This is a genomic window from Rhizorhabdus histidinilytica (genome assembly GCF_900167915.1).
GTDB lineage: Bacteria > Pseudomonadota > Alphaproteobacteria > Sphingomonadales > Sphingomonadaceae > Rhizorhabdus > Rhizorhabdus histidinilytica.
Genome location: NZ_FUYM01000004.1, coordinates 336,005 through 393,675 on the forward strand (window position 1 = coordinate 336,005; position 57,671 = coordinate 393,675).

Genomic DNA, 57,671 nt, shown 5'->3' on the forward strand with positions numbered 1-57,671 from the left:
CTTCCCCGCCATGCCGCCGCGCCGGAAATAGTTGAGCAGCCGGTCGAGCGCGTCGCTGTGCTGGCCCAGCGGCTTGCGGCGATGCTCCTCGATCACCGCCTCGCTGACCAGGGTGCGCAGGTGCCGGCGCATGCGGCGGTCGAACTCGGCATGATAATCGAGCTGGCGGTCGGTGGCGGCGAAGGGATAGTCCATCGATGGGCTCCGAAGGCGCGCGGAACCGGCCGGCCGAACCGGCGGAGGCGCGATGCTGACATGAGTGATCGGGCGATGCGGCCGGATCAGGAGATGTCGATCATCCCCAGGCACATCGCCTTGGCGACGGCGTGCGAGCGGTTCACCGCGTCGAGCTTCTGGTTGACCCGCTTGAGGTAGACCCGCACCGTGTCGGCCGACAGGTCGAGAATGACGGCGATGTCCTCGACCGTCTTGCCCCGCGCCGACCAGGTCAGGCATTCGAGTTCGCGCTTGCTGAGGCTCTGGCTTTCCTTCGGCGGGCCGCCGAAGCGGCGGATCGCGAAATTGTCGAAATAATTGGCGATCATCGCGAGCGTTGGCCCCGCCCGATCGGCGGCCGCGTCCCAGCCTTCCAGCCCGCCGTCGCCGACCGCGGTGATGAAGCCGTAATGATGGCCGGGGATGAACAGCGGCACCGTCAGCCCCGGATTCAGCCCCAGGTCGTTGATGTAGCTGATGCAGTCGACCTGTGCCGGATCGAGCAGGTCGGCATTGTTCTGCACCACCGTCCAGTTGGTGCTTTCCATCTTGAGGAAGGCGGTGTGCGCATAGGGATCATGCGCGCGGTGCCGGGGCCAGTCGCGGTCCCAGCGGTCAGGGAAGCCGCGCACCTGGAGCGGCGCCGGAACCCAGGTTCCGCTCGGCAGGTGCGCGATCGACACGCAGCCATAGACGACCCGCGGAAAGCCCAGTTCGATGATCGCGCCATGCAGCACGTCCATCGCCTCGTCCATCGACTTGGACGCCTCGAGCCCGACGACGAGGCTGCTGAACGCCGCCATCTGCAACCGCTTCGCGTCGGAGGCCGAGGGGTTTCCGCTCATCGTGCTGGCGCGTCCGCAATCCCTGATCCGGTGGAACGACTTGTTCGCCATGCTAATCCGTCCGCGGCCCGGTGCATAGCCGGCATGTTCGGATGTGCCGGGGGCTCGGTCCTGACAATCGTGCATCGCGGTCCTCACAGCTTGATGGAGGCCGAAAGGCCATAGGTGCGGGGCTGGCCGTAGATGTTCAGCAACCAGCCGAAATCGGGCAGGTCGTTGACGTAGGTCCGGTAGACCGTCTTGGTCAGGTTCTTGCCGAACAACGCCAGCGACCAGCGGTCGTCGGGCCCATTCAGGGCGATGCGCCCGTTGACGATCCAATAGCCCGGCTCGCGGCTGTTGATCGAGTTGGTGACCTCATAATATTGCGACGAGCGGTAATTGGCGTCGCCCGAGAGGACGACCGACAGGCCGCCGCCGACCGGCTGGATGAAGCTGCCCTGGACATTGTAGGTCCAGCGCGGCGACTGGATGGTGCGCGCGCCCTTCAGGCTGCGTCCGTTGACCGAGACGTCACTGTCGATCTTCGAGTCGAGCCAGCCGCCGCCCATGCTCAGCGTGAGCTGTCGGATCGGCCGCCAGGACAGGTCCGCCTCGACGCCATAGCTGGAGATGCCCGCCGCGTTGATCGTCACCGGCACCGGCGACGTCGCGCTGTCGACGTTGATGAAGCCGTCGGTGAACGTGTAGTGGAAGACCGATGCGTTGAGCTGGACGGTGCGGTCGGCGAGGCTTGACTTGAAGCCCGCCTCATAAGCGGTGATCTTCTCGGGCGCGAGCGAGGTCAGGGCCGCCTGTGACGCGGCGAATTCGCCGTTGAACGATCCCGATCGGAAACCGGTCGAGACATTCGCGTAGATCAGCAGCTTGTCGATCAGGTCCGACGACAGGCGCGGCTTCCACTCGACGCCCGCCTTGAAGGTCGCGTCGTCGTCCTTGCGGCTGGTGTCGGCCGCCGACAGCCGCGCGACCAGCGCGGTCGGACGGAAGGGCGTCCCGGCCAGCCCGGTCGCCGCGAAGGTGCCGCCGTCGAACGACACCCGCTCGCGCGAGTAACGGACGCCGGCGACCAGGCCGAGCGTGTCGGTCAGCGCGACATTGTTGTGGAAGAAGGCGGCGAGCGCGTCGACCTTCTGGGTGAAGGGGCTGTAATAGCCGGGCGCCGCCCCCGCGCCGATGAACAGGTAATCGCCGTTGCGATAGCTGTCATGCTCGTAATAGCCGCCGACGACATAGCTCCACGGCCCCGACCCGGTCGACGAGAGGCGGATCTCCTGGCTGATCTGGCGGATGCGGTTGTCATATTGCACGTCGATCGTCCGGACCGGGCTGCCGTCCGAATCCTCGAGCTGCCGGCGCTGCGCGAACTGATAGCTGGTCAGCGAGGTCAGCATGCTCGCGCCGAAGTCGTGCTCGATCCGCAGGGTCGCGCCCAGGCTCTTGTTGCGGACCTTGTGGGCCAGGTCATTGGTGGACGTGTAGGGATCGCCATCGCCCGGATAGCCACCGTCGGTGCCGCGCACGCAGCCGGCGGTGTCGCCGCGCACAGTGCCGTTCAGATAGGGCGCGCAGAACACCGGCGCGCCCGCCGCCACCGAGGCGGGGGTGAAGACGCCGACGCCCTCATAGGGCGGCAACTCGCCGCGCTGGCGGCCGCCCGAGACCGACAACAGGGCGGTGGTGACCCCGTTGGTCCATTTGAGCTGGCCGCGCAGCGCCCATTTCTTCTCGAAGCCCTCGCGCCGGCCGAGTGTCAGGTTGCGATAGGTGCCCTTGTTCTGGTCGACCACCATCCCCGACAGCCGCGCCGAGAGCCCGGCGCCGAGCGGACCCGAGACATAGGCTTCGGCCCGGAGCGTCTCGTAATTGTCATAGCTGATCGTGCCGCCCGCGGCGAGCTCGTCGGTCGGCCCGCGCGTGAAGAAATTGACGGTGCCGCCGGTGGCGTTGCGCCCGAACAGCGTGCCCTGCGGCCCCTTCAGCGCCTCGACCCGGTCGATGTCGAACAGCAGCAACCCGCTCATGAAATTCTTCGAGAGATAGACCTCGTCGACGTTCAGTGCGACCGGCGAGTCGAAATTGGCGGAGAACTCGTTGGTGCCGATGCCGCGCACGTTGAACGCCACCTGCCCCGCGCCGAAATTGGCCTGCACGTTCGGGACCAGCCCGGTCAGGTCGGTGACCGAAGTGACGTTGCGCTGGGCGAGCGCGTCGGCGGAGACCACCGACAGCGCGATGCCGACGTCCTGCCCCGACTGCTGACGCTTCTGCGCGGTGACGACGATCTCCTGGATGCCGGCGCCGTCGTCGGCGGCCTCCTGGGCGACGGCGGCCGATGCGGTCGCCAGCGCGAGCGCGGCGATGCTGATGCTGGCGGCTGGCCGGAGCTGCGATGTGCCGTTCATGGAGTCTTCCCCTTTGTCGTTGGAACCGGCATCCGGACGGCGGGCCTCCCTGACCCCGCCGAACCCGAATGTCGTTGCGCCAATATTGGTGACTCGTTGCGCCGCGCGTCACAATTCACCCGAACCGGTTGCATTCCGGCCGGTCGGCAGCGTCGATCATAAGGGGGAATCGGTCAGCCGCGCCGGTCGGCGGGGCTCAGCACTCGACGACGTTGACCGCAAGGCCGCCGAGGCTGGTTTCCTTATATTTGGACCGCATGTCGACGCCGGTCTGGCGCATCGTCTCGATCACCGCGTCGAGGCTGACGACATGGCGCCCGTCGCCGTGCAGCGCCAGATAGGCGGCGTTGATCGCCTTGATCGCGCCCATCGTGTTGCGCTCGATGCACGGCACCTGGACGAGCCCGCCGATCGGATCGCAGGTCAGGCCCAGATTATGCTCCATGCCGATCTCGGCGGCATTCTCGATCTGCGCATTGCTCGCACCCAAGGCCGCCGCGAGACCCGCCGCCGCCATCGAGCAGGCGACCCCGACCTCGCCCTGGCACCCCATCTCCGCCGCCGAGATCGAGGCGCGTTTCTTGTAGAGGAAGCCGATCGCCGATGCCGTTAGCAGGAACAGCCGGCTGCCCGCCGCCGTCGCGCCGGGGACGAACACCTCATAATAGTTGAGCACCGCCGGCAGCACGCCCGCCGCACCATTGGTCGGCGCGGTCACCACCCGGCCGCCGGCCGCATTCTCCTCGTTGACCGCGAGCGCCCACAGGCTCACCCATTCGAACACCGTCGATGGATCGACGCGCGGGCCCCGCTGGACCAGCGCGTCGTGGACCGCCTTGGCGCGGCGGCGGACGTTGAGGCCGCCGGGCAGCACCCCTTCCCCCTTCAGCCCGCGCGCGATGCAGGCGAGCATCGCGGCGCGCACCTTCGCCAGGAAGGCGTCGGTCTCGCCCGGCGATCGCCATGCCTCCTCGTTCGCGGCGACGACCTCGCCGATCGACAGGCCCGCCGCCTCGCCGATCGCGAGCAGCTCGGCCGCCGAGGAGAAGGGATGGCGTAGCGCGACGTTGGCGCTGCACACCGGATCGCCCTCGCGCAGGATCGCGCCGCCGCCGATCGAGAAATAGGTCGCCTGCTCCTCGCCGCCGTCGGCGCGGAAGGCGGTGAAGCGCATCGCATTGGCGTGCCCTGCGAGGAACTTGCCGCGCAGGAACAGCAGGTCGGTCGCCTCGTCGAACGGGATCGCCGTCCCGCCGTCCAAGGGCAGCGCCTTGTCCGCACGGATTGCCGCCGCCTTGGCCGGAATCTGGTCGGGATCGACCGTCTCCGGCGTCTCGCCGGCCAGTCCCAGCAGGATCGCGACGTCGGTCGCATGGCCGAGGCCGGTCAGCGCCAGCGATCCGAACAGCTCGCACCGGACGCGGATCACCGCCCCCGGCGCGACCGCGCGCTCGGCGAAATCCTTCGCCGCCCGCATCGGCCCGACGGTGTGCGAGCTCGACGGCCCGACCCCGATCGTGAACAGGTCGGTGACGCTGATCGCCTGGTCCGCGACCGGTGCGATGCGCTCGCTCTTGGCAGCCATCACGCGCCCATCCCGAAAAGCACCACGACCATCAGACCCTCGACCGCTCCAAGATTGCGGCCCAGCCTTTAGCTGCGAACGCGGGCCGGGTCATCTCCGAAGCGCCGCGCCTTATATGCGCTACTTGCAATATATTCTATTTGAACATAATCGAACGAACGTGGCCCCAGCGAAAGAGAAGCCACGTCATCAGGGAGGTGGAATTGCACGATCTCGCGCGCGGCCCGAGAGGGGCCGATCGGTTTCCCGATCCAGGCGAAACGCCGTCATCGAACGGTCTTCGCCTCGGCTCCTCGTCCGTCATGCTGCTTGCCGGCTTCGCCGTGGCGGCGCCCGCCTTCGCGCAGCAGGCCGGCGAGCAACGCGGCCTCGACGATATCGTCGTCACCGCGCGCCGGGTCGAGGAACGGCTTCAGGTGGCGCCCGTCGCGGTCACCGCGCTGTCCGCCGCCACCCTCGAACAGCGGCAGGTGAGCAACCTGACCGAGGTGGTGCGCTTCGCCCCGAACGTCCAGTTCAGCACGGCGGCCTCGGGCACCACCGGCGCCTCCTCGGTCTTCATCCGCGGCATCGGCCAGGCCGACTTCATCACCACGACCGAACCCGGCGTCGGCGTCTATGTCGACGGCGTCTATCTCGCCCGCGTCACCGGCGCGGCGCTCGACCTCGCCGATGTCGAACGGGTCGAAGTGCTGCGCGGCCCGCAAGGGACGCTCTACGGCCGCAACACCATCGGCGGCGCGGTCAACGTCGTGACCAAGCGGCCGCGCGACAGGCTGGAGGGCGAGCTGCGCCTGACCGGCGGCAACCAGGGCCGTTTCGAGGGCCGCGCGACGATCAGCGGTCCGCTCGGCGACGGCGTGTCCGGGCGACTCAGCGTGCTGGGCCGCACCGATTCCGGCTATGGCAGGAATCTGGTGTCGCAGCCCGGCATCAGCAGCCAGATGGGCCGCGCCCGCGATCTCGGCGCGCGCGTCCAGCTTCGGATCGAGCCGAGCGACCGCTTCTCCATCGACCTGTCGGGCGACTATCTGCGCCATCGCGGCACGCCGTCGCCGCACACGCTGGTCGCGTTCCGGAGCTCGCCCACCTCGATCGCCTACAACGCCCTGCCCGGCGTCGTCCCGATCGGTCCGCAATATCTGAACCCCCGGCCCGATCTCGACGCGGTACAGCTAAGCGCGCCGATGCGCGACACGCTCGACGTCTATGGCGGCGCGCTGACCGCGACCTATGAGCTCGACGCGGTCACGCTCAAGTCGATCTCGGCCTACCGGCATCAGGACGGCCAGTCCGGCCAGGACTTCGACGGCACGCCGGCCGCCTTCCTCGACCAGCTCGTCGACTCCCGCCAATGGCAGTTCAGCCAGGAGCTGCAGGCGAGCGGCAAGGCGCTCGAGGGCCGTCTCGACTGGATCGTCGGCGGCTATTATTTCGAGGAGGACGGACGGTTCGACAGCTTCGTCAGCCTGTCGAGCCTGCCCGTCACCATCCTCACCAACAACCATAGCAAGAGCTTGGCCTTCTACGGCCAGGCGAGCTACGAGATCGTCCCGCGGCTCCGCCTGACCCTGGGCGGGCGCTATACCGACGAGAAGAAGAGCCTCGACGGCATCACCACCCTGTTCGGACCGATCGCGCTGGTCCCGCCGACCGATCGTTCGGACAAGTTCCGCAATTTCTCGCCGAAGGTCGGCCTCGACTATCGGGTCACCGACGATCTGCTGGTCTACGGCTCGGTCACCCGCGGCTTCCGCAGCGGCGGCTTCAACGGCCGCCCCTTCTCCCTTGCCGACCTGACCCCGTTCAGCGCGGAAAAGGTCACCTCCTACGAAGCCGGCTTCAAGTCGGAGCTGTTCGGCCGCTTGCTGCGGTTCAACATGGCCGGCTTCTACAACGACTATAAGGACATCCAGCTCACCGCCGTATCGAGCAGCGGAGGCGCCTCGATCGTGCTGACCGGCAACGCCGCCTCGGCGGAGATCTACGGTTTCGAGGCCGAGATCGAAGCGCGGCCCGTCCGTATGCTGAAGCTGTTCGGCTCGGTCGGCTACATGAAGAACGACCTCGTCGAGAAGGCCGGCTTCACCTTCGGCGCGACCGAGCTGCCGACCGCGCCGAAATGGACGTTGTCCTTCGGCGGCCAGTATGACGTGCCGCTCTCCGATGCCTTCGATCTGTCATTCGGCGCCGACGTCAGCCACACGAGCAGCTTCACGCCGCAGTTCGACCCGTCGCCCGCGGCGCGGATACCGGCCTATTCGCTGGTTAACGGACGCATCACCCTGGCGAACAAGGACGATCGCTGGTCGCTGATGCTGTTCGTCAAGAACCTGTTCGACAAGCGCTACCGCACCTATGCGCAGACGATGGGCAGCCAGGATGCGACGACGGCGTGGTTCGGCCCGTCCCGTCGGATCGGCATCCAGGCGGCCCTCGCCTTCTGACGAGTCCAAGGGGCATGGCGCGCGGCATCCCTTGGCTGCGCGCCATGCCCGACGGATGCGGCCGGCCTAATCGCCGGCGCCTTCCCGCCGCGGCAGGTGGCGGGGAATGTAGAGGCCCAGATAGGCGCAGCTCATCCGCTTCGCCTCTTCGACCATCTCGCGCAGCAGCGCACCGCGCTCGAACAGCGACAGGCCGAACATCAGGTCGGCCGCCTCGATCGCGTAGAAGAAGATGCGGCTGCGGTCGGGAAGGTCGGGCAGCACGAAATGCGCATCGATCAGGTTTTCGATCAGCCGGCTGGTGTCGACGTCGGCCCGGCGGCTGTAGCGCTTGATCGCGGGCGGGGTCTGCGACGAGAGCATGAGCTGCTGCGCGGCGGGATTGTCCTCGAAATAGCCGGCGGCGCGATCGATCACTATGCCCATCAGCTCTTCCCAGTCGGCGACCTGCGCCACCGGGCGCGCGATCGCCCGCTGGAACTCGCCGTCGAGCAGCGAGACCAGCTCGACGAACAGCTCGATCGCGTCGGTGTAGAAATGATAGGCCGAGCTCTTCGAGACCTCGGCCCGCGCAGCGATGTCGGCCAGGGTGATCTGGCTGCTCTCACGCTCCGCCAGAAGCTGGCGGGCGGCGGCGAGCAGCGCCTCGCGCCGCTTGCGCCCGCGCGCCTGCATCGCGACCGGCCGGCCAGCCTCCACCGTCATGCCGCCGCGCCGGCCCGCGCCCGATCGTCGAGATAGCGCCGGGCGACGAGGCAGGCGCGCTCGATCAGCATCGGCCCCAGCTCCTTCGCCGTCTGCGTCTCGGACCGGGTCTGCACCCAGCCGAGATAGGTGGTGCTGCGCAGGAACATGAACAGCGGCAGCAGCGCGCCATCGGTCTCGGGCAGCGCGCGGACCGAGCGATAGCCCTCGAACAGCGCCCGCTCCATCCGGTCGTAGGCCGGGTGATCGAGGTTGAAGTAGAGCGCCGTCGCGAGGTCGAACATGTGCCAGCCATAGCCGCCGTCGTCGAAGTCGATCAGCTTCAGCCGCCCGTCCTCGACCAGCAGATTCTCCGGCACGAAATCGGCATGGATCAGGCCATAATTGTCGGCATGCTTACCGAACGCCGCGAGGTCCTCGCGTGCGCTCGCGCGGGCCTGCTGGAGCAGGTCGTGCTGCTCGGCGGTCAGCTGCTCCAGCTCCCAGAAGCGCCCCCAGAAGGGGTCCGCGCCGATCAGCCCCTCATCGTCCCAGGCATGACGGGTGAAACCCTCGGGAAAGGCCATCGCCTTGACCTGCTCGTGCATCCGCGCGGCCAGCGCGCCCGCGCCGAAGAACAGCCGCTCCGCGCCGTCCTCGTCGGCTTCCAGCCCCTCTTCCGACGATCCCGCCGGCACGCCGGTCATCCAGCCGAGCACGTCGACCTGGCGCGGCTCGGGAACGCCGGAGGCGGCGACGGTGGCGAAAATCTCCCCGTCGCTGGTCGGGATGATCGGCGGCACCTCGATCCCGTCACGGCCCAGCGCCTGCATCCATTGCAACTCGGAGCGCAGCGCGTCGTCGCTGTGATAGGCATGGCGATGGACCCGCACCGCCACCTTGCGGCCATCCGAGCCAAGCGCCGAGAACACCGCGTTCTCGCGATATTTGATCAGGGTCACCGCGCTATAGTCGCCCGGCCAGCGCTGCAGCGCGACGCGCGCCAGCTCGGTCAGGCGGACGGCCTGCTCCTCATCGCTCAAACGGTAGAAATCGGACACGGTCACTCCCCTCACAGCGCCTGCAGCGCATCGTCGAGCGTCGACAACAGGATGTCGGCATGCTCCTTCGCGAACACCATCGGCGGCCGCATCTTGAGGATATTGTCGTACCGGCCGATCCGGCTGATCAGCACGCCGCGATCGCGCATCAGGTTGATCAGCCGCTTGCATTCCGCCGTGGCGGGCGAGCGGTCGGCATCGTCATGGACGAGGTCGAGCCCGAAGAAGAGGCCGCTGCCGCGGACATTGCCGACGATCGCATGCTTCTCCTTCAGCCGTTCGAGCCCGGCGCGGACATAGGCGCCCGTCATCCGGGCGTTCTCCAGCAGCTTCTCTCGCTCGAGCACGTCGAGCACGGCCATGCCCGCCGCCGCCGACACCGGATTGCCGCCGAAGGTGTTGAAGTAATTCGCCACCTTGCCGAATTCGTCGACCAGGTCGGACGAGGTGATCACCCCGGCGAGCGGATGGCCATTGCCCATCGGCTTGCCCAGCGTGACGATGTCGGGAACGACGCCGTTGAGCTGGTGGCCCCACATCGCGTCGCCGGTGCGGCCGAAACCCGCCTGCACCTCATCGCAGATGAACAGCCCGCCCGCCTTGCGGACGATCTCCACCGCCTTGGCGGCGTAGCCGGGCACCAGCTCGGGCAGGCCTTCATTGGCGAACAGCGTGTCGATCAGCAGCGCCGCGACCTTGATCCCCGCCGCCTGCAGCGAGGCGATCGCCTCCGCCACCTTGGCCGCGAAATGATCGGCGAGTTGCTCGTCGCTCATCCCCTGCCGGTCGCGATAGGGATCGGGCACCGGCACCTTGCGGGCATAGGCCGGGAAGGCCTCGGGCACCGGGAAGCAGGTCGTCAGCTCGGCGACCATCTTCGAATTGCCATGATAGCAGAAGTCGCTGACGATCACGCCCTCGCCGCCGGTACGGAAGCGCGCCATGCGCAGCGCCAGCTCGTTGGATTCGGTGCCCGAGCAGGTGAAGATCGCGCTGTTCAGCGAGGCGTCGAAGGTCGCCGTCAGCCGCTCGGCATAGCGGACCACGGTCTCGTGGAGGTAGCGGGTGTGGATGTTGAGGATCCCCGCCTGGGTGGAGATCGCCTCGACGACGTGGGGGTGGCAATGGCCGACGCAGGGGACGTTGTTGTAGACGTCCAGATAATCGCGCCCGTCGGCGTCGGTCACCCAGACGCCCTTGCCTTTGACCAGGTGGACGGGGCGCTCATAGAACAGCGGCGCGTTGCGGCCGAGCACACGCTGGCGCCGTTCCAGCAGTTCTTCGTCAGGAAGCATCGACGGACCTTTCTTCGGGAAGGAGGGAAGAGGGCTGCGCTCCGCGGACCGGCAGGCGCAGATAGCTGAGGACGATCACCGCGAAGAGCAGGCCGAGCGCGGCCAGCACGGTCGTATCGACCTGGAAGCAGGCGGCGAACAAGGCACTCGACAGCAACATGCAGACCAGCGCCGTGCCGATCCCGCCGGCGGCGCGGAACGGGCGCGGCAGATCGGGCCGGGTGAGCCGCAGCCGGATGAAGCTCGCGAGCAGCACGACATAGGACAGGCTCAGCGACAGCACGACGATCAGCAGCACCTTGTCGGGCGAGATCGCCGACATGCCGACGCCGACCGAGACGACCAGGAGCAGCGCCAGGTCGGGCGCGCCACGCTTGTTGGTGCGGCCGAGGATCGCCGGCAGCCGGCCGTCACGCGCCAGCGCGAAGATCTGCCGCGACGTCGAATAGATCAGCGAGAAGAGCGTGCCGAGCAGACCGACGATGCCGCCGAGCCCGACGAAGGCCGTCGTCCAACCGGCGGTGCCGCCGACCTCGGGGCTCGCCATTGCGGCATAGAGCGGATCGTCCGCCGCGCCGATATGCTGGATGCCGCCCCCGCCGACGCCCAGCACGAGCACGACCATCGCCGTGACGAGCAGGGTCAGCACCGCCGCGATGATGCCGCGCGGCATGTTGCGCGCGGGTTCCGCAACCTCCTCGGCAGCGGCAGCGGTCTGTTCGACCGCGATGAACAGCCAGATCGCAAAGGGGATGCAGGAGAAGACGCCACGCGGGTCGACGTGCAGCCGCTGGCCCGGCAGGGTCAGATTGGCTGGGTCGAAATGCGGCAGCATCGTCAGGCCGAACAGCAGGATCGCCGCCATCGCCAACAGGCCCGCGCCGACCATCAGCCGCATCGCCTCCCCCACCCCGCGCAGGTGCAGGAGCAGGATGATCGCGAAGATGCCGATCTTGAGCGGCCAGCCGCCGAAGCCGAACACATGGGTCGCGTAGGCCGAAATGAACTCGGCGGCCGCGCCGGTGCCGATCGTCAGCGCTACCACCACCGCGCAGCCGACCAGATAGCCGGCGAAGGGCCCGAAGGCGTCCTCGCAATAGATGTAGAGTCCGCCGGCATGGGGTCGCGCCGCGGACAACTCGGCCAGGCATTGGGCGAGACCGAAGCTGAGCGACGCCATCAGCAGCGTGGCGACGATCATGTTCGCCCAGCCGGCCGAGGCGAGGCCGTAGTTCCAGCCGGAGAACTGGCCGGCGATCACCAGCGCGACGCCGAGGCCGGCGACGTGGCGCCAGTCGATCGTGGAACGGGCGAGGGTCATGCGGTCCTCCGTTCCGCCATACGGTCGAGGCGGATCAGCATCGGCACCAGGATCAGCGCCGCGACGACGTTGATCGCGACCGATGGCAAGGCGAGCCGCGCGAGACTTCCGTCATTGCCGAGCGTGCCGAACAGCGCCGCGCCCAGCGCATAGGGCACCAGCGAATAGCCCTGCAGCGCCGCCGCAACCCGCCCCTCTCGATCGAGCACCGAGGCGAGGCCGAAGAAATAGGAGTTGAGCGCCATCTGCATCAACCCGAAGGCAAGCATGCCGGCAATGAACGGCATCGTCCCCGCCGCGCCGAGGACCAGGCCGTAGGCCAGGGTCGCGACCGCCATCGTCGCCAGTGTGGGGACCGTGCGGCCCGGCCGGGTGCCGACCCAGGCGACCAGCAGTGCGCCGATCACCGTCATCAGCGTGGTCGCGCCCAGCGTCGCGCCGATCGCCGCCGGCTCGAGCCCGATCGCCACCGCGCGCCGCTCGGAAAAGGCGTAGACCCCGCCATAGAGCGGGAAGGCCACCGTCATCACCAGGACGACGACAGCGATCATCGCCCAGGGCTTGGGCGCGGTCGCGTCATGATGCTCGTCGCCCGGCGCGACATCGTCGCCGAGCAACGCCAGCGCCGGCATCGTCGCCAGCGCCACCAGCCCCAGCACGACGAACATCGCCGATGCGCCGAACGCGCCGCCGACCACCGGCAGCAGCGACAGCAGCACCGCATAGATGCCCGTCGCGACCGCGTAGATGACGCCATAGACCTGGTCGGGGCTCGGCGCCTTGGCGATGCGCATCGCCATGCCCGCCAGCAGCCCGCCCGATCCGGTGCCGCCGAGCAGCGCGAACAGGCAGAACATGGCGAAGCTGCGCGAGACGGAGAAGCCCAGATAGCCCGCCACCAGCATCGCCGCGAACAGGAAGAGCGGCAGGCGGCCGGGGAAGCGTCGCAGCAACGATGGCATCAGCATCGATGCCGCCGCGACCGCGCCGATCGACAGCGTGCCGATCCACCCCGCCTGCTCGGCCGACAGATGCGCGCCGTCGACGGCGCCACCGATCAGGATCGGCGTCGTCATCATCGGATACATGGCCAGAAAGGTGCCGCCGATCAGCGGACCGACAAAAGCCCACTTCATTCCGTCCCCCACTATCGATTCGCGTGGATTTCTATTTTCTATCTGGACCACAGTCCAATAATTTATCTAGGAACGACGCATAAGACATACTCAATCGCGAATCTACCGCTTCAGAAATGGACCACGTTTCAATTCCAACCATGGCAAAGGGTGCTCGAATGAGTCAGGATCAGAATGGGGAAAAGCCGGTCGTCATCGTCACGGGCGGCGGCAGCGGCATCGGTGCGGGGGCCGCGCGGCGGCTGGCCCGCGAGTGGCAGGTGGCGATCTGCGGTCGCCGCAAGGAACCGCTCGACGCCGTCGCGGCGGAGACGGGCGCGGTCCCCTTCGTCAGCGACATCGGCGACCCGGAGGCCGCACGCAAGCTGATCGCCGACGTGGTCGCGCATTTCGGCCGGCTCGACGGGCTGGTGCTCAACGCCGGCATCCTGATCAACGCGCCGTTCGGGGAGATGAGCCTGGATGCCTGGAACCAGCAGATCGGCATCAACCTGACCGGCCCCTTCGTGCTGGCCCAGGCGGCGCTGCCGCACCTGCTCGCGCGCAAGGGCGCGGTCGTCTCGATCACCTCGGTCGGCGGGATGCAGACGGGCCCGGGCCTCGCCGCCTATTCGGCATCCAAGGCCGGCCTCCAGTTGATGACCCAGGCGCTCGCCTATGAACATGCCCGCGACGGGCTGCGCGCCAATATCGTCGCGCCGGGCTGGATCCGCACCGAAATGGGTGACGAGGAAATGGAGACGATGCAGATCGCCGACGACCTCGAAGGCGCCTATGCCAAGGTCAGCGAGTTCGTGCCCCAGCGCCGCGCCGGCAGCTCGGACGAGGCCGCCGAGGCGATCGCCTGGCTGCTCTCCCCCGCCGCCTCCTTCGTCAACGGCGCGGTGCTCGCGGTCGATGGCGGCTCGCTGGTCGCCAATGTCGGGATGACCTTCTTCGACAAGATCACCGAGGGAGCGGCGTAAGCGGCCGTCCTGCCGCAAAACTCTCATCGCCCCAGCCTTCGCTGGGATGACGGAAAAGGGAAAATCGCCCGGCCGCGCCAACGACGCGGCCGGGCTTTTTCGTTTACAGGCTGCGGGTGACGCTCGCGCCGAACCAGCGCGGCCGGGCATAGGCCTGCTGGGTGAAGCCGAACGGACCCGACAGATCGAGATTGTAGAGCCGGTACTTCTTGTCGGTCAGGTTGTTGACGAAGCCCGCAATCTCCCACTTGCCGTCGCCGAAGCCATAGGTGACGCGGGCATTGCCGACGACCCGGCCCGGCTGGCGATCGACCGGCGCGTTGAAGGTCGAGAGATATTGCGCGCTGTCATATTTCCAGTCGGTCTGGAGCGCGAGGCGGCCAGGACCCGCATCGAGCTCGTAGCGGACCAGCCAGCCGATGCTCCACTTCGGCGCCTGCGGCATGCGGGTATTGGCGACGCGGCCGCCGGGCAGGATCACGCCCTTCACCTTGCTGTCGAGATAGGTGGCGAAGGTCTGGAGGTAGAGGCCGTCGACCGGACGGGTGTTGAACTCGGCCTCGATGCCCTTGATCGTCGCGTCCTTGTTGCGGACGGCGAGCGCCAGGTCGACCAGCTCGAACGCCTGATAGTCCTTATAGTCGTAGTAGAAGGCCGACAGGTTCAGGTGGGTCGTGCGATCGAACAGGGTCAGCTTAACGCCGCCCTCATAGTCGGTCAGCACCTCTTCCTTGAACGGGATGGTGGTCAGGTCGCCGGGGTTGAACGCCGGGGTGCCGAAGCCGCCGCCCTTGATGCCGCGATTGACACTGGCATAGATCAGCGTGTCCTCGTTCGGCTTGAAGTTGATGCCCGCCTTGCCCGACCAGTCGTTGAACTTCTGCCGCGCGAGCTTGCCGACGCTGGCGCGGTCGAAGGTGAAGTCGGTCACGCCGTTCTCGGCATGGGTGAAGTCGATCGTCTTGCGGTCGGCCGAATAACGCAGGCCGCCGATCAGGGCGACCTGATCGGTCAGGTTGTATTCGAGCTGGCCGAACCCTGCGAACGAGGTCGTCTTGAGCCTGCCGCCATAGATCTCGCGGAGGCCGAGGCTGCCGCTCAGGTCTGTGTCGTAGCCGTTATCGCTGACGATCTTGATCGCATAGCCGCCGATCACCCAGGTGGCGCGGTCGCTGCTGTTCGACAGCCGCAGTTCCTGCGAATATTGGTCGAGGTTCTGGCTCGTCGAATAGGCGAAGGTGCTGGCGGGCGACATGTCCGCGTCCTCACCGTAGCGCTTCTTCAGATATTGATAGTCGCTGATCGAGGTCAGCGTGACGCCGCCCAGGTCCTGCACATAGCGCAGCGACGCGCTCCAGTAGCTGCGGCTGAAATAGTTCGGGCCGTTGAACGCGACCTTGAACGGGTCGTTGCCCGCCTGGACATAGCCGAACATGTCGCAGCCGGCGCAGGTGCCGAACGGGTTCTCGTTCGGCCCGACATATTCGCCCAGGCCGTCGGCATTGGCGATCGCGGTGCGGTGCGAATAGAGGCCGCCGGTCCGCTCCTTGTCGTTGCGCAGGCCCTGCAGCTTCAGCGTGAACTCACCGCGCTCGCCGACATCGCCGGCGAGCTGGAAGCGGCCGCCGTAGAACTTCGAGTTGCCGAGGTCCTTGCCGATGCTATTGTCGATGTAACCGCCATGATGATTGGTGGAGAACGACAGGCGGGCGCGCAGCGTGTCGCTCAGCGGGCCGCTGATCGCGCCTTCGGTCGCCACCTGGCCGTAGCTGCCGACGGTGACGGTGCCGAAGCCGGAGAGGTCGCGGGTCGGCTTGGCCGACACGACCTGGATCAGACCGCCGGTGGCGTTGCGGCCGAACAGCGTGCCCTGCGGGCCGCGCAGCATCTCGACCCGCTCGAGGTCGAACATCTGGCCGCTGATCGCACCGAGCGCGCTGATGTAGACCTCGTCATTGTAGAAGGCGATCGGCGCCTCCTGCGAGTCGGCGAAGTCGTTCTGCGACACACCGCGGATGTTGAACACGGTCAGGGTCGGGCTGTAGGCGAGCACCTGCACGCTCGGCAGCTTGGTCGCCAGCGCGGAGATGTCCTGGCGGCCGAGGTCGGCCAGACCCTGCTTGCCGAGCGCGCTGATCGCGACGCCGACCTTCTGGATATTCTGCTCGCGCTTCTGCGCGGTGACGACGATGTCGCCATAGGCCGGCGCGTCGGCCTCGGCGGTCGCACCGCCGTCCTGCGCCAGCGCTGCGCCATGGGCGCCCGTCAGCATCAGCGTGGCGGCCAGCGCCTTCACGCTGGCCTGCGACAGGCGGCGAAGCTGCGATTGCATCATACCCTTTTTCTCCCGGACATATATCGAACTATATCCGGTCTTGTCCGCAGGGGCGTTGGACAAGTCAATTGAATATTCAATCAAATAGGCAGTTCCTATCGAGCTGCGACCTTTCGGCCACACTCATAATGTCTATACATTTTTCCGGCGAAACTCGATTATCTTCGGTTTCAATGACTTGGCGGATCGGGATGAGCATGCCGCCCGATCCGCTCCTCACGCGCCGGCGAGCGACGCCTTCCAGGCTTCGGCCATCTCGTCGATCACCTGCCGCTGGAAGGCGAGCGACTTCGCCCCCGGCTGCTGCGGAACGAAGATGTCGAGCGTCGGGTCGATCACGTCGGTGCGGTGGCCGCTGAGCGTCTCGATGATGGCGAGCCCGAGGAACGGCACCACCGCCTCCGAATAGCCCCCCTCATGGACGACGATGATCTTGCCGCCGCACAGCCGGTCGGCGAGCGCCATCAGCTCCCCGGTCATCGCGCGGAAGGTCTCGCTGTGCACGAGCATCCGGGCGAGCGGATCGGCGGCGCCGGCGTCGAGACCGCTGGCGACGACGATCAGGTCGGGGCGGAAGCGCTCGATCGCCGGGATCACCAGCGCCCGCAGCGCATGGCGATAGGCCTCGTCGCCCGCGCCCGGCGGCAGCGGGATGTTGAGGTTGCAGCCCGCGCCCCTGCCCTGGCCGCGATCCTCCTCGCCGCTATAGCCGGGCGGGAAGCAATTCTCCTGGTGGAGCGAGATGGTGAGCGTGTCGTCGCGATCATAATAGACCGCCTGGGTGCCGTTGCCGTGGTGGACGTCCCAGTCGACCACCGCGACGCGCAGCGCGCCATGGCGCGCGCGGGCCGCCTCGATCGCGATCGGGATGTTGCACAGCAGGCAGAAGCCCATCGATCCGTCGGACAGGCAATGATGGCCGGCCGGGCGGCACAGCGCATAGGCGTTGCGATGTCGCCCCGACAGCACGTCGTCGACGGCCCGCTTCGCCAGCCCCGCCGACAGCGCCGCGATCTCGTAGCCGCCCTGGCTGAACGGCGCGAAGCCGCCGAGGTCGCCGCCGCCCGCGTCGCTCGTCGCCTTGAACCGGTCGATATAATCGACCGTGTGGACGCGCAGCATGTCCTCGCGGGTGACGGGATCGGCGCTCGCCACCGCGAGATGGTCGATCAGGCCGCTCGCCTGCACCAGCGAAAGCAGTCGCCGCTTGGAATCCGGCGTGTCCGCGCCCGCCGCACCCGAGGGAGGCTGCACCCATCCGCCCACCGGCAGGAACAGCGCCTGCATCCCGACCGAGTGCCAGAAGCAGCGTTCGTCGGTGTAGAAACCGGTCGTCATGTGAATACCGCCATGTCCGGGCCGGGCGCGTCGCCGCACCCGGCCCCTTGTTGTCAGAACTTGATCGAGGCGGAAAGGCCGTAGGAGACCGGCTCGCCATAGATCTCGATGCGGAAGAAGCTGATATTGTTGATGTAGGTCAGATAGTCCTTGTTGAAGATGTTCTTGCCCCAGGCCGCGATCTCCCAGCCGCCCGACTTGCTGGCGACGGCCAGCCGCGCGTTCTGCACCCAATAGGCGGGCGCCCGGTCGAACAGCTGGTTGGTCGCTTCCAGATAGCGCTTGGCGGTATATTTGAAGTCGGTGCTGCCGATCAGGTCGAGGTCGTCGTTCAGCGGCACGCTCTTCTGGATCATACCCTGCGCGGTCCATTTCGGGGTGTTGACCGGGCGTTTGCCGTCGAGCGGCACCGGCCCCGCATAGGTGGTGATGACCGCCGTCGTGTTGCGGAACTTGGCGTCGAGATAGCTGCCGCCCAGCCGCACCGTCCAGCTGGGATCGGGCCGCCAGGTCAGCTCCGCCTCGGCGCCGTAGGTCCGCGATCCGCCGATGTTGCGCGTGATCGGCACCAACGGCGACAACGGATCGTCGACGTTGGTCTGGATGTCCTTGTAATCGTAGAAGAAGGCCGCGAGGTTCAGGTCGAGCGTGCGACCGAGCAGCCGCGACTTCGACCCGATCTCATAAGCGGTCAGACGTTCGGGATCGAAGGTCGTGATCACGCCACCGAACGGCACGCTGTAGCCGCCGCTGCGGAAGCCGCGCGAGATCGAGGCGTAGAAGAGCTGGTCGCGCGACGCCTTCCAGTTGATGCCGCCCCGGAAGGAGGTGGTGCCGTCGGTGCGATGCGCAACGAGCGCGTCGACCGGGATCACCGGCGTCACCAGGTGGCGGCGGCCCGAGGGATCGTCGGCGCCCAGATAGGCGGCACCGTCGATCTTGGTGCGGTCGTTGGTGTAGCGCAGGCCGACGATCAGCGAGAGCTGGTCGGTCAGCGCATATTCGTTGTTGGTGAAGATCGCGAGCGAGCGGACCTTCTGCTTGAAGTCGGCGGCCAGACGCGGCGCGAAGGGTGGCAGGCCGGGCAGCGGATTCTCGATCGTGTTGGCGCTGTTCGCCTCGTCGATCGAGTCATGCTCGAAGAAGCCACCGATCAGGACGTTGAGCCGGTCGAACTTCGCGGTGGCGCGCAGCTCCTGGGAGAATTGCTTGATCCGGCTGTAGAGGAGCTGGTTGACCGCGATGTAGGGCGTGTTGTCGCCGTCGTCGACCTGGTCGCGGACGAACTGGTCATAGGCGGTGATCGAGGTGAGCTGGAAGGCGCCTGCCTCCTGCTCCAGCCGCAAATAGCCGCCAAACGCCGAATTGTCGGCCTTCCAGGGCGCGTCGGCATTCATGTTGCGGATGCTCTGCGTCTCGCGCAGGCCGCGCGGATCGGCGCCCGGCACGAACGGGCCGAACTTCAGGCAGGCGTCGCGATCCTTCTGGATCGCGCCGGTGAAGACGGCGGCGCAATAGCTGCCGTCCGGATTGAACAGGCCCGGGCTCTTATAGGGGGTGAGCTGGCTCTTGTCCTTGAAGCCATAGACCATCAACCGCGCGGTCGTGCCCTCACCCGCCCATTTGAGCTGCAGGCGGCCGGCGAGCTGGTTCGGCTTGCCGAAGTCCTTGCCGGTCAGCAGGTTGCGATAGGGGCCGCCCCAGCCCTGCGCGACATAATAGGAGGCGCGGGCGGCGACGGTGTCGCTGAGCGGCTGGTTGAGGAAGCCGTCACCGCGCACCCGGCCATAATTGTCGATGCTGGCGTTGAAGCCGCCGCTCGGGGTGAACTGGGGCTCCTGCGTGTAATAGTTGACCGAACCGCCCGTCGTGTTGCGGCCGAACAGCGTTCCCTGCGGCCCCTTCAGCGCCTCGACCCGCTGGATGTCGTAGAAGGGCATCGACAGCATGTAGGGCTTCGACTTGTAGACCTCGTCGATGTGGACCGCGACCGGCGAGTCGAAGTTCGACGCGAACTCGTTCAGGCCGATGCCGCGCACCGTGAAGGCGGGCAGGTTCGAGCTCGTCGTCGCGACCACGTTCGAGATCTGGTTGGCCAGCTGGTTGACGTCGGTCATCTGGTTGCGGCGCAGCTCGTCGGCGCCGATCGCGGTCAGCGAGATGCCGACATCCTGGACCGACTGGGCGCGCTTCTGCGCGGTAACGACAATCTCGCCGCCATCGTCGACGGCTGCGGCTTGGGCGGGCACGCCCTGGGCGGCCGCGATCGAGGCCCAACTCGCCGCGCCGGCGCACAATATGGCCATATGAAGCTTTTTCATCGATTGCCCCTATGTTGTTTCGACAGGACGCCGGTTCACCGGCGCATTCCTCCGGATCGCGCTGCCGTCGGCTCTCGGGCCGGTCGGCTTCTCGTTCGATCGTCGGTGGGTAACAGCAGGGCGGAAAGCCGTCCCGCCTGCCCGTGCCATTTGATCGTCTGGCCGTGCCAACCTGCTCCGACGGCTGTCCGGGCCGTCGAAGTTACTTGAAACTTCCATGAATCCATTCATCATGGCGGCCAGCGCCGGTGCCTTTGCCCGTCAAGGAAAGGGAGCGAGCATGGGGTCAATGCCAACATCGTCGGATGCGAGCCAGTTCGCCAGTTCGCTGCGCGCGGCCTATGGCGTCTACGACACCGAGCCGACTTCGTCCGCCATCCGTTCGGCCGGCACGCTGACCCCGGTGTCGCGCGGGCCGTTCGAGGGCTATCTGGTCCACGCCAATGCCGTGCGCAGCCGGCGCCCTGCCCTGCGCGACCGATGGGAGGAATGCGCCTTCATCCTGATGCCGCTCGCCGGCGACATCCATGTCGACCATTATGACCGGCAGAACGTCCTGACGGCGGGCGACATGGTGCTGATGGATTCGCACGCACCGTCGACGATCGACGCCTTCGGCCGCAACCGTTCGGTCGTGCTCGCCATGCCGCGTTCGAGCGTGTCGCAGCTTCGTCCCGACAGCGACCGGCTGTTCGGCCGCCGCCTCCAGGGCCGCAAGGGCATCGGCAACATGCTCTCCGCGATGCTCGCCAGCATCGTCGACGCCGACGCGGAGGAGGAGATGGACGCGCGCGATTCGATGCTGACCTTGTCGGTGACGATGTCGCTGCTCGACCGGCTGATCGAAAATCGCCCGGACAGCGACTCGCATCGCCGCTCCCGCGCCGAGGCCGAGATCGGCAAGATGCGGTCATGGGTGGTCGAACATGCTGCCGATCCGGACATGAGCATCGAGACGCTGGCGCGCCGCTTCGCCCTGTCCCGCCGCAGCCTCTACCGCCTGTTCGGCGAAGTCGGGGCGACCCCGCGCCAGTGGCTCGCCGACGTGCGGCTGGACGAGGCGCGCAAATGGCTGGTCGCCGGCGATCCCCGCTTCCGCACGGTCAGCCAGGTCGCCTTCGCCGCCGGCTTCAACGACAGCAGCCACTTCAGCCGCCTGTTCAAGCGCCGCTTCGGCGTCCTCCCCGGATCGCTGGCGCGCTAACCTAGGTCGGCCGGCCGAAGCCCCCGCCGCCCGGCGTGTCGATCACGAACACGTCGCCCTCCCGCATCTCGACGCTCTCGGTCGACCCGACCGTCTCGACCGTGCCGTCCGCCCGCCACACATGGTTGCGTCCGGCCTCGCCGGGCTCGCCCCCGTCGAGGCCGAAGGGCGCGACCCGGCGGCGATTGGACAGGATCGTAGCGGTCATCGGCTGGCGGAAGCGGATGCGGCGGCGGATGCCGTCGCCGCCGCGATGGCGGCCGGCCCCGCCCGATCCGCGACGCACCTCGAACGCCTCCACCAGCACCGGGAAGCGCCATTCGAGCACTTCCGGGTCGGTCAGCCGGCTGTTGGTCATATGCGTCTGCACCGCGGCGGTTCCGTCGAAATCCGGGCCCGCCCCGCTGCCGCCGCCGATCGTCTCATAATATTGGTAGACCGCGTCGCCGAAGGTGAAGTTGTTCATCGTCCCCTGCGCGGCAGCCATCGTCCCGGTCGCGCCGTAAAGCGCGTCGGTGATCACCTGGCTCGTCTCGACATTGCCCGCGACCACCGCCGCCGGCCATGCGGGGCGCAGCATCGATCCCTCGGGGATGACGATGTCGATCGGCTCGAGGCAGCCGTCGTTCATCGGTATGTCCTCGTCGACCAGCGTGCGCATCACATAGAGCACCGCCGCGCGGCAGATCGACGGCGGCGCATTGAAGTTGCTCGCCTGCTGCGCGCTGGTGCCGGTGAAGTCGACCACCGCCCGCCGCGCCGCACGGTCGACCCGGATCGCCACGGCGATGTGCGATCCGTCGTCCAGCTCATAGGCGAAGGCGCCGTCGTCGATCCGGTCGAGCACGCGGCGCACCGCCTCGGCCGCATTGTCCTGCACGTGGCGCATATAGGCGGTGACGGTGTCGCGCCCATAATGGGCGACCATCTTGCGGATTTCGTCGGCACCGCGCGCGCAGGCGGCGATTTGGGCGCGGATGTCGCCGACATTGCGATCGGGATCGCGCGCCGGCCAGGGGCCGGAGGCGAGCATCGCGCGGAACTCCATCTCGCGCAGGCGTCCGTCCTCGACCAGCCGGAAGGCGTCGAACAGCACCCCTTCCTCGTCGAGGGTGCGGCTGTCCGGCGGCATGGACCCCGGCGTGCGCCCGCCGATATCAGCATGATGGCCGCGCGCAGCGACGTAGAAGGAGCAGCGACCGTCATCGTCGAACACGGGCATCACGACCGTCAGGTCGGGCAGGTGCGTGCCGCCATTATAGGGATTGTTGATCAGATAGGCGTCGCCGGGACGCAGCCCGCGCGGCGAGCCGAGCGCCGCGTCGCGGACCGCGCGCACGCTGTCCCCCATTGATCCGAGATGCACCGGCATGTGCGGCGCATTGGCGACCAGCGCGCCCTCCGCATCGAACAGCGCGCAGGAGAAATCGAGCCTTTCCTTGATGTTGACCGAGAGGGCGCTGTTCTGGAGCGCCTGTCCCATCTGCTCGGCGATCGCCATGAACAGGTTGTTGAAGATCTCCAGCCGGACCGGATCGAGCATCGTGCCGTCGGCCCCGGCCCGCTGCTCGCGCGGCGCGACGCGGCTGAGGACCAGGTCGCCCGCATCGGTGGCCCGCGCCGACCAGCCCGGCTCGACCACCACCGTCGCGGTGCTGTCGTGGATGATCGCCGGCCCGGCGATCGACCGGCCCGGCGCCAGCGTCTCGCGCGCCAGCACCGGCGCGTCGTGTCCGGCGCCGTTCGCGAACATCCGGGTCTGTCGCGGCTCCGCTTCGGGCGGCGGCTCCGCGCTGCCGGCCGCGGGTTCGGGCCGGATCGCGGGCACGACCAGCTCGACCGCGACCGATTCGACGATCAGCGGCACGTCGGGCATCGCGAAGGTGAAGCGCTGCCGGTAGCGTTCCTCGAACAGGCGGCGGATCGTCGCCTCGTCGGCTTCGTCGATCTCGATACCGGTGTCGGTCCCCTGATAGCGGACCAGCAGGCTGCGGCGGAAACGCGCGGCGCCGGGATCGAAACCGTCGGTCACCACCTGCGCGCGGCATTCGCCCTCCAGCGCATCCATCAGCGCGGCGGCCTCCGCCAGCGCCTCCTCGTCCAGCGCCACCTCCACCGCGCGATGGCGCAGGATGCGCTGGTCGGCGAGGCCGATGCCATAGGCCGACAGCACCCCGGCGAGCGGGTGGATCATGACATGCCCCATGCCCAGCGCGTCGGCGACCAGGCAGGCATGCTGGCCCGCCGCCCCGCCGAAACAGGCAAGCACATAGTCGCCGACGTCATGCCCGCGCGCGACCGATATCTTCTTGATCGCATTGGCCATCCCGTCGACCGCGATCGCCAGGAAGCCCTCGGCCAGCGCCTCGGGCGTGGTCGGCGGCAGGCCGGCGGCGGCGACCTCGTCGGCCAGTGCCTCGAACTTCCGCCGGACGATTGCGGCGTCGATCGGCTGGTTGCCGTCCGGCCCGAACAGCTTCGGGAAGACGTCGGGCTGGAGCTTGCCCAGCAGCACGTTGCAGTCGGTGATCGTCAGCGGCCCGCCGCGGCGATAGCAGGCAGGCCCCGGATCGGCCCCGGCGGATTCGGGGCCGACGCGCAGCCGGGTCCCGTCGAAGCGGCAGATCGACCCGCCACCCGCCGCGATCGTGTCGATGCTCATCATCGGCACGCGCAGCCGGACGCCGGCGACGACCGTCTCCAGCGTCCGTTCGTAGCTCCCGGCATAATGCGATACGTCGGTCGAGGTGCCGCCCATGTCGAAGCCGATCACCTTGCCGAAGCCGGCGGCCTCGGCGGTGCGGACCATGCCGACGATGCCCCCCGCCGGCCCCGACAGGATCGCGTCGCGCCCCCGGAAGCGCTCCGCCCCGATCAGTCCGCCATTGGATTGCATGAAGGCGAGCGGCACCCCGTCGCCCAGCGCCTCCGCCACCTGGCCGACATAGCGGCCCAGCACCGGCGACAGATAGGCGTCGACCAGCGTGGTATCGCCACGACTGACGATCTTCATCAGCGGGCTGACCCGGTTGCTTACCGAAACCTGGGTGAAGCCAATGCCGCGCGCGATCTCGGCGATGCGATCCTCGTGCTCCGGAAAGCGATAGCCGTGCATCAGCGCGATCGCGACGGCGGTACAGCCGGCGGCGAAGGCCTCGTGCAGTTCCGCCTCGACATGCTCCACGTCGAGCGGCTGCAGGATGTGTCCCTCGGCATCGACCCGCTCGCGCGCCTCGATCACCCGCCGTTCGAGCCGGTCGGGCAGGACGATGTGGCGATCGAACAGCCGCGGGCGGTTCTGGTAGCCGATGCGCAGCATGTCGCGGAAGCCGACCGTGGTGACCAGCGCGACTGCCTCGCCCCGCCGTTCGAGCAGGGCGTTGGTGGCGACGGTGGTACCCATTTTCACGCTGGCGATCCGGTCCGCCGGGATCGGATCGGCGGCGGCGAGGCCGAGCAGGTCGCGGATGCCCTGGATCGCCGCATCAGTATAGCGTTCGGGATGTGACGACAGCAGCTTGCGCGTCACGATCCGGCGATCGGGCGACAGCGCTACGAGATCGGTGAAGGTGCCGCCCCGATCGATCCAGAAATGCCAGCCGGCCCCCGCTACTTCGTCACGCATCGCTTCACCCAACCCGGAACGTCATCAAGGCTGGCTGGTCCGGATCGCGACGATTTTCAAGGCCAGGCTGTCACGGACGTCATTCCGACACGCCCATCCATTCGAGGGTGAGCCGCCGCACCGTGTCCCAGACCTTGGCATGCCCGCCAGCCAGCGCGAGCCAGGCCGCACCGAGCACCGGCAACCCCAATGTGCCGCTCAATCCGCCCAGCCGGTGGCCATAGGATGCCGGATCGGCTCCCGCATCGATCGCTGCGATCGCCTGGGCGAAGCTGTAGCGCAGCCGGGCGATCATCGCCTCCATCGGCTCGCGCCCCATGATCTGCTCCAGCCCCTCGCGCGTCGCCGCGCCCTCGTCGATCGCGTCGAGCGACAGCCAGCGCCGCAGCAGGCCGTGCAGGTCGGTCGCGGTGAACGGCTTGGGCAGCCAGCCGTCGAAATCATGCTCGAGGAAATAGCGCTCGCCCCGGGGAGGCCGATGCGCGGTGAAGGCGATGATCGGTACCTTCTTCGTCCAGTCGGCGGTCTGGCGGATCGGTACGATCCCGCGCAGGCCGGTGATCCCCGCCATCTCGATATCCATCAGGATCAGCGAATATTGCTGGAGGCGCACCGCCTGGAAGGCGGCGGGCGCATCGGGCGCGACGTCGACAGCATAGCCGCTACCCGCGAGCAACGCCCTCACGATTCCACCGAATGCCGGCTCGTCGTCGACGACCAGCACGGGATGACCATTTTTCCTGTTGCCCGCCGAAGGCAGGTCGAAACTCGTGATGACAGACATATCAGCCCCGATCCATCCATTGCCACGGGCTCCCGGCTCCCCGGGAGCACGGGACCGGCTACCGACGGTCGACGGCCCATGGCCGACGGCGGACGATGCGGCGCGACGCTCCCCACGGCGCGACCGGTCGCCCTGATCGATCCCGAATGACGACGCCGTCGTCTACGCCTCGCACCGCTCCCCCATCGGACGGTGCGATCGACGGCCATCCGGCCTCCAGCCCCGCCGGCACTGTAAACGCATTCGAACGGCCGGCGATCCTCCGTAAAATCCGGGAGCCGCCGAAAGCCCCCCGCCCCGCCCGCAAATGGTGGACAGGACCGAAGCAGGGACGATAGGCAGGCGCGACAGCTTTTCGGAGGGGCACCAGATCATGACGTCGTCGCGCAGCATCGCCCGCCATCTGCCCTGGATCGCGGTGGCTGGCCTAGGGGCGCTCGCCGCCGGCGGGATGGCGATCCAGCGCGGCGAGCAGGTCAACGCGCTCTGGCTCGTCGTCGCGGCGCTGTCGGTCTACCTGATCGCCTATCGCTACTACAGCCTCTATCTGGCGCACAGCGTCGTAGGGCTCGATCCGGCGCGGGCGACGCCAGCCGTCCGCCATGCCGATGGGCTCGACTTCGTGCCGACCGACCGGACCGTTCTGTTCGGCCACCACTTCGCCGCCATCGCCGGGGCGGGCCCGCTCGTCGGCCCGGTCCTCGCCGCACAGATGGGCTATCTTCCCGGAATGCTGTGGCTGCTGGCTGGCGTCGTGCTCGCGGGCGCTGTGCAGGATTTCCTCGTGCTGTTCATCTCGATGCGCCGCGACGGCCGCTCGTTCGGCGAGCTGATCCGGCTGGAGATGGGGCCGCTGGCCGGCACCATCGCGCTGATCGGCGCCTTCATGATCATGGTCATCATCCTCGCGGTGCTCGCGCTGATCGTCGTGCGCGCGCTCGCCGACAGCCCGTGGGGCATGTTCACCGTCGCGGCGACGGTGCCGCTCGCGATCCTGATGGGCGTCTATACCCGCTGGATCCGGCCGGGCCGCGTCGGCGAGGTGTCGGTGCTGGGGCTGATCGGGCTCATCCTCGCCATCGTCTACGGCCAGACCATCGCGGAGAATCCCGCGACAGCCGCCCTGTTCACCTTCTCGGCGGTGCAGCTCTGCTGGATCCTGATCGGCTATGGCGCGGTCGCCGCGATGCTGCCGGTCTGGCTGCTGCTCGCCCCGCGCGACTATTTGTCGACCTTCCTCAAGATCGGCGCGATCGTCGCCCTCGCCATCGGCATCGCGATCATGCAGCCCGAGCTGCGCATGCCCGCCCTCACCCGCTTCGTCAACGGATCGGGCCCGGTCTGGTCGGGCGCGCTCTTTCCCTTCCTGTTCATCACCATCGCCTGCGGCGCCGTCTCCGGCTTCCACGCGCTGATCGCCAGCGGCACCACGCCGAAGCTGATCGCGTCTGAGACCGATGCGCGCTTCATCGGCTATGGCGCGATGCTGGCGGAGAGCTTCGTCGCGATCATGGCGCTGGTCGCCGCCTCGATCCTCGATCCGGGCGTCTATTTCACGATGAACGCGCCCACCGCGCTGCTCGGCACGACACCCGACAGCGCCGCGGCGGCGGTGACGGCGATGGGCTTCCCGATTGACGCCGCGACCATCGCGCAGACCGCGCGCGACGTCGGCGAGCACAGCATCATCTCCCGCGCGGGCGGCGCGCCGACCCTTGCCGTGGCGATGGCGCAGATCTTCAGCCATGTCGTCGGCGGCAAGGCGATGATGGCCTTCTGGTACCATTTCGCGATCCTGTTCGAGGCGCTGTTCATCCTGACCGCGGTCGACGCCGGCACCCGCGCCGGCCGCTTCATGCTGCAGGACCTGCTCGGCCTGATCTCGCCGCGCCTCAAGGATACTCAGTCGCTCGCGGCCAATGCGCTCGCGACGGTCCTCTGCGTCGCGGCCTGGGGCTTCTTCCTCTACCAGGGGGTGACCGATCCGCTCGGCGGGGTGAACACGCTGTGGCCGCTGTTCGGCATCTCGAACCAGATGCTCGCCGCCGTCGCGCTGATGCTCGGCACCGTCGTGCTGTTCCGGATGAAACGCCAGAGGATGGCCTGGGTGGCGATGGCCCCCGCCGCCTGGCTGGTGCTCTGCACCGGCACCGCCGGGCTGCTCAAGCTCTTCTCGGCCGATCCGCGCGTCGGCTTCCTCGCCCATGCCGCGAAGTTCCGCGCCGCCGCCGCCGATGGCGAGCTACTCGCCCCCGCCAAGTCGATGGCTGACATGCAGCGGATCATCTTCAACGACATGGTCGACGCGGCTTTGTGCCTGCTGTTCCTGCTGGTGGTGGTCAGCATCCTGCTGCTTGCGATCCGCGCCTGCCTCGACGCGCTGCGCCGCGACGCGCCGAGCGCGCATGAGACGGCGGTGGCGGCATGACGAACTGGCTCCGTCCCTTCCGCGCCGCGCGCAGGATGATGCAGGCGATGGTCGGCCTGCCGAGCTACGATGCCTATCTGGCGCACATGGCCAGCGAGCATCCTGACCGCGAGCCGATGGACTATCGCAGCTTCTTCCGCGACCGGCAGCAGGCGCGCTACGGCGGAAAGGACGGTGGCCGCTGCTGCTGAGCGCTACCCGAACAATCCTGCCCGGCTGAGGTCCGTAGCGACGCGCCTGAGCGCGGGCAGCAGGCGTGAGCGCAGGTCGGCCATCGACACGCGGCTGGCCTGCGTCCCGATGTTGAGCGCGGCGACGACCTTGCCGCCCTGATGGACCGGCACCGCGACCGAGCGCAGCCCGACCTCCAGTTCCTGGTCGACGATCGCATGGCCGCGCTCGGCCGTCTCGGCGAGGATCGCCAGCAGCGCGTCGGCGTCGGTCTCCGTCCTGTCGGTCAGCGCGACCAGCGGCGTGCTGCGCAGATACGCCTCCTGCTCGCGCCGCGATCGCGCCGCCAGCAGGATGCGGCCCATCGAGGTCGGATAGAGCGGAAGCCGGCTTCCCGCCCGCAGCGCGATCGACATGATCCGCGAGCTTTCCGCGCGCGCGATATAATAGACCTGCTCCTCCTCGCAGACGCCGAGCGAACAGGATTCGCCGATCTCGTCACGCAGCGCATCGAGCATCGGCTGTGCCCGCGACGCCAGCGGGCTCGACGACAGATAGGCATAGCCAAGCGCGAGCGCCTTGGGCTGGAGCGCATAGCGGTGCCCGATCCGCGCCGCATAGCCGAGGCAGACCAGCGTGTGCAGGCAGCGCCGCACCGCCGGCCGGCTGAAGCCGGTCTCCTGCGCCGCCTGGGCGATGGTCAGCGGCTCGCGGCGTTCTGCGAAGCAGCGAATCACCGCCAGCCCACGCGCCAGCGAAGTCATGAATTCAGGATCCTTGTCCGCGCCCGCCTCTTCGTCCGCCATTGCCCACCCCTCAGAATAACCGATTATCGGACTATAATCCTTTTATCGGTTGACTCAAGCGTCTGGGTGGGTCGAAACGAGGGAGACCGGAGATTGGCGGGAAGAGTGCGATGATCGACAAGGGATTTGCCAGTATCGACCAGGCGGTTGCGGACATCTTCGACGGGGCGTCGGTGATGGTCGGCGGCTTCGGCACCGCCGGCATGCCCGACGAACTGATCGACGCGCTGATCGCCCGCAACGTCGGCGAGCTCACGATCATCAGCAACAATGCCGGCAACGGCGAAACCGGCCTCGCGGCGCTGATCAAGGCCGGACGGGTGCGCAAGGTGATCTGCTCCTTCCCCCGTCAGGCGGACTCGCACCATTTCGACGCACGCTACCGCGCCGGCGAGATCGAGCTGGAGCTGGTGCCACAGGGCAACCTCGCCGCCCGTATCCAGGCGGCTGGCGCCGGCCTCGGCGCGATCTTCACCCCGACCGGCTTCGGCACCCTGCTCGCGGAGGGCAAGGAGACGCGGCGGATCGACGGCAAGGACTATGTGCTCGAATATCCGATCCATGCCGATTTCGCGCTGATCAAGGCGCAGCGGGCGGATCGCTGGGGCAATCTGGTGTACCGCAAGACCGCCCGCAACTTCGGCCCGATCATGGCGATGGCGGCGAAGACCGCGATCGCGCAGGTGGCCGAGATCGTGCCGCTCGGTTCGCTCGATCCCGAAGCGATCGTGACCCCCGGCATCTTCGTGCAGCGCGTCGTCCAGGTCGCGCCCGGCGCCGCCCATTGATCGGAGAGCAAGCATGAACCGCCTCAACCGCGAACAACTCGCCGCCCGCGTCGCCCGCGACATTCCCGAGGGCGCTTATGTCAACCTGGGCATCGGCCTGCCGACGATGGTGGCCAACTTCCTGCCGGTCGACCGCGAGATCTTCCTCCAATCCGAGAACGGCCTGCTCGGCATGGGCCCCGCGCCCGAGCCCGGCCAGGAGGACCCCGAGCTGATCAACGCGGGCAAGCAGCCGGTGACGCTGCTGGCAGGCGGCGCCTTCTTCCACCATGCCGACAGCTTCGCGATGATGCGCGGCGGGCATATCGACATCTGCGTGCTCGGCGCCTTCCAGGTCTCGACCCGCGGCGACCTCGCCAATTGGCACACCGGCGAGCCGGGGGCGATCCCGGCGGTCGGGGGCGCGATGGACCTCGCGATCGGCGCCAAGCAGACCTTCGTGATGATGGAGCTGCTGACCAAGCAGGGCGCGAGCAAGCTGGTCGAACGCTGCACCTATCCGCTCACCGGCCTCGCCTGCGTGTCGCGCGTCTACACCGATCTCGCGGTGTTCGACCTCGGCCCCGACGGCGCGACCGTGGTCGAGATGGTCGACGGCCTGACGATCGAGAAGCTGCGCGAGCTGACCGGCCTGCCGCTGGCGCTCGCTGCCCCGCGCGGCTGAACCGGAAACAAGATTTGCCCTTTATCCGCTCATCCTGAGTAGGGACTGAGCCTGGCGAAGGCCCGTATCGAAGGAGTGAGGCCTCGAACGCCCCTTCGAGACAGCATTTCGGCTTCGCTCAATGCTTTCTCAGGGTGAGCGGATCAACGACGAGCTCCATGCTCTCAAAGGAGTATCCCCGATGGCCGAAGCCTTCATCTGCGACGCGGTGCGCACCCCGATCGGCCGTTATGGCGGCATCCTGTCCGGCGTCCGCGCCGACGACCTCGGCGCGCTGCCGATCCGCGCGCTGATCGAGCGCAATCCCGGCCTCGATCCCGCGTCGATCGAGGAGGTGTTCTACGGCTGTGCCAATCAGTCGGGCGAGGACAACCGCAACGTCGCGCGGATGAGCCTGCTGCTCGCCGGTCTGCCGACGGCGGTGCCGGGCGTCACGCTCAACCGGCTGTGCGCGTCGGGGCTCGAGGCGGTGGGCGCCGCGGCGCGGGCGATCCGCACCGGCGAGATGGATCTCGCCATCGCCGGCGGCGTCGAGAGCATGACCCGCGCGCCGCTCGTCATCGGCAAGGCCGGCGGCGCCTTCGGGCGCGACCAGAAGCTCGAGGACACGACGATGGGCTGGCGCTTCGTCAACCCCGCGCTCGATGCGCTGCACGGCACCGAGACGATGCCGCGCACCGCCGAGAACCTGGCCGAGGATCACGGCATCAGCCGCGCCGACCAGGACGCCTTCGCGCTGCGCAGCCAGCAGCGCGCGGTGGCGGCGCAGGCGAACGGTTTCCACGCCGAAGAGATCATTCCCGTCACCGTCCCCGGCAAGCGCCGAGGCGAGACGTCGCAGGTCGACACCGACGAGCATCCCCGCGCCGACACCACGCTGGAGACGCTAGGCAAGCTCAAGCCGCTGTTCGGCCCGGCCGGCACGGTGACGGCGGGCAATGCGTCCGGGATCAACGACGGCGCCGCGGCGATGATCGTCGCCGGCGAAGCCGCCGCCCGCGCCGCTGGCCTCACCCCGCGCGCCCGGATCTTGGGCATGGCCTCGGCCGGCGTCGACCCGCGCGTGATGGGGATCGGCCCGGTGCCGGCGACGCGGAAGCTGCTCGCCCGGCTCGGCCTGTCGATCGACGCGTTCGACGCGATCGAGCTCAACGAGGCGTTCGCCAGCCAGTCGCTCGCCGTGCTGCGCGGGCTGGGCCTGCCCGACGATGCGCCGCAGGTGAACCCGAACGGCGGCGCGATCGCGCTCGGCCATCCGCTCGGCATGTCAGGCGCACGGATCGCGGCATCGCTGGTCCACCAGCTCGAACGGACCGGCGGCAGGCTGGGCCTCGCCACGCTCTGCGTCGGGGTCGGCATGGGCCTCGCGCTCGCGGTCGAGCGGGTCTGACGGCGCCGTCGGTCAGCTCATGAAGCCGCCGTCCGCGGTTATGGTCGCGCCGTTGATGTAGGACGCCGCGTCGCTCGCCAGGAAGGCGACGACCTCGGCGATCTCGCCCGGCCGGCCCAGGCGCTTGACGATCGTCCGCTCGATCATGTGCTCCATGATCTGGTCCTTGTGCGGATGCCCTTTCAGATAGTTGTGGGGCATGTCGGTATCGAGCGGACCGGGGGCGATGGCGTTGACCCGGATGCCCGGCCCCAGCTCCATCGCCGCGATCTGGGTCAGCATCAGCAGCCCCGCCTTGGCGATCGAATAAGCGGCGGTATTGGCGGTCGGTTTCAGCCCGGCCGAGGAGGAGATGTTGATGATCGCCCCCTTCCCCGCCATCAGCGGCGCGAAGGTCCGGATCATCAGGAAGGCGGATTTGCAGTTCACCTTCTGGACGCGATCCCATTCATTGGCGTCGGCGCCGACGATCGGGGAGAAGCTCAGCATCCCGGCATTGTTGACCAATATGTCCGCCCGGCCATAGGCCGAGCGGACATATTGGCCGAGGGTCGCGACCTGCACCGCGCTGGTGACGTCGGCGACACGGCAGCGCAGGTCGAGCCCGCGATCGCGGAAGCCCTGCGCGATCCGGCCGCCCGCATCCCTGCGGCGGTCGACCGCGACGACCCTGGCGCCGCCCGCCGCGAAGCGCTCGCACGCCTCCAGCCCGATGCCGCCCAGCCCGCCGGTGATGACGACGACCTTGTCCTCGAACCGCGTCATGCCGCCGGCCCCGCCGCGTCCATGAAGGGTCGGCGCAGCCCGGCCTTCTCCATCAGCGGCAGGATATTGGCAATGAAGTCGGGCAGGCCGCGTTCATAATCCATCCAGGTCAGGCACAGGCCGTCGACGCCGGCCTCCGACAGCGCGGCGATCTTCCCGGCGATGTCCTGATAGGAGCCGACCAGCGGAAATCCGCCGATATGCGCGGCGACATGGCGCAGCATCGCCGCGCGCTGATCGTCGGGCATGGCGGTGCCGCCCATCATCAGCCGGGTGAAATTCTCGACCGCGCCGATGTCCATCTCGGGGCCGCTATACTGCGCGACATAGGCGCGCGCGGCCTCGGCCGTCGGCGCACCCGCGACGCTGGTCGCGACCCATATCTGCATGTCGCGACCCCGCGCGTCGGCCATGGCGCGCAGCGCCCGCACCTGCTCGACCGCGCTCTCGGGCTTGTCGGGATTGGGGGAGATGAAGGCGATGTCGGCCCAGCGCGCGGCGAAGGCGTGCCCGGTCGTCGAGAAGGCCGCGTTCATCACCGGCGGGCGCGGGCTCTGCACGTTCTTCGGTTGCTGCAGGCCGCCCTCGATCGAGAGATATTTGCCGCGCAGGTCGAACGGCTCCTCCGCCGTCCACAACCGGTAGAGCGCTTCCATCCATTCGGCGCCCTGCGCGTAGCGATCGTCATGGCCGAGCGCGCCGACGCCGAACATCCGCATCTCGATCTCCATCCAGCCGGCGACGACGTTGAGCACCGCGCGGCCATGGGAGATGTGATCGATCGTCGAGAGCTGCTTGGCGGCGGCGACCGCCGGCATCGTCATCATGTTCACCGTCGCGACCAGCGCGATACGGCGCGTCGCGGCGGCAAGGCCGGCCGCCCAGGTGAAGGTCTCGAAGCTCTCGCCCCAGGGGTTGGTCTCGCCCCCGAAGCCGCGCCAGCGGGCGAAGGGCACCACCGCCTCGAAGCCGGCATCCTCGGCCATGCGCGCCAGCCGCACATTCTGGTCCCAGCTGATCCGGTGCCGGTCCGGCGAGGTGGTGAGCGCCCCGGCGCTCGCGACGTTCAGCCCGAACACGCCGAGCTTCATGGCGTTGGCATTGAACAGCGGCCCGGTCGCTGCGCAGTCCAGGCGGGGTTTCGGCTCGGTCATCGCGCCGCTCAGTCGTGCGCGAGCCGGCCGACGACCGTTTCGGCGATCGCATGGTCCTGCGAATAATGGCCGCCGGCGATGCCGACGGCGCCGGCCGGCTGCCCCTCGATCATGATCGGCACGCCGCCGGGCAGGATCGACAGCGATCCATCGCCGATCACCGAGGCGTAGAGCGCCGCATCGCCCTTGACCATTTCCAGCACGCCGAGCGTCGGCGCACCGAAATTGGCCGATGCCACCGCCTTGCGCTCGGCGACGTCGAGGTTGATGTAGCCGACGCCGTCGGCGCGCGCCGACGCGACGATCCGGCCGCCGCGATCGACGACGACGACGGCGACGCCGACGCCCTGGCTGCCCCCCGTCTCGACGGCATCGGTGACGATCTTCTGGGCGGTTGCGAAACTCAGCGACATCTTCTTCTCCCTGGGGGCGTTGATCTTGGGGGCGACGCCGGGCGTCTTGCGCGGGCGGGCCATGGTCAGTCGAACCGGTAGCGGACGGTGAGGCCGTAGGTGGCCGGCATGCCGGCGAAGCGGGTCGTGAAATCGGAATTGCGGGTGACGCCGTTCACGTAGAATTTGTTGGTGACGTTGCGGCCCCACAGCTCCAGCCGCCAGCGCTCGTCTGCCGCCTCGATCCCGGCGCGCAGGTCGACCAGGGCATAGCCATCGATCCTGAGACCGTCCTCGAGCGCCGCGACCGCGGGGTCGCCGCTCAGCAGCGCGCCAGTCGTGCCGCTCCGCGCGCTGACCGTCCCGCCGAGGAAGGCGTAGAGCTCGGCAAAGGCTGGGAAGCGATATTGCGCGTCAAGGCTTCCCTGCCAGCGCGGCGTATAGGGGAAGCGCTGGCCCACGAAGTCCGACGGCGTGCCATAGGGCCCGGTCGGGTTAATCGGATTGCGGTCGATCCGGGTGTCGACATAGGTTCCGCTCGCCGTCACCACGAAGCCGGTGACGGGCCGCAGCGTGGCGGTGATCTCGCCGCCCTGGACATGGTTCTTCGGGATCGAGACGAGGCTCGGCAGCGGCCCGAACACCGGATCGACCAGGAAACCGACGAGCTGCTTGTCGCGATAGCGGTAGTAGAAGGCGGCCGCCTCGATCTGGAGGCTGCGGCCGAAGCCCAGCTTGGCGCCGGCTTCGAAGGCGAGGACCGACTCCTGCGGCACCGGCCGGAGCTGGACGGCGGACGAGGCCGGCAGAGTCGGGAAGCTGCCCGACTTATAGCCCTTGGTGACATTGGCGTAGAGCAGCCCCTGCCCGCCCAACGTCCAGTTCAGGCTGGCGCGCCAGGACAGGTTGTCCTGATCGAGCCTGCCGGTCACGATCGGCACGGGCGCGCCGTTGGCGCCGAGCGTCCCGCAGCCGCCCGGCGGAATCGACTGCGGCGCGCCGGTAATGATGGTGCCGAGCAGGCCCAGCGCGGCCGCGATCTCGCCATTGCCGGTGTCGCGCACGCAGCCGGCGAAGTCGCGATCCTGATCGGTGTAGCGGACCGATCCCTGCAGGACGAGACGATCGGCGAGCGGCAGATCGACGCTGGCGAAGACCGCCTTCGAGGCGATCCGCTGGTCATTGTCGACGAAGAAGGCGTTGAACGGCACCGGGCCGACCGCCGTGCCCGAGGTGATCAGCGGATCGAACACCAGCCGCTCGAACACCTTGTCGTGCTGGTAATTGCCGCCGACCATCCATTTGAGGCCTGACGGCCTGCCGCCGGTCAGGCGGATCTCCTGCGCGAAGGTCTTGATCCGGCCGGTGTCGTCGGATCGGCCCGAGGCGAAGGTGGTGCCGTCGAGGTCGAGCGGGATGCTCTGCCGATAATCGGCATAGGAGGTCAGCGAGGTCAGCGTCATGTCGCCGCCCAGATCGACCTCGATCCGGCCGGCGACGTGATAGAGGCGATCGTCGCGCGCGAAATCCGCGCCGGGATCCCAGGCGGCGGCGCGCGGCGAGCGCGGCGACACCGGGAAGCTTTCCAGCGGAAAGGGGATCGGCCGCGCCATCGGCCCCGTCACCAGCGGCGTATAGGCGACCGTCTGCGGCTGCTGCGTATCCGAGGTGTCGTGCCAGGCCGTCGCCATCACCTGGGCGCGGACCGCCGAGCCTGGATGCCAGTCGACGATCGCGCGCCCGTTGACGAAGCGGCGGCGGCCGATCTCGTCGCCATTGGTGTAGCCGCGTTGCCAGTCGTCCTGGCGCTCGCCGCGCACCGCCACGCGCGCGGACAGGCTCTCGGTCAGCGGACCGCTGACGAAGGCTTCGCCGGTGATCTCGTTGAAGCGGCCGTAGGAGGCCTCGATCCCGGCCTTGAAGCTGTCGGTCGGCTTCGCCGCGATATAGTTGATCGCGCCACCGGTGGAGTTCTGGCCGAACAGCGTGCCCTGTGGCCCCTTCAGCACCTCGACCCGTTCGAGGTCGAGCATCGTGCCGCGCGTCATCGCCGAGAAGGGCAGCGGCTGCTGGTCGACATAGACTGAGACGCCCGGGCTGACGCCCAGCGTCGTGTCGTTGAAGCCGATGCCGCGCAGGAAGAAGACCGGCAGGCCGTAGACGGTGCGCTGGAAGGTGAAGCCCGGCACCAGCTTTTCGAGCTGCTCGCTGCTGGTGACGCCGAGCGCCTTGAGATGGTCGCCGGTCGCCGCATTGATCGACATCGGTACGTCGCGGAGACGCTCGGCGCGCTTCTGCGCGGTGACGATGATGTCGCCGCTATCGTCGGCGGCCTGCGGCTCGGCCGCCCGCGCCAGCGCGACGGTGCTCGATGATGCGAGCGCGGCGACCGCCAGGGCCCGCGCGATGATGCTGAACTGCTTCATGATCCCCTCCTTCACGTTCGGCTGGCCGCCGAATCTCGTCGGAGAGTTTTATGAATGATCTCTCATATAACTTCAATATGAGAAATTTCTCATCTTTCTATCCTGATGGCGCCTTCTCGCTACGGCCCAGCTTCGCTTCGAAATAGGAGCGCATGATCAGCGCCATTTCCCGCTTGATTTCGCTCCCGGCGCCGCCGCGTTCGAGCGCATAGGCGGACTTGAGGATCTGCAGCGCGACGATCGCCACCACCTTCACGTCGGCTTCCGGAGCATCCCCGGCCTTCGCGGCGAGCAGCGCCGCCAACGCGACCTCGAATTCCTGGTGCGAACCGGGGCGAAGCTGAAACTGGACCTGTGCTTCGTCGAGCGTCCCGAAGGCCGCATGCCGAATGATGCAGTCGAGCGTCGCGTCGAGCAGCACGTCGGCGAAGCCGGCCCAGTCGCCCGGCCGGATCGGCGCACAGGCCGCCTGCCAGGTCTCGATCAGGTCGATCGCATAGCGTTCGACCAATGCGCCGCCGAGCACCGCCTTGTTCGGGAAGAACTGGTAGAGCGATCCGATCGGCGCCCCCGCGCGCTGCGCGATCGCGTTCATCGACGCGGCGCCGTAGCCGACCTCGGCAAAGACCTGTTCGGCGGCGGCGAGCAACGCTTCGACCCGCTTGACCCCGCGGCTCCGCTGCGGCGCCTTCGGCTTAGCAACCTCCTGGCCGCGACCATCCGCCCGTTCCACCGCCTTCGCCAAGACCAGCGCCTCCCTCCGTTGGGGCGCAACCGGCGCCCGCTCTCGCGCCCAAGGCCTATGCGCCCCGCCGCCGTCCGGTCAACGCCCGGCTTCGATCGCGACACCCGGCGCGCCGCGGTCACGCGCCGGCGCAGATGAGGTCCGAGGCGCTTGACAGAAGATTGTATACACGCATACATGGGGCAGCTTTCACGAGAATCACAAGGGAGGAACGCGTGCCGGGCTTTAGCGCTAGGACATTCGGGAGATATTTGGTGTCGGCCGGGACGATCGCGCTCGCCGCACAGGCGCAGGCGCAGACCCCGCCCCAGCCGGTACCGGCATCGGACGAGATCATCGTCACCGCGCAGCGGCGCGTGGAACGGCTACAGGACGTGCCGATCTCCGCCAGCGTGATCAGCGGCGCCGATCTCCAGAAGAAGAACATGACCTCGCTCGAGCAGCTCACCGCCGAGACGCCGGCCGTGGTCGTGACCAAGGGCGGCGCCGCCAACCGCCTGTCGATCCGTGGCGTCGGATCGGGCGACAACAACCCGCTGTTCGAGCAGTCGGTCGCGACCTTCGTCGACAATGTCTACCAGGGCCGCTCGCGCTCGAACGGCGCGTCCTTCCTGGACGTCGCCCGGGTCGAGATATTGAAGGGCCCGCAGAGCGTCTATTTCGGCAACAACTCGATCGCGGGCGTGCTCAACATCGTCACCCGCGATCCCGGCGACCGCCTCGAAGGCTATGCCCGCGGCTCCTATAATTTCGACTTCAACGCCGCCACCGTCGAGGGCGCGGTCGGCGGCCCGATCAGCGACACGCTCGGCATCCGGGTCGCCGGCGTCGCGACGCGCGGCAACGGCTATATCCGCGACGAAGGCCTGGGCGGCCTGCGCATCCCGCGCGTCCGCTCCTATGCCGGCCGCGCCACGCTGCGCTGGCAGCCGATCGCGGAACTGACCTGGACGGTGAAGGCCAGCGCCGAGCATAGCCGCCAGACCGGCGCGATCGCCGACGAGATCGCCTATTGCCCGCCCGATCCGCTCTTCACCGCCGGCGCGACCGGAAGCTGCCTGGTCGCGCTCAACCGGGGCGAGGACGTCAAGCTCAACCAGGTCCGCTCGCACAGCCCGGGCCAAGGCATCGACCTCGACACGCAGAGCTACGTGTCGACCCTCGCCTATGACGCCGGTCCGCTCGAACTGTCGGCGATCACCGCCTACAGCCACACCAAGTACAACCAGCGGCTCGACACCGACGGCACCAGCGCGACGCTGACCCACTTCACCACGCCCGAGCGCTTCTCGCAGTTCAGCCAGGAATTCCGGATCGCGACGCCGCGCGACAGCTGGGTCGCGCTCGATGCCGGCGCCTATTTCAACCGGGAATATATCCATGGCGGCGTGAACTATAATTTCACGTCGCTCAACAGCCGGCTGACCGGCCCCTTCGCCGCGCTCGCGCCGCTCGGCTCGTTCGGCCAGTATGACGACTATCGCCAGCGGTCGAAGACCTACGCCACCTATGCGCACCTGACTTTCCGCCCGACCCAGGAACTGACCCTCAGCGTCGGCGGCCGCCAGAGCTGGGTCGACAAGTCGATCGTCCTCAACCAGGGCTTCGGCATCGCCGCGAACAGCTTCGGCGACATCACCCCCTATCCCGACGCGACGCTCCAGGCGCTCGGCAACCGTTTCGGGACGGCGGCGGGGCTCGGCGTCGCGGCCGTCCGCACCGCCCGCCGGCTGGACGCTCATTTCAGCCCGTCGGCGGTGCTGTCCTACCAGCCGACCCCGACGCTCAACCTCTACGCCAAATATACCAACGGCTTCAAAGCCGGCGGCTTCAACGGCCTGGAGCATACCGGCGCCGCGGCGGCCCTGTCCTTCGGTCCCGAATATGTCGACGGCTATGAAGCGGGCATCAAGAGCCAGTGGTTCAACCGCCGCCTGACCCTGAACGTCGCGGTGTTCCGCAACGACTTCAGCGACCTGCAGGTCTCCGCCTCGCAGAATTTCGGCGTCGGCGTGGTCAACGTCATCGGCAATGCCGGCGGCGCGCGCGCCCAGGGCATCGAGGTCGAGGGCCGCTGGCGGATCACCAACGAGCTCACGACCGGCCTCAGCCTGACGCTGCTCGACTCCAAATATACCGACTATCGCAACGCGGCGGGCAACGCGCTCGACGTCCAGCAGGGTCGCCCGTTCGTCGACCTGACCGGCACGCGGACGCGCTATGCGCCCAAATATAGCGGCAACTACACGCTCGACTATCTGGCGCCGATCACGAGCGCGCTGAAGCTGCACCTGAACGGCAACGCCTTCTTCACCGGCAAGTATAATTTCTCGAACAACAACGATCCGTTCCTCGCCCAGGACGCCTATGTCCGGCTGGGGGCGATCATCGGCCTGGCCGATGCCGACGATCGCTGGGAAGTGTCGCTGGTCGGCAAGAACCTGACCGACAAGCTGGTCCGGATCTTCGGCACCAACCTCGCCCAGTCGCGCGGCTCCTATCTGATCGGCACCGACGAACCGCGGAGCATCGCCATCCAGGCGAACCTGCGCTTCTGACGAAGGGAACCGGACCGGTGGCGACATCCATGGACCATGCCGCGACGACCGCGGAAGCGGAGCCGGACGGGCCGGCGGCGCGACGCGGCGTGCGTCCGTGGACCACCGTCTGGATCCTCACCCTGCTCTACGCGGTCGCCTATTTCGACAAGCGGCTGATCACCCTGCTGATCGATCCGATCCGCGCGACGATCGGCGCCACCGACCTGCAGATGAGCCTGTTGTCGGGGGCGGCCTTCGTCTCCTTCTACGTGATCTTCTCCTTCCCGATCGGCTGGGCGGTCGACCGGCTGTCGCGGCGCGGCATCATCTTCTGGGGCGTGGCGAGCTGGTCGACCTTCGCCGCGCTCGGCGGCTTCGCGCGCAGCTTCTGGCAGTTGCTCGGATCGCGCTTCGGCGTCGGCGCGGGCGAAGCGGCGCTGATGCCCGCCGCCCATTCGATGATCGCCGATCTGTTCCCGCGCGAGAAGCTGTCGCGCGCGCTGGGCATCTTCACCCTTGGCGCGTTCATCGGGTCCGCGCTGTCCTTCGCGATCGGGGGCGCGATGCTCAGCCATTTCAAGCGCGGCGCAACGGTCGATCTTCCGCTGGTCGGCGCGCTGTTCCCCTGGCAGGCGGTGCTGCTGCTCGCCAGCCTGCCCGGCATCCCGCTTGCGCTGCTGATCTTCCTCGTCCGCGAGCCCGCCCGCAGCCATGGCCACGCGCCCAGGATCGGGTCGGGCGGCGGACGCGCCTGGTTCGGGCGCCACAAGAGCTTCTACGCGCTGCACTTCATCGGCTTCAGCACGCTCGCGATCATGACCGCCGGCTTCTCCTCCTGGCTGCCGACCCACATGATGCGCAGCTTCGGCGAGCCGGTCGCGCGGGTCGGCATGCTGCTCGCCGTCTTCCAGCTCACCGTCGGGCCGCTCGGCATGCTGCTGGTCGCGCGCACCGTCGACCGGATGTTCAAGGCGGGCCGGCTGGACATCCACATGAGCTTCTACGTCTGGGGTGTGCTCGTCCTCGCCGCCGCCGGCATCCTCGTCGGCCTCGCCCCCAACGCGACCGCCGCCTATGTCGGCGTGGTCCTGTTCGACTCGCTGCACGGCGGCTTCCTGCCGGTCGCGGGCGCGGTGCTCCAGCTCACCACGCCCAGCCAGTTTCGCGGGCAGGCCACTGCCATCTTCTTCGTCTTCTACAATGTGATGGGCCAGGCGCTCGGCCCGATCGCGGTCGCCACCTCGACCGACCTGCTGTTCGGCAGCGACCGGATGATCGGCCCCGCCATCGCCCTGACCTGCGCGATCGTCGGCCCCGTCACCGCGCTCCTCCTCCTTCGTAGCCGCCGGCCGATGCGCGCGGCGCTGGCCGATGCCGAAGGCGTCGCCGCTGCGGCCGCCACAACCGGGAACCAGAACTGAATGCATATGTGGGACGATTGGGCGCGGACGGCGCGCCCGCTGAACGGCAAGAGCGCGATCGTCACCGGCGCGGGTCGCGGCTGCGGCCGCGCCATCGCCCGCGGGCTCGCCGGGGCCGGGGCTCGGGTCTGCTGCGCCGCCCGGTCCGAAAAGGAGCTGGCCGAGACGGTCGCGCTGATCGAGGCGGATGGCGGCACCGCGATGGCCTTCGCCGTCGACGTCACCGATCTCGCCGCCGTCGAGGCGATGACCGTCGCCGCCGTCACGGCCTTCGGCGGGCTCGACCTGCTCGTGCTCAGCCATGGCGTCGCGCTGGCCGTCGCCCCGATCGAGAGCGGCGATCCGGTCGACTGGCGACGGACGATCGAAGTCAACCTGATCGGCTCCTACCACTGCATCCGCGCCGCCGTCCCGCCGATGAAGGCGCGCGGCGCCGGCAAGATCATCGTCGTCGGATCGGGCCAAGGCCATAACGGCACCGCCGCGACCTCCGCCTATGCCAGCTCGAAGGCCGGGACCTGGGCGCTGACCCGATCGGTGGCGGCCGAGCTGATCGGCTTCAACATCAGCGTCAACGAGCTTCTGCCCGGCAATGTCCGCACCCAGCTCTACGACGAGACCTTCGCCCAGACCGTCGCGATGACGCCCGACGGCGGCGAGCCGATCTCGGCCAAGCGGTCGCACGAATGGCTCAAGGAGCCCGACGACGTCGTGCCGCTGGCGCTGTTCATGGCCTGCCAGCCCGATGTCGGCCCGACAGCGCAGAGCTTCAGCCTGATGCGCCGCCTCTGACTTCGTACCGATCCACCGTTCTTGTTGGGGATTTCCATGGGTAGAACATTCTTCGAGAAGGTCTGGGACGACCATGTCGTCGCCGATCTCGGCGACGGCGCCTTCCTGATCCACATCGACCGTCACTTCCTGCACGAGGTGAGCGGCGCCGTGTCGCTGAAGGAGATCGACGCCCGCCATCGCACCGTCCGCAACCCGGAGCTGACCTTCGGCACCGTCGACCATGTGCTCGAGACGGTGCCGGGGCGCGGCATGACCACCCGCATGCCCGGCGGCGACGATTTCCTGCGCGAGTTCACCGAGCGGATCGGGCCGCACGGCATCCGCTTCTTCGATCTTCACGATCCCCGCCAGGGCATCGTCCACGTCATCGCTCCCGAACTGGGCGTCGCATTGCCGGGCATGACCTTCATCTGCGGCGACAGCCACACCTGCACGGTTGGCGGGGTCGGCGCCTTCGCCTGGGGCGTGGGATCGAGCGATAGCGAGCATGCGCTGGCGACGCAGACCGTCATCATGACCAAGCCGAAGACGCTACGGGTGAACTTCACCGGACAGTTGCGCCCGGGCGTCCATGCCAAGGACATGATCCTCGCGCTGATCGCCAAATATACCGCCGACGGCGGCACCGGCTATGCGATCGAGTTCGCCGGCGAGGCGGTCCGCTCGCTGCCGATGGACGGCCGCCTGACGCTCTGCAACATGGCGGTCGAGTTCGGCGGCCGGACCGGCACGGTCGCGCCCGACGAGATCACCTTCGCCTACCTCAAGGATCGCGAATTCTCGCCCAGGGGCGCCGACTGGGACCGCGCCGTCGCTTATTGGCGGACGCTCGCGAGCGACGCCGACGCGGTTTACGACATGGAATATGAGCTCGACTGCTCGACGCTGGAGCCGCAGGTCACCTGGGGCACCAGCCCCGAGCATAGCGTCGCGATCGGCGGCGTCATGCCCGATCCCGCCGCGTCGGCCGATCCGATCGCCCGTACCTCGCGCCAGCGCGCCGCCGACTATGCGGAGATCGAGCCCGGGTCGCCGGTGATGGGCCTGCCGATCACCGGCGCCTTCATCGGTTCCTGCACCAACAGCCGGATCGACGACCTGCGAGCCGCCGCCGCGATCCTGAAGGGCCGCAAGGTCGCCGAGGGCGTCACCGCGATCTGCAGCCCGGGATCGACCGCGACCAAGCTGCTCGCCGAGGCCGAGGGGATCGACCGGATCTTCATCGAGGCAGGGTTCGAATGGCGCGAGTCCGGCTGCTCGCTGTGCATGAGCGGCGCGACCGGGGGCGAAAGCTTCCCGCGCGACGCGCGCGTCATCGCCTCCACCAACCGCAATTTCGAGGACCGGCAGGGACCGCACGTCCGCTCCCATCTCGCCAGCCCGGTCACCGTCGCGGCCTCGGCGATCGCCGGCCACATAGCCGACGCCCGCGCGTTCGCCAGCAAGGAAGACGAGCAATGAGCATGCAACCCTTCGCCTCGGAAACCGGGGTCTGCGCCGCGCTGATGCGCAACAATATCGACACCGACCAGATCACGCCGGGCCATACCGGCATGAAGGTGCAGAAGACCGGCTTCGGCGAGGGGCTGTTCTTCAACTGGCGCTACCTGCCCGACGGCGGCGACAATCCCGACTTCGTCCTCAACCAGGGGCCGTTCCGCGACACGAAGTTCCTGCTCGCCGGCACCAATTTCGGTTGCGGCAGCTCTCGCGAGTTCGCGGTCTGGGCGCTGCGCGACTTCGGCATCCGCGCGGTGATCGCGCCCAGCTTCGGGGCGATCTTCACCAGCAACTGCTACATGAACGGCGTCGCCCCGATCATCCTCGACGAGGCGGCGGTCAGCGCGATCGCCGGGGAGATCGCGCCCGACCATTGCACGATGACGGTCGACCTGGTCCGCCAGGTCATCCTGTCGCCGGACGGGCATGAGCATCGCTTCCACATTCCCGACCTCCAGCGCGAGCGGCTGGTCGAGGGCCTCGACGCGATCGACGCGACCCGCAAGCGCGACGACCAGATCGCGGCCTTCCAGACGGCCGACAAGCTGCGCCGCCCCTGGGTCTATGCCGTCGAAGGAGCCGCCGCATGACCAGCTTCGCCAGCCTCGCCGACCTGCTGGCGCGGGAGAATCCGCTGCTGCTGCCGGTCGCGCACGACGCGCTATCGGCGCGGATGATCGAGCGCGCCGGCTTCGCCGCCGGGGCGATCGGCGGCTTCGGCGTGATCGGCTGCCGCACCGGCCTGCCCGATCTCGGACTCGCCAGCTTCGGGGAGATCGGCGCGGCGGTGCGCGACATCGCCGGCGCCACCGCCCTGCCGCTGATCGTCGACGCCGACGACGGCTATGGCGACGTCAAGAACGTCGTCCGCACCACTCGCTTCTATGAGGATATGGGGATCAGCGCGATCGTGCTGGAGGATCAGGTCAGCCCCAAGAAATGCGGCCATGCGGCGGTGACGCGCGAGGTGGTGCCGGCGGCGATCATGGAGGCGAAGCTCGCCGCGGCGATCGAGGCGCGCCGCAACCCCGGCTTCGCGATCGTCGCGCGTACCGACGCCCGCCTGGTCGAGGGGCTCGACGCCGCGATCGAGCGCGGCCGGCGCTATGTCGCCAAGGGCGCCGACGCGCTGTTCGTCGAGGCGCCGACCTCGGTCCAGGAACTGGAGCAGATCGGTGCCGCCTTCGACGTGCCGCTGATCGTCAACGCCGCCGAAGGCGGCCGCACCCCGGTCCTCACCCCCGGGCAATATCGCGAGCTCGGCTTCTCGATCATCCTCTATCCCGCGACCCTGCTGCTGCGTATGGTCGGCATGTTCGAACGCACGCTCGCGGCGCTTCGGACCGGGGAATTCGCCGACGAGGGCGCGCTTCCCGCCTTCAATGTCCTGACCGGCATCATGGGCATGGACGAGTGGATGGAGATCGATCGTCGTCATGGCTGAAACGGAACCGCGCCGCGCCCTGATCATGGCCGGCGCATCGGGCATCGGCGCGATCCTCGCCGAACGCGCGGTCGCCGCCGGCTATGCGGTGACGGTGTCCGATCGCGACCATGAGGCGGGCGAGGCGCTCGCCGCCCGCACCGGCTGCCGCTTTCTGCCCTGCGATCTCGGCGACGAGGCGCGGATCGCCGAGGTCATCACAACGGTCGGCGCGGTCGACCTGCTGGTCAACAATGGCGGCATCTCCGGGCCGACCGAACCGGTCGCGACGCTCGACCCGACGGCGTGGCGCCAGGTCCTCGACATCAACCTCACCGCGCAGTTCCTGACCTGCCACGCGATGGTCCCGCTGATGCTGGCCGCCGGCAAAGGCGGCTGCATCATCAACATGTCGTCGGTGGCGGCGCGGATCGGCTATCCCAACCGCGCCGCCTATGCAGCCTCCAAGGCCGGGGTGCTGGGCCTGACGGCGGCGCTCGCCCGCGAGGTCGGACCGCAGGGCATCAGGGTCAACGCGGTCCTGCCCGCCACCACGCGCGGCGACCGCATCCAGCGCGTGTTCCACGACTATGCCGAAGCCAACGGTCTGCCGCTCGACGCCGCCGAGGCCGCCTTCCTGACCCGCCACGCGACGGGCCGGATGGTGGAGCCGGAGGACATCGCCGACACGATCCTGTTCCTCGCCGGCCCGGCTGGGCGGTCGATCACCGGTCAGTTCATCGGCGTCGACGGAGGTTTCGAATGACGATCCTGCAAGTCACCCCGCTTCCCGCGCCGCGCCAGCCGAGCGAGCTGCTCGACCGGCCGGTGCCGATCCTCGACCGGCTCGACGATCCCGATAGCTGGCTGGCCGAGCATGGCGGCTCGGTCCAATGCCTTGTCACCCACGCGATGCGCGGCCCGCCGGCCGGGCTGCTGGAGCGGCTGCCCGCGCTGAAGCTGATCGCCAATTTCGGCGCGGGGATCGACCTGATCGACCTCGACACGGCGCGGGCGCGCGGCATCGCGGTCACCGCTTCCGGCGACCTGCTGACCCACGACGTGGCCGATCTCGCGCTGTGGCAGATGCTGACCCTGCTGCGCGGCCTCGGCGCGGCGGACGGCTTCGTCCGGGCCGGCCAATGGTCGAAGGGCCCCCTGCCGCTCGGCCGCTCGGCGCGGGGCCGCAAGCTCGGCGTGCTCGGCTTCGGCCGGATCGGGCAGGCGATCGCCCGGCGCGGCGAGGCGGTCGGGATGGAGATCGCCTATCACAGCCGCCGCCCGGTCGCCGACGTGGCCGACCGCTACGAGGCCGATCCGCTCGCCCTCGCCCGTTGGGCGGAGATCGTCGTGATCGTCCTGCCCGGCGGCGGCGCGACCCAGTCGCTGGTCGACCGCGCCTTCCTCGACGCGCTCGGCCCCGACGGCCTGCTCGTCAACATCGCGCGCGGCAGCGTGGTCGACGAGGAGGCGCTGGTGGCGGCGCTGCGCGACGGACGGCTCGGCGGCGCCGCGCTCGACGTGTTCCGCAGCGAGCCCGACCTCGCCCCGATACTGCTGGAGGCGCCCAACCTCCTCCTCACCCCGCATGTCGGCTCCGCCACCCACGACGCGCGCCTCGCCATGGCCGACCATGTCGCGACCAATATCCGCGCCTTTCTGGAGGGGAGGCCGCTGATCGGCCTGGTCTGACGCCATCGCCCGCCCCCGGATCGGGACAGGTCGATTGAGATAGGCCTGCGATGATGCTTAAACGGGATTTCCGAGGAACCACCACCGCCGTCGACCTGCGCCCGGACGAGGACTGAATGATCGAACCCGACACGGGCACCAGAGGAGAAGCCGTCGCGGCCTGGATTCGCGAGCGGATCGTCAATGGCGAGCTGACCCCGGGAACGCATCTCCAGGAACAGGCGATCGGCAACCTCACCGGCACGTCGCGGACGCCGGTGCGCGAGGCGCTGAAGCTGCTTCAGCGCGAGCAGCTCGTCCTCTATTCGCCCAATCGCGGCTATGTCGTCCGCCGCTTCAGCCTCAAGGACATATTGGACGCCTTCGACGTCCGCGCCACGCTGGAGGGCATGGTCTGCCGGCTGGTCGCGACCAAGGGGCTGAGCGCCGAGGCCGACGCCAAGCTGTCCGAGGTCGACGAGGAGATGCGGCAGGTGGCGTTCGGGACGACCTGGGGCGAACGCGCCAGCTTCCGCTGGTTCGATCTCAACGGCTATTTCCACAAGCTGCTGATCGAGGAAGCCGACAATCCGATGCTCGCCAGCGTCATCATCCAGACGCAGCGCCTGCCACTGATCTTCGATTCGAATCAGCGCCTGCGGAGTGCGGTGCAGGTCAGCCGGATGTTCGGCGAAGAAGACACCCAGCGTTCCTATCGCGACCATAAGGCGATCGTCTCTGCGATCCGGGCGAGGGACGCGGGCGAGGCCGAGCGACTGATGCGCGGCCACATCCTCGAAAGCCGCGAGACGATGCGGCGGAATTTCAGCCGGGCCTATCCGGACCCGGCCGTGGACGCCGACGGCGACGCAATGGCGGGGCCGCCGGCCGCCTGATCCCTCAGGCGTCGGGCTCGTTCGGGATCGAGCGCCTCATGCGCATCGCCGAGCGGATGAGCGAAGTCGGGATCGGCCCCTCAGCGGGCTGCTCGGCAGAGTCGCCGCAATCGTTTCGACCGCCGACGACCGAGGTCGGCGATGATACGCACGGCGGATGCCGGCCCCCCGCCGCTAAGCCGCGGCAGGGGGCCGGCCATGATCCGTCGCTCCTAGAGCTTATAGCCGAGCGTCAGGCCGTAGGTGCGCGGGGGAATGAGCGCCCCGAGGACGGGGAAGCCGAACATCCCCGACGATACATAGGTCTGGGCAATCGCCTTGGTGTTGCCGATGTTGCGGACATAGGCCTCGACCGACCAGCCCCCCGCGCTTTCGATCCGCGCCAGCGCCGAACCCACCCCATAGGCATCCTGCGCGACGATGGGGTTGTTGAAGGGCGTGAAATATTGGAGCCCGATGCGATTGTAATCGCCGCGCAGCGTCAGCGTGTAGTCCCCGATATTCCATTTCCCCTGCGCGAACAGCGCATAGGAGATTTTCGGCGCCTGGGTCAGCCGGTTGCCCGACAGGTCCTGAGGGCCGGCCGCGACGTTGATCGGGTCGATGCTCAGGAAGTCCTTATATTTGGCATCGAGATAGGACAGGTTTCCGCCGAAGCTGAAGCCACGGACGGGTTCGGCGATCAGCTCCGCCTCGATCCCGTCGACCTTCGCCGCCGCCGCATTCTCGACAAGCGTGCTCTGGCCGCGGACCTGCGATACCTGAAGGTTGGTGTAGTTATAGTGGAAGCCGATCAGATTGGCCTTCAGCCGTCCTCCGAAGGTCGTGGTCTTCACGCCGGCTTCGTAGCTCTTGATCTTCTCGGGTCGGAAGGCGGCCTGGGCGACGCCGATATTGTAGCCGCCGCTCTTGAAGCCCTGGCTATAGGTGAAATAGGCGAAGATCGAAGGGTTCAGGCGCAGCTCGGCGGTCGCGCTCGGCGTGAAGCCCGAGAAGCTGTCGCTGGTCGATCGCGGAAAGGGCGGGATCGGGATGATCGGCGCGCCCGGCACATAGGGCCGCGAGAAATCGAACTGGAAGACGTCGGAGATGCTCTTCTTCTCCCAGTTGTAGCGGCCGCCGGCGGTCAGCTTGAACCAGTCGGTCACGTCGAAGGAGGCCCGCGCATAGGCCGAGAAGGACTCGGTCTTGAGGTCGCCGATCGACAGGAAGGCCTGGCGCAGGCTGAAGGGGCCGCCGGCCACCACCGAGTTGATCGGAATCTCCGAACCGGCCCCGTCGTTCTTCTCATGGAAGTAGAGGGCGCCGACCAGCCAGGCGAAGCGATCGACCTCGCCGTCGAGCTGCACTTCCTGGCTGAACTGCTTCGCATTCTCGAACAGCTTGTCATAGGCGAGCTGTACGCTGGTCCCGTCGATGTCGGTCAGGTAGAAGCCCTTGAACTTGCGGTAGGAGGTGATCGACCGGAGCTTCGCCCAATCGGCGTCGAAGTTGATCTCCTCGGTGATCCCCCAGGACCGGGTCCGCGCCTTCGGGTCGACGTCGCTGTAGATGTTGCGGCTGTTGCGCGCGGCGAGGCCGCCCAGCTTGAGCCCCAGCACCTGCACATTGGGGTTGCCCTGGTCGAAATAATGGAGGCCGAACGCGTTGTCGGACTCGCGGAAATAATCGATCGTGGTCAGCAGCTCGAGCCTTTCGCTCGGCCGCCAGGCGATCGCCCCGCGCAGCGCGATCTCGCGCTTGTTGTCGATGTCGTGGCCCGTGACCAGGTTCCGGCCATAGCCGTCGCGATGCTCGTAATGCCCGGCGATCCGCGCGGTGAGCGTCTCCGCGATCGGTCCCGATATGGCGCCGTCGAGCGTGACGGCATCATAGTTCCCGTAGCCGGCACGGACATAACCCTCCAGCGTGTCGGTCGGCTTGCGGCTGACCACGCTGACCGCGCCGCCGGTGGCGTTGCGGCCGTAGAGCGTGCCCTGCGGCCCCTTAAGGACCTCGACGCGATCGACGTCGAACATCCCGCCGAGCTGCGCGCCCGGCCGGGCGATGTACACGCCGTCCTGGTAGAAGGCGACGCGCGGGTCCTGTCCGGCGGTGACGACGTCCGAGCCGATGCCGCGCACCGCGATATGCGCCTGCCCGATCGTCTGGCCGAATGACACGCTCGGCACCGCGGTGGCGAGGTCCTGAATGTCGGAAATGCCGCGGGCCTGCAGGTCCTCGCCGGAGATGGCGGCCACCGCCGCCGGCGTCTTCTGCAAGGTGGTTTCACGGCGCAGCGCCGTCACCACGATATCGCCGGTCGTGCCGCCCGACGCACCATCGTCGGCCGCCCGGACCGTTTCGGAAGCGGCCTGCTCGGCCTGGGCGCTTCCCGCGCTCAGGGCCACGCCGGCGAGCAACAGCCATTTATTCACAGCAGATCTTTTCATGATACCCTCCCCAGATATTCTTCTTGCCGACACGCAGAAATCTACAAGAAAAACGAAAGATTCTTCGCGTTCAACGTCGCCTGATCAATGATGATCTTGCGCCAGAAAATCTCAAATCCGCGCTCCGTCTGGCGGATCTTGTCCTCTCTGCGCCCAATGATTATTTCCCCGGCGTCATCCATGCGGGAGCGGTGGACCAATATCTTGCTCCTCACCGTGGAGGTCGCGCCGACCTCATCGTCACCCAGTTCCTCGACCCGGATGTTCGTCACCATATGGGTGACCCGCGACAGCGGCTCCTCGGCCCAATGGATCTTGGTCAGCACCTGCCCCACCCGCGCTTCGAGCGTCGCGCGATTGTCGTCGATCCAGGCGATCTCCCGCGGCCCGGTCATATCGTTGAAGCGCTCGGAGAAGGGCAGGTTCTTCCGAATGGGCACCCAATAGCGAATGTCTTCGGAGAAGAAGTCGAGCCAGTCCTCGAACTGCCGCGCATCTATCGCGTCCGCTTCCGCGTAGAGGAAATCCTCTATCGCCTTGATCCGAACGATCCTGTCGACATTATACTCGCCCACGCCTGCCTCCGGTGTCTCGACGTCCATCATTCCGCCGCCATGAGTTCGGCCCAGCGCCGGTAGAAGCCCATATTGTTGTGCTCGGTCAGCCAGAACTTGCTGACCGGTCCCGGGATGTAGGGATCCGCGAAGTTGCCGGTGTCGGCGACATAGCTGAACGGCGCGTCCTGGGCGGCGTGGACGGCCGCGCCTTCGGAGGCGTAGCCCCAATTCTCCATGTCGTCCTGCTCGGTCATGCCGCCGGGGCCGCTATAGGAGACATAGTAGCGGCGCAGGAAATCCTTGGCCTCGTCGGGAGCGTCCTTGTCGACGAAGTACATCCGCCACGCCTGCGAGGCGCGCGGCCCGTTGGGATGGGCCATCAGCAACACCCGGGGTTGCTGGACATGGAAACCCGCGTTCGGGAAGATATTGCCGAGCACCAGCGGCGATCCGGCCTTCTCGCCCAGCCGGTCGAGCCGGCGGCGCCAGCAATCCTCGAAATATTCGGAGGTGATCTTCGACATCGAATAATGGCCGCGCGGCTGGGTGATGTCGATCTTCTCGTAGATCAGGCCATGGCCGTTCGGCGTATAGGTGAGGAACAGCTCACCGAGTGGATCGCGCCGGCCGACGCCGCTGCGCGGGCCGATGCGGGCGAGGTCGGTCGACTGGTGGCTGATGTTGTGGAGCGGATCGCCGCCGGAATTCTCCGAGACGAATTTCCAGTTGCACGGCACGTTCCATTTCTGGACGCCGCCCAGCACCTCGATCTCACCGTCGCCGCCGTCCCACGCGCCGAGCCCGTACCAGAGCGATTCCTTGACATCGCCCAGATAGTCCTCGAAATCGGGGGCTTCCGGATTCCACGTCGCCCAGATCGTCCCCCGGAAACTGGCGATCCTCGCCACCTGGATCAGCCCCCATTCCTTGCGATCGAAGCTGGCGGGATAGCTGCCCTGGCGCTCGGGAACGCCCTGGAGGTCGCCGTTCAGATCGTATGACCAGCCATGATAAGGGCAGTAGAAGCGCTTGGTATTGCCTTCGTCATAGCGGCAGACGCGCATGCCCTTGTGCCGACAGGTGTTGAGGAAGGCGTGCGGCTTTCCGTCCCGGCCGCGCGACAGGATCACCTGATCCTCGCCCATCCGCGTCAGGAAGAAGTCACCGATCTCAGGAATCTGGCTCTCATGCCCGATCAGGAGCCAGCATTTCCGGAATACTCTCTCCAGTTCCTGCCGGTAAATCTCCTCGTCGTGAAATATCGCCCGGCCGACCTTGTTGTTGGTGGTATCGACAAAATCAGTCATGCTTCTCATCGTCTTTTTCCGATCTAGGGCACAATATTGGGCAACTCGAGCTTCATGAGCTCCGCGCCCGGCAGCGAAATGCCGATCTGCTTCGCGAAGCGCAGGCTATTCTCCAGGTCCTTGGCGTAGAGCGGGAGGGCGTGCGGAGCCATCTTGATCTCCCCCCAGGTCTCGGCGATCCAGCTCCGCGCCAGCCCGCCCGCGACGGCCCGCTTCACCATCTCCGCGCTCAACCCGCCGGCCGTCCCCAGCCGGACCGCCTCGGCCATCGCCATGATGTTGCCGATGATCGCGACCTGATGCGCAAGCTTGGCGAGGGTCGCCGTCCCCGTCGGACCGGTCCGCAGGATATTGGGGCCGGACAGCTCGAACAGCGGCTGGCAGCGATCGAGCGCCTCCTCCTCGCCGCCGACCATGAACGACATGGTGCGCGTCCGCGCACCCTGCGCCCCGCCGCTGACCGGCGCGTCGACCAGCACGACGCCCCGCTCGCGTGTCGCTCCGGCCGCCTCCGCGATCGTATCGGTGCTCACCGAGCTGTGGAGCACGACGATTAGGCCGGGCCGGGGCGACGCCAGCACGCCGTCCTCGCCGGTGAGCACGTCGCGCACCTGCTGGTCGGAGACGACGCAGATCATGACGACCTCGCACACCGCGCCCAGCTCGGCCGGCGAGGCCGCAACCGTGCCGCCCCGCTCGCGCAGCGCGTCGAGCGGCTCGGGCCGGACGTCGAAGCCGCTCAGCTCGTGCCCGCCGTCGAGGAGGTTGAGTGCCAGCGGCAGACCCTGCACGCCAAGGCCGATGAACCCGATCCGCATGTCAGCGCCCCGCCTTCCGCAGGCGAAGTCCGGAACCCGGCAGGAAGCGCGCGTCTTCGGCCACGCTCTCCGCACCGGGGCGCAGAGCGGCAATGCCATTGATGGTCATGATAGCTACTCGGTTATTGTTGGTTCGGAAGCTGCGGCGACATCGTCACCGCACGGCATGTCCAAGTCGGATCTCGTCATCGATGAAAAGACGCCCCCGGCTTGCGGGGAGTTCTTCATCGCTCATCAACAAGATGTATCCCCTCGTCTCGATTTCTTGCATCTTTCCTCGCCCCGGAAGCGGGCGGCGAGAAATAGATTGTTGGGATGCAGGGTATCACCACCATCGATTTCAACTTCCCGGCTCCATATGCTTGTTCAAAATGGGGACGATCCGGCGCCCGTGGCGGCATGGACGGCTCCGCAAGAGCATGAGGGAGGGGTCGAAGATGAATGCACCCGCAAAGGACGCGTCCGCGCCGTTCGTCGCGCCGGGGCTCGAGGATGCGCCGCTCAACCAATGGTGGGTGGCGGCCTCGCGCGAGGAGGTCGGCCGCGCTCCGCTATCGCGCCAGATCCTCGGCCGCTCGATCGTCCTGTATCGCACCGAGGCCGGCGAGGTCGCCGCCCTGCCCGATCGCTGCCCGCACCGGCTCATGCCGTTGTCGCAGGGCTGGCTGATCGGGGACCGGCTGCGCTGCGCCTATCACGGCTTCGAATTCGGCCCCGATGGCCGCTGCGCGCACATCCCGTCGCAGGGCGTCGTGCCCGGAACGATGCGGATCAGGCCCTATCCGGTGGTCGAGCATGGCCTGTGGGTGTGGCTCTGGCCGGGCGATCCCGAGCTGGCCGACCCTGCGCTGCTGCCGCCCGATTATGCGCGGCCCGGCTATGACAGCTTCGTGCATTTCCAGGCGTCGGTGAAATGCCACTTCCTGAAGCTGCAGGAGAATCTGCTCGACAGCACCCACCCGACCTTCCTGCACGAAGGAATGTTCGACGACGGCGAGCTCGCCAATTCGCCGCAGAAGGTGGAAGCGGACGAGCGGTTCATCCGGCTGACGCGCGAGACCCAGCCGCAGCTCCCCAACGAGATGACGGCCCAGAGCTTCAGCCTGCCGCGCGACCAGCGCGCCGTCCGCGCCGTGATCTGTGAGGGCCACGCCCCGTCGCGGAACGTCGTGATCACCCGCTTCACCTTCCCCGACCGGCCCGACGCGCCGCCGCACGAGCTGATCTCGGAACTTCCGGTGACGCCGGCCAACGGCAAGCTCTGCTACCAGTGGTGGGCCTCGATCGCCTCCTATCCGCTGCGCGACACCGACGGCATGACGACGATCTTCCGTCAGGCGATGAACCAGGACATCGTCGCGCTAGAGCTGATCGAGGACCGCATCGCCGAGGGCGACCCGGCCGCGATCGAGATCAGCGTCCGCGCCGACGAAGCCGCGCTGCGCTGGCGCCGGATGGTCCGCGGCATGGCGCAAGCCGGGTCCGCGGCGACGGCCGGGCCGGCGCTGCGCGCGTCCGAAGCCTGAGCCGATGGACAAGGGGGGCAGCGAGGGCAGCTACGACTATATCGTCGTCGGCGGCGGGAGCTCGGGCTGCGTGACCGCCGGCCGGCTCGTCCGGGAACAGGGCGCGCGCGTGCTGCTGCTCGAAGCGGGCGGCGACGACGACGATCCGCTGATCCGGATGCCGGCGGGCACGTTCAAGATGATGCTCGGCGGAAGCCCGCACATCAAATCCTACCAGTCCAGCCCCCAGCCGCACCTCGCCGGGCGCATCGTCCCGATCCCGCAAGGCAACGTCATCGGCGGCGGCAGCTCCGTGAACGTCATGGCCTATATGCGAGGCTGCGAGGAGGATTATGCCCGCTGGGACCAGGCGATCGGCGGCGGATGGTCCTGGGCGGACATGCTGCCCCATTTCCGGCGGCAGGAGGGGAATGTCCGCCTCGACGACGAAAGCCACGGCAGCGACGGCCCGCTCAAGGTTTCCGATCCGCACTACAAGGTCAGCGCGACGAGCTACTTCCTGCGGACGATGCAGAAGCGCGGCCTCTCCTTCCGCCACGATTTCAACGCCGGCAAGCTGGTCGGCGTCGGTTATCTGCAGACGACGATGGACGGACCAAGGCGGTGCAGCGCGGCCGACGCCTTCCTCGCCCCTTGCCGCGGCGATCCCCGCCTGACGATCGCGACCCATGCCGTCGCGACCTGCGTCAGGGTGGAGGACGGCCGCGCGGTCGGCGTCGAATATCGTCATAAGGGCCGGTCCTGCTTCGCCGCCGCGAGCCGGCAGGTGATCCTGACCGCCGGGGCGCTCGCCACGCCCAAGCTGCTGATGCTGTCCGGGATCGGCGATGCGGAGCATCTCCGCTCCCACGGCATCGATCCCATCGTCGACCTGCCCGGCGTGGGGCAGAATCTCCAGGACCATGTCGTCGTCCGCCTCACCACGGCGACCGACGGCGCGTTCGGCTATTTCGGCCAGGACCGCGGTTTCCGGATGATCGTCAACGGCCTGCGCTACCTGCTTTTCAAGGATGGACCGGTGTCGTCGAACGGTGCGGAGTGCATCGGCTTCGCCAGTCTCGACGCGCCCGACGGCGCCGCCGACACCCAGCTCTACTGCCTGGGGATCATGTGGCCTTCCGCGCGTTCCGGGCCGGTGACGCACGGAGTGACGCTGATGGCCAGCCTGACCCAGCCGCGCTCGCGCGGCAGCGTGCGGCTCCGTTCGTCCGATCCGTTCGACGATCCGATCGTCGACCTCAACTGGCTGAGCGAGCAGGCCGACGCTGACCTGCTGGTCAAGGGCCTGCGCTACCTGCGGCAGATCGCGGACAGCGAGCCGCTCGCCTCGATCATCGCGGAGGAGCGGGCGCCCGGCCCGCTCGTCCAGTCGGACGAGGCGCTCGAACGCTATGTCCGCGAGACGGCCGAGAGCGCCTATCATCCGGTCGGCACCTGCCGCGCGGGGAAGGACGGCGATCCGATGGCGGTGCTGACTCCCGATCTCCGGGTCCGCGGCATCGACGGCCTGCGCGTGTTCGACGCGTCGATGATGCCCAATATCGTGTCGGCCAACACCAATGCGGTCGTCATGGCGGCCGCTGATCGCGGCGTCGACCTGATGGTGGGACGGGCGGGCTAACTCAAGAGAGGAAGCCCTGCACCGTCTCCTGGAGCAGGCCCTTGAACCACGCATGGCCCGGGTCCTGGTCGTTGCGCTGATGCCAGAACAGCCGTTCCTCGATGGTCGGCATCTCCACCGGCACGGGCAGCGTCCGCACATTGTAGCGGTCACCGTGGAGCTGGGCGAGGTGGAGGGGGACGATCGCCACCATATCGGTGTGGCTCACCGTGTCCAGGGTGAGCTGGAAATTGGGAAGCCAGGCGCGGATCTGAGGCTGCTTCGGCTGCTGCCGCCACATCTGTTCGCTGATGCCGGCGATCACGTTGCCGAACCGGGTCTCGATATAGGGCAGCTCGCAGAGCTGGTCGAAGGTCACGGTGTCGCCGACACGGCTGTTCTGCCGCGACGTCACCAGCACGAACTCATCGGTGAACAGGTCGAGCGAGGACAGCGAGCTGTCCAGATTGACCTCGTCGGACAGTATCCGCGCCGAGATGGTGATCGCGAAATCGAGTTGGCCGTCGATCAGGCGATGGACCGTGTCCGTCGCGAGATCCTCGAACTGGACACTGATATTGGGCGAGATCCGTTCGATCCGGCACAGCAGCGGCGCCGCGAGGATGTCGCTGCAGAAGGTGGTCGCACCGATCCGGAACACCCGTCGCGCCGTTGCGGGGTCGAACTCCTCGGGCTTGTCGGTCAGGTCGCGGACCTTGATCAATATCTCCCGCACCGGATCGGCGAGCGCCCGTCCACGGACCGTCAGCTCCATCCGGCGTCCCACCCGCTCCAGCAGCGGATCGGAAAAATGCCAGCGCAGCTTTTGCAGCGCGGCGCTCATCCCCGGCTGGGAGATGTTGATCCGCTCGGCCGCGCGGGTGACGTTCTTCTCCGTGAAAAGGGCATCGAGCGCGATCAGCAGGTTGAGATCGAGTCCCCTCAGATGCATCCCCGATAATCCTTCCAGCCGGACCGACCATTTTTTCGCACATTGGCCCGTGGCCCGGTTGATGGGCAACCAAAATCGGCCCGGGCGACACGCCGGTTTCCGCCGCTGAGAAGGAAGGCTCAGGCCGAGAGTGCGTCGACGACCTCCTCGGCGGAGACGATGTCCGAGAAATAGCAGGCGAGGCCGTTGAGCGCGTGGTTGTGCTCGGCATCGCTCAGGGCCGCGGTCGCATCGGCGACCACGATCACCTTGTAGTCGAGCTGCATCGCGTCGCGCGCGGTCGATTCACAGCAGACGTTGGTCGCCGTCCCGGTGATGATCAGGGTATCGATCCCGCGCTCCCGAAGCCGATCGTGCAGCTCGCTCGTTCCCTGTACGAACGCGCCGAAGCGGGTCTTGCTGACCTTGATGTCGGACGGCGCGACGTCGATATCCGCGTGGAGCGCGAAGCCCGGACGGTCGGGCCCGAACGTCTCCAGCATCGCGTCCCGCCGGTCGGTCGGGATGAAGCGGTCGAACCAGGTCGTCCAACCCTTGCTGCTCTCCTCGGTCGCGAGGAACTGGACGAAGACGTTCAGCCCGCCCGCGTCGCGCACCGCCCGTGAGATGGCGTTGATCGCGGGAATGATCTCGCGCGCCACCGGAATCTCGACGATCGCGCCCGGCAGGGTGAAGCCGTTCTGCATGTCGATGACCAGATGCGCCGTCCGCTTCGGATCGATCGTGTCCAACAAGCCGCGATGGGTGCCCCGCATCGCGATCAGCCGGGCCCGGATATCCTGATCGATGCTGATCGCGTGCATGCCCCTTCCCTCCTGCTGCGGCGGTACCGGCCATAGGGTGGGCCCGGATTGCGATCAAATCGCCGGCTTGGATGAGCACCATAGCCAGGACCTATTGCGCGCCGCCCGCCCGGCACGGGCGGCGCCAGCACGAA

General features: G+C 67.8%; 45 protein-coding genes (1 of these 45 cut by a window edge). 19 read left to right on the forward strand and 26 right to left on the reverse strand.

Features of this window, described 5'->3' with window-relative positions:
- The 4 genes from B5X82_RS11090 to B5X82_RS11105 all read right to left on the reverse strand — a co-directional run.
- Positions 1 to 195, reverse strand: the 5' portion of a protein-coding gene (locus B5X82_RS11090) for a hypothetical protein (RefSeq protein ID WP_079648216.1). Its footprint begins 165 nt before the window's first position; 195 of the gene's 360 nt are visible here — the first part of the coding sequence; the start codon lies at positions 193 to 195; its stop codon lies beyond the left edge, outside the window.
- Between the two features lie 86 nt (positions 196 to 281).
- Positions 282 to 1,112 (reverse strand): LuxR family transcriptional regulator, encoded by an 831-nt coding sequence (locus tag B5X82_RS11095; RefSeq protein ID WP_176152530.1) that lies wholly within the window; start codon positions 1,110 to 1,112, stop codon positions 282 to 284.
- Between the two features lie 83 nt (positions 1,113 to 1,195).
- Complete coding sequence (locus B5X82_RS11100; protein WP_079648218.1) at positions 1,196 to 3,466, reverse strand: TonB-dependent receptor; 2,271 nt, start codon at positions 3,464 to 3,466, stop codon at positions 1,196 to 1,198.
- A gap of 196 nt (positions 3,467 to 3,662) precedes the next feature.
- Complete coding sequence (locus B5X82_RS11105) at positions 3,663 to 5,051, reverse strand: L-serine ammonia-lyase (RefSeq protein WP_079648219.1); 1,389 nt, start codon at positions 5,049 to 5,051, stop codon at positions 3,663 to 3,665.
- 302 nt (positions 5,052 to 5,353) lie between these two features.
- Here B5X82_RS11105 and B5X82_RS11110 point away from each other — a divergent pair, with 302 nt between their 5' ends.
- Complete coding sequence (locus B5X82_RS11110; protein WP_079648220.1) at positions 5,354 to 7,498, forward strand: TonB-dependent receptor; 2,145 nt, start codon at positions 5,354 to 5,356, stop codon at positions 7,496 to 7,498.
- Between the two features lie 66 nt (positions 7,499 to 7,564).
- Here the strand turns inward: B5X82_RS11110 and B5X82_RS11115 are convergent, their stop codons facing one another.
- The 5 genes from B5X82_RS11115 to B5X82_RS11135 are packed head-to-tail and all read right to left on the reverse strand — an operon-like array spanning position 7,565 to position 12,995.
- Positions 7,565 to 8,203 (reverse strand): TetR/AcrR family transcriptional regulator, encoded by a 639-nt coding sequence (locus tag B5X82_RS11115; protein WP_079648221.1) that lies wholly within the window; start codon positions 8,201 to 8,203, stop codon positions 7,565 to 7,567.
- Complete coding sequence (locus B5X82_RS11120; RefSeq protein ID WP_079648393.1) at positions 8,200 to 9,243, reverse strand: phosphotransferase enzyme family protein; 1,044 nt, start codon at positions 9,241 to 9,243, stop codon at positions 8,200 to 8,202. Before B5X82_RS11120 ends, B5X82_RS11115 begins: the two co-directional genes overlap by 4 nt.
- A gap of 11 nt (positions 9,244 to 9,254) precedes the next feature.
- Entirely contained in the window at positions 9,255 to 10,538 is a 1,284-nt protein-coding gene (locus B5X82_RS11125) for an aspartate aminotransferase family protein (RefSeq protein WP_079648222.1), read from the reverse strand.
- A complete protein-coding gene (locus B5X82_RS11130) occupies positions 10,528 to 11,859 on the reverse strand; it encodes an amino acid permease (protein WP_079648223.1) in 1,332 nt (443 codons plus the stop codon). Before B5X82_RS11130 ends, B5X82_RS11125 begins: the two co-directional genes overlap by 11 nt.
- Positions 11,856 to 12,995, reverse strand: coding sequence for an MFS transporter (locus B5X82_RS11135; protein ID WP_079648224.1), 1,140 nt, complete (start codon positions 12,993 to 12,995; stop codon positions 11,856 to 11,858). The genes B5X82_RS11130 and B5X82_RS11135 overlap by 4 nt, the downstream gene beginning before the upstream one ends.
- Before the next feature lie 158 nt (positions 12,996 to 13,153).
- On the opposite strand from B5X82_RS11135, the gene B5X82_RS11140 reads away from it, so the two are divergent.
- Positions 13,154 to 13,960 carry an SDR family NAD(P)-dependent oxidoreductase gene (locus tag B5X82_RS11140; RefSeq protein ID WP_079648225.1) on the forward strand — a complete coding sequence of 269 codons (807 nt, stop codon included), beginning with the start codon at positions 13,154 to 13,156 and terminating at the stop codon, positions 13,958 to 13,960.
- Positions 13,961 to 14,063: 103 nt separating this feature from the next.
- Here the strand turns inward: B5X82_RS11140 and B5X82_RS11145 are convergent, their stop codons facing one another.
- The 3 genes from B5X82_RS11145 to B5X82_RS11155 all read right to left on the reverse strand — a co-directional run bounded on the left by B5X82_RS11145 (position 14,064) and on the right by B5X82_RS11155 (position 19,954).
- Entirely contained in the window at positions 14,064 to 16,292 is a 2,229-nt protein-coding gene (locus B5X82_RS11145; protein WP_235862661.1) for a TonB-dependent receptor, read from the reverse strand.
- Between the two features lie 219 nt (positions 16,293 to 16,511).
- Positions 16,512 to 17,633 carry a class II histone deacetylase gene (locus tag B5X82_RS11150; protein WP_079648227.1) on the reverse strand — a complete coding sequence of 374 codons (1,122 nt, stop codon included), beginning with the start codon at positions 17,631 to 17,633 and terminating at the stop codon, positions 16,512 to 16,514.
- A 53-nt stretch (positions 17,634 to 17,686) separates the two neighbouring features.
- Positions 17,687 to 19,954: a TonB-dependent receptor gene (locus B5X82_RS11155; RefSeq protein ID WP_079648228.1), complete on the reverse strand. Its 2,268-nt coding sequence runs from the start codon at positions 19,952 to 19,954 to the stop codon at positions 17,687 to 17,689.
- Between the two features lie 280 nt (positions 19,955 to 20,234).
- Between B5X82_RS11155 and B5X82_RS11160 the strand changes: the two genes are divergently transcribed.
- Positions 20,235 to 21,158 (forward strand): helix-turn-helix domain-containing protein, encoded by a 924-nt coding sequence (locus tag B5X82_RS11160; RefSeq protein ID WP_079648229.1) that lies wholly within the window; start codon positions 20,235 to 20,237, stop codon positions 21,156 to 21,158.
- A gap of 1 nt (position 21,159) precedes the next feature.
- Here the strand turns inward: B5X82_RS11160 and B5X82_RS11165 are convergent, their stop codons facing one another.
- Positions 21,160 to 24,783 (reverse strand): hydantoinase B/oxoprolinase family protein, encoded by a 3,624-nt coding sequence (locus B5X82_RS11165; protein ID WP_079648230.1) that lies wholly within the window; start codon positions 24,781 to 24,783, stop codon positions 21,160 to 21,162.
- 79 nt (positions 24,784 to 24,862) lie between these two features.
- Entirely contained in the window at positions 24,863 to 25,567 is a 705-nt protein-coding gene (locus B5X82_RS11170) for a response regulator (protein WP_079648231.1), read from the reverse strand.
- Between the two features lie 373 nt (positions 25,568 to 25,940).
- Here B5X82_RS11170 and B5X82_RS11175 point away from each other — a divergent pair, with 373 nt between their 5' ends.
- Both B5X82_RS11175 and B5X82_RS11180 read left to right on the forward strand, forming a co-directional pair.
- Complete coding sequence (locus B5X82_RS11175) at positions 25,941 to 27,995, forward strand: carbon starvation CstA family protein (protein ID WP_176152531.1); 2,055 nt, start codon at positions 25,941 to 25,943, stop codon at positions 27,993 to 27,995.
- Positions 27,992 to 28,186 (forward strand): YbdD/YjiX family protein, encoded by a 195-nt coding sequence (locus tag B5X82_RS11180; protein ID WP_079648232.1) that lies wholly within the window; start codon positions 27,992 to 27,994, stop codon positions 28,184 to 28,186. Before B5X82_RS11175 ends, B5X82_RS11180 begins: the two co-directional genes overlap by 4 nt.
- 3 nt (positions 28,187 to 28,189) lie before the next feature.
- Here the strand turns inward: B5X82_RS11180 and B5X82_RS11185 are convergent, their stop codons facing one another.
- A complete protein-coding gene (locus B5X82_RS11185; protein ID WP_235862662.1) occupies positions 28,190 to 28,930 on the reverse strand; it encodes an IclR family transcriptional regulator domain-containing protein in 741 nt (246 codons plus the stop codon).
- A 152-nt stretch (positions 28,931 to 29,082) separates the two neighbouring features.
- Between B5X82_RS11185 and B5X82_RS11190 the strand changes: the two genes are divergently transcribed.
- The 3 genes from B5X82_RS11190 to pcaF all read left to right on the forward strand — a co-directional run bounded on the left by B5X82_RS11190 (position 29,083) and on the right by pcaF (position 31,814).
- Positions 29,083 to 29,760 carry a 3-oxoacid CoA-transferase subunit A gene (locus B5X82_RS11190; protein WP_079648234.1) on the forward strand — a complete coding sequence of 226 codons (678 nt, stop codon included), beginning with the start codon at positions 29,083 to 29,085 and terminating at the stop codon, positions 29,758 to 29,760.
- A 13-nt stretch (positions 29,761 to 29,773) separates the two neighbouring features.
- Positions 29,774 to 30,424: a 3-oxoacid CoA-transferase subunit B gene (locus B5X82_RS11195; protein ID WP_079648235.1), complete on the forward strand. Its 651-nt coding sequence runs from the start codon at positions 29,774 to 29,776 to the stop codon at positions 30,422 to 30,424.
- Positions 30,425 to 30,605: 181 nt separating this feature from the next.
- Complete coding sequence (gene pcaF, locus B5X82_RS11200; protein ID WP_079648236.1) at positions 30,606 to 31,814, forward strand: 3-oxoadipyl-CoA thiolase; 1,209 nt, start codon at positions 30,606 to 30,608, stop codon at positions 31,812 to 31,814.
- Positions 31,815 to 31,826: 12 nt separating this feature from the next.
- On the opposite strand, the gene B5X82_RS11205 is transcribed toward pcaF, so the two are convergent.
- The 5 genes from B5X82_RS11205 to B5X82_RS11225 all read right to left on the reverse strand — a co-directional run bounded on the left by B5X82_RS11205 (position 31,827) and on the right by B5X82_RS11225 (position 37,296).
- A complete protein-coding gene (locus B5X82_RS11205) occupies positions 31,827 to 32,579 on the reverse strand; it encodes an SDR family NAD(P)-dependent oxidoreductase (RefSeq protein ID WP_079648237.1) in 753 nt (250 codons plus the stop codon).
- Positions 32,576 to 33,733 (reverse strand): LLM class flavin-dependent oxidoreductase, encoded by a 1,158-nt coding sequence (locus tag B5X82_RS11210; RefSeq protein ID WP_079648238.1) that lies wholly within the window; start codon positions 33,731 to 33,733, stop codon positions 32,576 to 32,578. The genes B5X82_RS11205 and B5X82_RS11210 overlap by 4 nt, the downstream gene beginning before the upstream one ends.
- An 8-nt stretch (positions 33,734 to 33,741) precedes the next feature.
- Positions 33,742 to 34,209 (reverse strand): GlcG/HbpS family heme-binding protein, encoded by a 468-nt coding sequence (locus tag B5X82_RS11215; protein WP_079648239.1) that lies wholly within the window; start codon positions 34,207 to 34,209, stop codon positions 33,742 to 33,744.
- A 2-nt stretch (positions 34,210 to 34,211) separates the two neighbouring features.
- Positions 34,212 to 36,551 (reverse strand): TonB-dependent receptor, encoded by a 2,340-nt coding sequence (locus B5X82_RS11220; protein ID WP_079648240.1) that lies wholly within the window; start codon positions 36,549 to 36,551, stop codon positions 34,212 to 34,214.
- A 97-nt stretch (positions 36,552 to 36,648) separates the two neighbouring features.
- A complete protein-coding gene (locus B5X82_RS11225; protein WP_235862663.1) occupies positions 36,649 to 37,296 on the reverse strand; it encodes a TetR/AcrR family transcriptional regulator in 648 nt (215 codons plus the stop codon).
- A 254-nt stretch (positions 37,297 to 37,550) separates the two neighbouring features.
- Here B5X82_RS11225 and B5X82_RS11230 point away from each other — a divergent pair, with 254 nt between their 5' ends.
- From B5X82_RS11230 to B5X82_RS11270, 9 genes are all read left to right on the forward strand, one after another.
- Positions 37,551 to 39,854 carry a TonB-dependent receptor gene (locus B5X82_RS11230; protein WP_235862664.1) on the forward strand — a complete coding sequence of 768 codons (2,304 nt, stop codon included), beginning with the start codon at positions 37,551 to 37,553 and terminating at the stop codon, positions 39,852 to 39,854.
- Between the two features lie 17 nt (positions 39,855 to 39,871).
- A complete protein-coding gene (locus tag B5X82_RS11235; protein ID WP_139385087.1) occupies positions 39,872 to 41,257 on the forward strand; it encodes an MFS transporter in 1,386 nt (461 codons plus the stop codon).
- Positions 41,258 to 42,049: an SDR family NAD(P)-dependent oxidoreductase gene (locus B5X82_RS11240; RefSeq protein ID WP_079648244.1), complete on the forward strand. Its 792-nt coding sequence runs from the start codon at positions 41,258 to 41,260 to the stop codon at positions 42,047 to 42,049.
- 36 nt (positions 42,050 to 42,085) lie between these two features.
- A complete protein-coding gene (locus B5X82_RS11245) occupies positions 42,086 to 43,513 on the forward strand; it encodes a 3-isopropylmalate dehydratase large subunit (RefSeq protein ID WP_079648245.1) in 1,428 nt (475 codons plus the stop codon).
- The gene (gene leuD, locus B5X82_RS11250) at positions 43,510 to 44,142 is read left to right on the forward strand and encodes a 3-isopropylmalate dehydratase small subunit (protein WP_079648246.1); all 633 of its coding nucleotides are present in this window, start codon (positions 43,510 to 43,512) and stop codon (positions 44,140 to 44,142) included. The genes B5X82_RS11245 and leuD overlap by 4 nt, the downstream gene beginning before the upstream one ends.
- Positions 44,139 to 44,996, forward strand: coding sequence for an isocitrate lyase/PEP mutase family protein (locus tag B5X82_RS11255; protein WP_079648247.1), 858 nt, complete (start codon positions 44,139 to 44,141; stop codon positions 44,994 to 44,996). The genes leuD and B5X82_RS11255 overlap by 4 nt, the downstream gene beginning before the upstream one ends.
- On the forward strand, positions 44,989 to 45,741 hold the full coding sequence (locus B5X82_RS11260; RefSeq protein ID WP_079648248.1) for an SDR family oxidoreductase: 753 nt from the start codon (positions 44,989 to 44,991) through the stop codon (positions 45,739 to 45,741). Before B5X82_RS11255 ends, B5X82_RS11260 begins: the two co-directional genes overlap by 8 nt.
- Entirely contained in the window at positions 45,738 to 46,667 is a 930-nt protein-coding gene (locus B5X82_RS11265; RefSeq protein ID WP_079648249.1) for a 2-hydroxyacid dehydrogenase, read from the forward strand. Before B5X82_RS11260 ends, B5X82_RS11265 begins: the two co-directional genes overlap by 4 nt.
- 116 nt (positions 46,668 to 46,783) lie before the next feature.
- A complete protein-coding gene (locus B5X82_RS11270) occupies positions 46,784 to 47,542 on the forward strand; it encodes a GntR family transcriptional regulator (RefSeq protein WP_079648250.1) in 759 nt (252 codons plus the stop codon).
- Between the two features lie 212 nt (positions 47,543 to 47,754).
- On the opposite strand, the gene B5X82_RS11275 is transcribed toward B5X82_RS11270, so the two are convergent.
- Genes B5X82_RS11275 through B5X82_RS11290 form a run of 4 tightly spaced genes read right to left on the reverse strand, consistent with a single transcriptional unit; the run spans position 47,755 to position 52,656 of the window.
- On the reverse strand, positions 47,755 to 49,974 hold the full coding sequence (locus tag B5X82_RS11275) for a TonB-dependent receptor (RefSeq protein ID WP_079648251.1): 2,220 nt from the start codon (positions 49,972 to 49,974) through the stop codon (positions 47,755 to 47,757).
- Positions 49,975 to 50,015: 41 nt separating this feature from the next.
- Positions 50,016 to 50,579: an aromatic-ring-hydroxylating dioxygenase subunit beta gene (locus B5X82_RS11280; RefSeq protein WP_079648252.1), complete on the reverse strand. Its 564-nt coding sequence runs from the start codon at positions 50,577 to 50,579 to the stop codon at positions 50,016 to 50,018.
- On the reverse strand, positions 50,576 to 51,838 hold the full coding sequence (locus B5X82_RS11285) for an aromatic ring-hydroxylating oxygenase subunit alpha (RefSeq protein WP_235862665.1): 1,263 nt from the start codon (positions 51,836 to 51,838) through the stop codon (positions 50,576 to 50,578). Before B5X82_RS11285 ends, B5X82_RS11280 begins: the two co-directional genes overlap by 4 nt.
- A 23-nt stretch (positions 51,839 to 51,861) precedes the next feature.
- Positions 51,862 to 52,656 carry an NAD(P)-dependent oxidoreductase gene (locus B5X82_RS11290; protein ID WP_079648254.1) on the reverse strand — a complete coding sequence of 265 codons (795 nt, stop codon included), beginning with the start codon at positions 52,654 to 52,656 and terminating at the stop codon, positions 51,862 to 51,864.
- 437 nt (positions 52,657 to 53,093) lie between these two features.
- On the opposite strand from B5X82_RS11290, the gene B5X82_RS11295 reads away from it, so the two are divergent.
- The gene (locus B5X82_RS11295; RefSeq protein ID WP_079648255.1) at positions 53,094 to 54,182 is read left to right on the forward strand and encodes an aromatic ring-hydroxylating dioxygenase subunit alpha; all 1,089 of its coding nucleotides are present in this window, start codon (positions 53,094 to 53,096) and stop codon (positions 54,180 to 54,182) included.
- Between the two features lie 4 nt (positions 54,183 to 54,186).
- Entirely contained in the window at positions 54,187 to 55,803 is a 1,617-nt protein-coding gene (locus B5X82_RS11300; protein ID WP_079648256.1) for a GMC family oxidoreductase, read from the forward strand.
- Between the two features lies 1 nt (position 55,804).
- On the opposite strand, the gene B5X82_RS11305 is transcribed toward B5X82_RS11300, so the two are convergent.
- The gene (locus B5X82_RS11305; RefSeq protein ID WP_079648257.1) at positions 55,805 to 56,734 is read right to left on the reverse strand and encodes a LysR substrate-binding domain-containing protein; all 930 of its coding nucleotides are present in this window, start codon (positions 56,732 to 56,734) and stop codon (positions 55,805 to 55,807) included.
- A 119-nt stretch (positions 56,735 to 56,853) separates the two neighbouring features.
- A complete protein-coding gene (locus B5X82_RS11310; protein ID WP_079648258.1) occupies positions 56,854 to 57,537 on the reverse strand; it encodes a cysteine hydrolase family protein in 684 nt (227 codons plus the stop codon).
- Positions 57,538 to 57,671: the final 134 nt, after the last annotated feature.

Excerpts from the sequence above, each read along its gene's own strand:
- B5X82_RS11130 (WP_079648223.1), bottom strand. The coding sequence starts at position 11,859 with ATGACCCTCGCCCGTTCCACGATCGACTGGCGCCACGTCGCCGGCCTC.
- B5X82_RS11220 (WP_079648240.1), bottom strand. The coding sequence starts at position 36,551 with ATGAAGCAGTTCAGCATCATCGCGCGGGCCCTGGCGGTCGCCGCGCTC.
- B5X82_RS11310 (WP_079648258.1), bottom strand. The coding sequence starts at position 57,537 with ATGCACGCGATCAGCATCGATCAGGATATCCGGGCCCGGCTGATCGCG.
- B5X82_RS11100 (WP_079648218.1), bottom strand. The coding sequence starts at position 3,466 with ATGAACGGCACATCGCAGCTCCGGCCAGCCGCCAGCATCAGCATCGCC.
- B5X82_RS11095 (WP_176152530.1), bottom strand. The coding sequence starts at position 1,112 with ATGGCGAACAAGTCGTTCCACCGGATCAGGGATTGCGGACGCGCCAGC.
- B5X82_RS11175 (WP_176152531.1), top strand. The coding sequence starts at position 25,941 with ATGACGTCGTCGCGCAGCATCGCCCGCCATCTGCCCTGGATCGCGGTG.
- B5X82_RS11215 (WP_079648239.1), bottom strand. The coding sequence starts at position 34,209 with ATGGCCCGCCCGCGCAAGACGCCCGGCGTCGCCCCCAAGATCAACGCC.
- B5X82_RS11170 (WP_079648231.1), bottom strand. The coding sequence starts at position 25,567 with ATGTCTGTCATCACGAGTTTCGACCTGCCTTCGGCGGGCAACAGGAAA.
- B5X82_RS11125 (WP_079648222.1), bottom strand. The coding sequence starts at position 10,538 with ATGCTTCCTGACGAAGAACTGCTGGAACGGCGCCAGCGTGTGCTCGGC.
- B5X82_RS11150 (WP_079648227.1), bottom strand. The coding sequence starts at position 17,633 with ATGACGACCGGTTTCTACACCGACGAACGCTGCTTCTGGCACTCGGTC.
- B5X82_RS11165 (WP_079648230.1), bottom strand. The coding sequence starts at position 24,783 with ATGCGTGACGAAGTAGCGGGGGCCGGCTGGCATTTCTGGATCGATCGG.
- B5X82_RS11265 (WP_079648249.1), top strand. The coding sequence starts at position 45,738 with ATGACGATCCTGCAAGTCACCCCGCTTCCCGCGCCGCGCCAGCCGAGC.
- B5X82_RS11270 (WP_079648250.1), top strand. The coding sequence starts at position 46,784 with ATGATCGAACCCGACACGGGCACCAGAGGAGAAGCCGTCGCGGCCTGG.
- B5X82_RS11295 (WP_079648255.1), top strand. The coding sequence starts at position 53,094 with ATGAATGCACCCGCAAAGGACGCGTCCGCGCCGTTCGTCGCGCCGGGG.
- B5X82_RS11280 (WP_079648252.1), bottom strand. The coding sequence starts at position 50,579 with ATGATGGACGTCGAGACACCGGAGGCAGGCGTGGGCGAGTATAATGTC.
- B5X82_RS11180 (WP_079648232.1), top strand. The coding sequence starts at position 27,992 with ATGACGAACTGGCTCCGTCCCTTCCGCGCCGCGCGCAGGATGATGCAG.
- B5X82_RS11290 (WP_079648254.1), bottom strand. The coding sequence starts at position 52,656 with ATGCGGATCGGGTTCATCGGCCTTGGCGTGCAGGGTCTGCCGCTGGCA.
- B5X82_RS11305 (WP_079648257.1), bottom strand. The coding sequence starts at position 56,734 with ATGCATCTGAGGGGACTCGATCTCAACCTGCTGATCGCGCTCGATGCC.
- B5X82_RS11190 (WP_079648234.1), top strand. The coding sequence starts at position 29,083 with ATGATCGACAAGGGATTTGCCAGTATCGACCAGGCGGTTGCGGACATC.
- B5X82_RS11245 (WP_079648245.1), top strand. The coding sequence starts at position 42,086 with ATGGGTAGAACATTCTTCGAGAAGGTCTGGGACGACCATGTCGTCGCC.
- B5X82_RS11195 (WP_079648235.1), top strand. The coding sequence starts at position 29,774 with ATGAACCGCCTCAACCGCGAACAACTCGCCGCCCGCGTCGCCCGCGAC.
- B5X82_RS11300 (WP_079648256.1), top strand. The coding sequence starts at position 54,187 with ATGGACAAGGGGGGCAGCGAGGGCAGCTACGACTATATCGTCGTCGGC.
- B5X82_RS11145 (WP_235862661.1), bottom strand. The coding sequence starts at position 16,292 with ATGCAATCGCAGCTTCGCCGCCTGTCGCAGGCCAGCGTGAAGGCGCTG.
- B5X82_RS11155 (WP_079648228.1), bottom strand. The coding sequence starts at position 19,954 with ATGAAAAAGCTTCATATGGCCATATTGTGCGCCGGCGCGGCGAGTTGG.
- B5X82_RS11205 (WP_079648237.1), bottom strand. The coding sequence starts at position 32,579 with ATGACGCGGTTCGAGGACAAGGTCGTCGTCATCACCGGCGGGCTGGGC.
- B5X82_RS11260 (WP_079648248.1), top strand. The coding sequence starts at position 44,989 with ATGGCTGAAACGGAACCGCGCCGCGCCCTGATCATGGCCGGCGCATCG.
- B5X82_RS11240 (WP_079648244.1), top strand. The coding sequence starts at position 41,258 with ATGCATATGTGGGACGATTGGGCGCGGACGGCGCGCCCGCTGAACGGC.
- B5X82_RS11275 (WP_079648251.1), bottom strand. The coding sequence starts at position 49,974 with ATGAAAAGATCTGCTGTGAATAAATGGCTGTTGCTCGCCGGCGTGGCC.
- B5X82_RS11115 (WP_079648221.1), bottom strand. The coding sequence starts at position 8,203 with ATGACGGTGGAGGCTGGCCGGCCGGTCGCGATGCAGGCGCGCGGGCGC.
- leuD (WP_079648246.1), top strand. The coding sequence starts at position 43,510 with ATGAGCATGCAACCCTTCGCCTCGGAAACCGGGGTCTGCGCCGCGCTG.
- B5X82_RS11210 (WP_079648238.1), bottom strand. The coding sequence starts at position 33,733 with ATGACCGAGCCGAAACCCCGCCTGGACTGCGCAGCGACCGGGCCGCTG.
- B5X82_RS11105 (WP_079648219.1), bottom strand. The coding sequence starts at position 5,051 with ATGGCTGCCAAGAGCGAGCGCATCGCACCGGTCGCGGACCAGGCGATC.
- pcaF (WP_079648236.1), top strand. The coding sequence starts at position 30,606 with ATGGCCGAAGCCTTCATCTGCGACGCGGTGCGCACCCCGATCGGCCGT.
- B5X82_RS11140 (WP_079648225.1), top strand. The coding sequence starts at position 13,154 with ATGAGTCAGGATCAGAATGGGGAAAAGCCGGTCGTCATCGTCACGGGC.
- B5X82_RS11110 (WP_079648220.1), top strand. The coding sequence starts at position 5,354 with ATGCTGCTTGCCGGCTTCGCCGTGGCGGCGCCCGCCTTCGCGCAGCAG.
- B5X82_RS11160 (WP_079648229.1), top strand. The coding sequence starts at position 20,235 with ATGGGGTCAATGCCAACATCGTCGGATGCGAGCCAGTTCGCCAGTTCG.
- B5X82_RS11135 (WP_079648224.1), bottom strand. The coding sequence starts at position 12,995 with ATGAAGTGGGCTTTTGTCGGTCCGCTGATCGGCGGCACCTTTCTGGCC.
- B5X82_RS11185 (WP_235862662.1), bottom strand. The coding sequence starts at position 28,930 with ATGACTTCGCTGGCGCGTGGGCTGGCGGTGATTCGCTGCTTCGCAGAA.
- B5X82_RS11285 (WP_235862665.1), bottom strand. The coding sequence starts at position 51,838 with ATGACTGATTTTGTCGATACCACCAACAACAAGGTCGGCCGGGCGATA.
- B5X82_RS11255 (WP_079648247.1), top strand. The coding sequence starts at position 44,139 with ATGACCAGCTTCGCCAGCCTCGCCGACCTGCTGGCGCGGGAGAATCCG.